General features: G+C 52.8%; 27 protein-coding genes and 4 tRNA genes (1 of these 31 only partly in view). 16 read left to right on the top strand and 15 right to left on the bottom strand.

Annotation, left to right across the window (positions count from 1 at the left end; all coding sequences use genetic code 11):
- Positions 1-1,142 carry the 3' portion of a sensor histidine kinase gene (locus CBE72_RS10200; protein ID WP_100143435.1) on the top strand. It extends 613 nt beyond the left edge of the window, so only the last 1,142 of its 1,755 coding nucleotides appear in the window; its start codon lies beyond the left edge, outside the window; it ends in the stop codon at positions 1,140-1,142.
- Positions 1,117-1,728, top strand: a complete 612-nt coding sequence (locus CBE72_RS10205) for a response regulator transcription factor (protein ID WP_308419684.1) — start codon at positions 1,117-1,119, stop codon at positions 1,726-1,728. The genes CBE72_RS10200 and CBE72_RS10205 overlap by 26 nt, the downstream gene beginning before the upstream one ends.
- 4 nt (positions 1,729-1,732) lie before the next feature.
- On the opposite strand, the gene CBE72_RS10210 is transcribed toward CBE72_RS10205, so the two are convergent.
- Together CBE72_RS10210 and CBE72_RS10215 are read right to left on the bottom strand one after the other, a co-directional pair.
- Positions 1,733-2,101, bottom strand: coding sequence for a YbbD-related protein (locus tag CBE72_RS10210; protein ID WP_100143436.1), 369 nt, complete (start codon positions 2,099-2,101; stop codon positions 1,733-1,735).
- Positions 2,102-2,269: 168 nt separating this feature from the next.
- On the bottom strand, positions 2,270-3,790 hold the full coding sequence (locus CBE72_RS10215; RefSeq protein WP_100143437.1) for a YifB family Mg chelatase-like AAA ATPase: 1,521 nt from the start codon (positions 3,788-3,790) through the stop codon (positions 2,270-2,272).
- Between the two features lie 377 nt (positions 3,791-4,167).
- On the opposite strand from CBE72_RS10215, the gene CBE72_RS10220 reads away from it, so the two are divergent.
- Complete coding sequence (locus tag CBE72_RS10220) at positions 4,168-4,416, top strand: hypothetical protein (RefSeq protein WP_100143438.1); 249 nt, start codon at positions 4,168-4,170, stop codon at positions 4,414-4,416.
- A 220-nt stretch (positions 4,417-4,636) separates the two neighbouring features.
- Here CBE72_RS10220 and CBE72_RS10225 read toward each other — a convergent pair whose 3' ends face one another.
- Positions 4,637-5,440, bottom strand: coding sequence for a substrate-binding periplasmic protein (locus tag CBE72_RS10225; RefSeq protein ID WP_100143439.1), 804 nt, complete (start codon positions 5,438-5,440; stop codon positions 4,637-4,639).
- 225 nt (positions 5,441-5,665) lie between these two features.
- Here CBE72_RS10225 and paeA point away from each other — a divergent pair, with 225 nt between their 5' ends.
- The gene (paeA, locus tag CBE72_RS10230) at positions 5,666-6,997 is read left to right on the top strand and encodes a polyamine export protein PaeA (protein WP_100143440.1); all 1,332 of its coding nucleotides are present in this window, start codon (positions 5,666-5,668) and stop codon (positions 6,995-6,997) included.
- Between the two features lie 102 nt (positions 6,998-7,099).
- On the opposite strand, the gene ilvY is transcribed toward paeA, so the two are convergent.
- Complete coding sequence (gene ilvY / locus CBE72_RS10235; RefSeq protein WP_025010072.1) at positions 7,100-7,972, bottom strand: HTH-type transcriptional activator IlvY; 873 nt, start codon at positions 7,970-7,972, stop codon at positions 7,100-7,102.
- 148 nt (positions 7,973-8,120) lie between these two features.
- On the opposite strand from ilvY, the gene ilvC reads away from it, so the two are divergent.
- From ilvC to CBE72_RS10265, 6 genes are all read left to right on the top strand, one after another.
- Complete coding sequence (ilvC, locus tag CBE72_RS10240; RefSeq protein ID WP_100143441.1) at positions 8,121-9,602, top strand: ketol-acid reductoisomerase; 1,482 nt, start codon at positions 8,121-8,123, stop codon at positions 9,600-9,602.
- Positions 9,603-10,014: 412 nt separating this feature from the next.
- A complete protein-coding gene (gene ilvG / locus CBE72_RS10245) occupies positions 10,015-11,691 on the top strand; it encodes an acetolactate synthase 2 catalytic subunit (RefSeq protein ID WP_100143442.1) in 1,677 nt (558 codons plus the stop codon).
- The gene (ilvM, locus tag CBE72_RS10250; protein WP_025889838.1) at positions 11,688-11,945 is read left to right on the top strand and encodes an acetolactate synthase 2 small subunit; all 258 of its coding nucleotides are present in this window, start codon (positions 11,688-11,690) and stop codon (positions 11,943-11,945) included. The genes ilvG and ilvM overlap by 4 nt, the downstream gene beginning before the upstream one ends.
- 36 nt (positions 11,946-11,981) lie before the next feature.
- On the top strand, positions 11,982-13,838 hold the full coding sequence (ilvD, locus tag CBE72_RS10255; protein ID WP_100143443.1) for a dihydroxy-acid dehydratase: 1,857 nt from the start codon (positions 11,982-11,984) through the stop codon (positions 13,836-13,838).
- Between the two features lies 1 nt (position 13,839).
- Positions 13,840-15,393, top strand: a complete 1,554-nt coding sequence (gene ilvA, locus CBE72_RS10260; RefSeq protein WP_100143444.1) for a threonine ammonia-lyase, biosynthetic — start codon at positions 13,840-13,842, stop codon at positions 15,391-15,393.
- Positions 15,394-15,520: 127 nt separating this feature from the next.
- Entirely contained in the window at positions 15,521-16,651 is a 1,131-nt protein-coding gene (locus CBE72_RS10265) for a pyridoxal-phosphate-dependent aminotransferase family protein (protein ID WP_100143445.1), read from the top strand.
- 49 nt (positions 16,652-16,700) lie between these two features.
- On the opposite strand, the gene CBE72_RS10270 is transcribed toward CBE72_RS10265, so the two are convergent.
- Entirely contained in the window at positions 16,701-17,468 is a 768-nt protein-coding gene (locus CBE72_RS10270; RefSeq protein WP_044735363.1) for a phosphatase PAP2 family protein, read from the bottom strand.
- 168 nt (positions 17,469-17,636) lie between these two features.
- The gene (creD, locus tag CBE72_RS10275) at positions 17,637-19,058 is read right to left on the bottom strand and encodes a cell envelope integrity protein CreD (RefSeq protein ID WP_100143446.1); all 1,422 of its coding nucleotides are present in this window, start codon (positions 19,056-19,058) and stop codon (positions 17,637-17,639) included.
- A 250-nt stretch (positions 19,059-19,308) separates the two neighbouring features.
- On the opposite strand from creD, the gene CBE72_RS10280 reads away from it, so the two are divergent.
- On the top strand, positions 19,309-20,274 hold the full coding sequence (locus tag CBE72_RS10280) for a DUF3187 family protein (RefSeq protein ID WP_100143447.1): 966 nt from the start codon (positions 19,309-19,311) through the stop codon (positions 20,272-20,274).
- Between the two features lie 64 nt (positions 20,275-20,338).
- On the opposite strand, the gene ubiK is transcribed toward CBE72_RS10280, so the two are convergent.
- Positions 20,339-20,593, bottom strand: coding sequence for a ubiquinone biosynthesis accessory factor UbiK (gene ubiK, locus CBE72_RS10285; protein WP_071476427.1), 255 nt, complete (start codon positions 20,591-20,593; stop codon positions 20,339-20,341).
- Positions 20,594-21,014: 421 nt separating this feature from the next.
- Here ubiK and rep point away from each other — a divergent pair, with 421 nt between their 5' ends.
- Complete coding sequence (gene rep / locus CBE72_RS10290; RefSeq protein WP_028780116.1) at positions 21,015-23,027, top strand: DNA helicase Rep; 2,013 nt, start codon at positions 21,015-21,017, stop codon at positions 23,025-23,027.
- 27 nt (positions 23,028-23,054) lie between these two features.
- Here rep and CBE72_RS10295 read toward each other — a convergent pair whose 3' ends face one another.
- On the bottom strand, positions 23,055-25,709 hold the full coding sequence (locus tag CBE72_RS10295) for a sensor domain-containing phosphodiesterase (protein ID WP_100143448.1): 2,655 nt from the start codon (positions 25,707-25,709) through the stop codon (positions 23,055-23,057).
- Positions 25,710-25,930: 221 nt separating this feature from the next.
- Between CBE72_RS10295 and CBE72_RS10300 the strand changes: the two genes are divergently transcribed.
- The 4 genes from CBE72_RS10300 (at position 25,931) to CBE72_RS10315 (ending at position 26,454) form a co-directional block, all read left to right on the top strand.
- Positions 25,931-26,007, top strand: a tRNA-Arg gene (locus CBE72_RS10300).
- A gap of 37 nt (positions 26,008-26,044) precedes the next feature.
- Positions 26,045-26,120, top strand: a tRNA-His gene (locus CBE72_RS10305).
- 34 nt (positions 26,121-26,154) lie between these two features.
- A tRNA-Pro gene (locus CBE72_RS10310) sits at positions 26,155-26,231 on the top strand.
- Between the two features lie 146 nt (positions 26,232-26,377).
- Positions 26,378-26,454, top strand: a tRNA-Pro gene (locus CBE72_RS10315).
- A gap of 159 nt (positions 26,455-26,613) precedes the next feature.
- On the opposite strand, the gene CBE72_RS10320 is transcribed toward CBE72_RS10315, so the two are convergent.
- The 7 genes from CBE72_RS10320 to CBE72_RS10350 form a co-directional block, all read right to left on the bottom strand.
- Positions 26,614-28,533, bottom strand: a complete 1,920-nt coding sequence (locus CBE72_RS10320; protein ID WP_100143449.1) for a bifunctional diguanylate cyclase/phosphodiesterase — start codon at positions 28,531-28,533, stop codon at positions 26,614-26,616.
- 8 nt (positions 28,534-28,541) lie between these two features.
- Positions 28,542-29,249: a transglutaminase-like cysteine peptidase gene (locus CBE72_RS10325; protein ID WP_100143450.1), complete on the bottom strand. Its 708-nt coding sequence runs from the start codon at positions 29,247-29,249 to the stop codon at positions 28,542-28,544.
- A 17-nt stretch (positions 29,250-29,266) separates the two neighbouring features.
- Positions 29,267-29,872, bottom strand: a complete 606-nt coding sequence (locus CBE72_RS10330) for an OmpA family protein (RefSeq protein ID WP_100143451.1) — start codon at positions 29,870-29,872, stop codon at positions 29,267-29,269.
- Positions 29,872-31,275, bottom strand: coding sequence for a TolC family outer membrane protein (locus tag CBE72_RS10335; protein ID WP_100143452.1), 1,404 nt, complete (start codon positions 31,273-31,275; stop codon positions 29,872-29,874). The genes CBE72_RS10330 and CBE72_RS10335 overlap by 1 nt, the downstream gene beginning before the upstream one ends.
- Positions 31,276-31,308: 33 nt before the next feature.
- Positions 31,309-32,691, bottom strand: a complete 1,383-nt coding sequence (locus CBE72_RS10340; protein ID WP_100143453.1) for an HlyD family type I secretion periplasmic adaptor subunit — start codon at positions 32,689-32,691, stop codon at positions 31,309-31,311.
- Position 32,692: 1 nt separating this feature from the next.
- Entirely contained in the window at positions 32,693-34,864 is a 2,172-nt protein-coding gene (locus CBE72_RS10345; RefSeq protein WP_100143454.1) for a type I secretion system permease/ATPase, read from the bottom strand.
- Between the two features lie 102 nt (positions 34,865-34,966).
- Positions 34,967-40,816 (bottom strand): immunoglobulin-like domain-containing protein (locus CBE72_RS10350; protein ID WP_157929061.1); only part of this gene is annotated, 5,850 nt, incomplete at its 5' end.

The following is a 40,816-nucleotide window of genomic DNA, read 5'->3' on the forward strand; positions in this document are numbered from 1 at the left end:
CCAAAGAGGCGTTTAAGGTGTTGCTGGCGGAAAAGCCCCCTGGGTTTCAGTGCCAGGTATCGAGCCGTTTATATCCCTATACCGCCCTGTCCAAGCCGGGTCACACAGATAACGCCCTGGCAACCGAAGTGGCGAGGGCACTGCTGGCGCTGACTGAGGAGGCAGCCGCGGCCAAGGCGGGCGGGTATGCGGGTTGGTCTGTGCCGGTGAACGACAGCAGCGTGTTTGCGCTGCGGCGCACTTTGCAGCAATGGCCGTTTCAAACCAACTGGCACAGGGTGGTTTCAGGTGTGGCTCCCTGGGTGGGGGCCATCTTGCTGTGCCTGCTGTTGGGGTATCTGCATCACTTACGGATAAAACGTCTGGTGGTGCAGCGCACCGGGGCACTGCGCAGCGAAATGGAGCAGCACAGCCGAACCCAAAAGGCTCTGCTTGAGCAGCGGAATCAGTTTTATCGGGCGCAGAGGGTACTGCTGACTGGTGAAATGGCTTCAGGTATCTCTCACGAACTCAAGCAGCCTCTGGCCGGGATCCGCTATCTGGCCCAGGGGTGTCTGTATCGTCTGGGAGACGAGCAGCAGGAGATCAAAGACGCCCTCGGCAAGCTTATCAGCCAGGTGGACAGGGCCCAGGATACGATTCGCCGATTACGGGAGTTTTGTCAGCAGCCCTGTGAGCGTCGCTGTTTTCGTCTGGACGAGCTCATTCGCGATACCCTGGCGCTGACGGCGCCCGAGCTCAAGCGTCTGGGGGTTGTCCCTGTGTGTGAGTTGCAAGCCGTGACCATAGATGGGGATGCTAACTTGTTGCAGCAGGTGTTGGTCAATCTGTTGCTCAATGCCTTGGATGCCATGGAGCATAGTGAGGAACCCTGGTTAAGGCTCAGTCTCGAGTGCAACGCCAAGCAATGTCGGCTGACGATATCCGATGCGGGCACTGGCTTGAGTGAGGCCCAGCTGGAACGACTGTTTTTCCCGTTTGAAACCAATAAGAGCAACGGCCTGGGATTGGGGATGATTATCTGCAAACGTATTGTGGAAGAACATGGTGGCAGCATCAGTGCCCACAACAGCGAGCGCGGCTTGGACATGGTGGTGGTACTGCCGAGGAGAATCGATGATGACCCCTGTATATCTGGTTGATGATGATCAGGATGTGCTTGAATCACTGCAGTGGATGCTCAAGGGCCAAGGCATAGAAGCGGTTGGTTTTGACTGTGCGGCAAGCTTCCTGGATGGTGCGGCCTGGCAACGGCCCGGGGTACTGGTACTCGATGTGCAGATGCCCGGCATGGATGGGATCAGTCTACATCAACAACTGCTGCAAGCGTCCAGTCCATTGGCGGTCATCATACTGACAGGTCATGGCAATATCGCCATGGCAGTAAAGGCGATGCAGCAAGGGGCGATGGATTTTCTCGAAAAGCCAGTCGATGGTGATCGGCTGCTTGAACTGTTAAGCAAGGGCGCAGCCCTGACGGCGCAGCGCTTTGCGGCCGGCAGTGAACAGGCCGAGATCCGCTGCCGTCTGGCAACCTTGACCCCGCGAGAGCGAGAGGTGATGCAAAGAGTGTTGGCGGGCAAGCTCAACAAGGTGATTGCCGCCGAGCTCTATGTCACCCAGAGAACGGTGGAGCTGCATCGTAAGAAAGTACTGGAGAAGATGGCCGTCCACAATGTGGCCGAGTTGGCCTTCCTGTTGGCCAAGTTGCAACCGTTACCTAGCTGAAGCCTTACTGCAGTTGGTACTGGATAACTCCGTCCTGGGTCAGGCGGAAGATCCACAGGGAGTCGCCTTCGCGGTAATACCAGCTGTTGGCCAGACCTTCTTCCGCTTTTAACTGAGAAGTGAACTCGCTCATCGCCGACATGGGCAGGCGGAAACTGCCGCTGGAGCTGTTGTTGTCCAGATCATTGTTGACCTTTATCTCTGTGGCTGAGGGCGGCAATATCGGCGGCAGCCAGCCACGCTCGAATACTCCTTCAGCCCGGGCTTCGGCCTCGGTGGGGTATTGTTCGCTGATGACATCGCTGCAACCCCAGAGTAAGGCGGTTAATGTCAGCATGGAGCTGATGGAAAGGGAACGCATCAGGGGGTTCATCTTGGGCTCCTTGTCAGAGAAATGGTGTTCTACTGTAACAAAGGCGGCCTGTACCTAGTCTGAAGCCAAGGTGTTTTCAGCTGTTTTGCTTTTTCTGGACGCTTGGTTTATGGCCATAGGCCCCTTTGTTGACTCGCCTAACATGCAGGCATCAATCCACATGGGTCATTAAAGCTGTTGCAAGCTGGCTAGCAAACGGTCCATCGCCCGATAACCCAGGGCCTGGGCCAGATGGCGTCGCTCGACCATGGGACTGAGCTGCAGATCGGCTATGGTGCGCGCCACTCGTTGCAGCCGATGAAAGCTGCGCACCGATAATCCCAGCTGATTGACACTCTGTTCGAGAAACGCCAGATCGCCGGGTTTGAAACCTGCCTGCTTCAATGCCTTACTGCCCAACTGACTATTGAGTACGCCGGCGCGGCTGAGTTGTAGTTCCCTAGCCGCAGCGACTCTGGCGGCTATCTGCTCACTGGTTTCACCTTGCGCCGTATCTGAAGTCAAGGCGCCTGGCGGGAGTTTGGGCACCTCAATGGTGAGGTCGAATCTGTCAATGAAAGGGCCTGACAGCCGGGCCAGGTAACGGCGGATCTGCTCTGGGCTGGCGCGGCTTCCCGGGCCAGCATCACCACAGGGGCTGGGGTTCATGGCGGCGATAAGTTGAAAACGGGCATCGAAGCGCAGTTTGGCTGCGGCGCGGGAGATGATGACATGGCCGGTTTCCATGGGTTCACGCAAGCAGTCGAGTACCTTGCGGGGGAACTCGGCAATTTCATCGAGAAACAGCACTCCCAGGTGAGCCAGTGAAATCTCGCCGGGTTTGGGGATTGAACCGCCACCCACCAAAGAGATGGCCGAGCTGGTGTGGTGCGGAGCGCGAAACGGGCGGCGATAAAACTCCCCCGGCTCAGTGGCCATGCCGGCCACTGAATGAATCGCAGCCACTTCCAGCGCCTCCTCATAACTCATGGGGGGCAGGAGTGAGGTTATCCGGCTGGCCAGCATGGTCTTGCCTGTGCCAGGTGGCCCCAGCATCAGCAGGTTATGCCCGCCGGCGGCAGCGATTTCCAGCGCTTGTTTGGCTTGATATTGGCCTATGACCTCCGACAGGCAGTCACTCGAGTGGGGCTTGGATTGTTCCAGCCATTCGGTTCCCGGCACTATCCCCGGCAGGGTTTGCTGCCCGTGCAGATAGGCGGCGATATGTTGCAGGTGCTGGGCCAGGCAACACTGTTGATAGCCCACCAAATCCGCCTCACTGCGGTTATCCTGTGGCAATACCAGTTTGATGCCTCTTTGACGGGCGGCGATGATCACCGGCAGGATCCCAGTGCAGTGCCTGACCTCACCGGACAGCCCAAGCTCACCGACAAATTCATGTTCGTCCAGGGATTTCAGTGGCAGTTGTCCGGATGCTGCCAGAATGCCAATGGCAATAGGAAGGTCGTAACGTCCACCCTGCTTGGGCAGATCGGCCGGTGCCAGATTGATAGTGATCCTGCGCATGGGGAACTCAAAACCCGCATTGATTATGGCGCTGCGGACTCTTTCTCTGGCTTCCTTGACCGAAGCTTCCGGCAACCCCACCAGATTGAAGGCCGGCAGGCCGTTGGAGAGGTGAGCTTCCACCAGTACCTGAGGCGCCTCCACACCTTTGGCGGCTCGGGTGGCAACTCTGGCTATGGGCATAACAGTTCCTTTGTTGTGCGCTTCCCTAGATGTTCTAGAGTGTAGCAGTTGCTTTGAATTTCAGTATCGTACGAGGAAGGTGACAGGGGATTTCGCTCGTTTAGGGAGATCATGCTGCCGCTAAGTGATGGACGGTTTGTCATCGAGGAGCGTGAATCATAGGTGCGAACCCACTCTAACGCTTTAACCTAAGTCACCGGGCAGCAACACAGTGAAGGGTCATATAACAGTCGGTATCGGGGACCGATTCGAGTAAAAATTATCACTGTCACGGCAAAAATTTCTCGTTATCATTGTGTGAATTTTGTTGGTAGCTTGTGCTTGTACTGTCCGTGCTGCGCTGATGTGTCGGCACTTTACTCACACAAGGAAACAAAATGAAAAGCTTAACTCTGCTGCTGGCTGGTATGTTACTCAGCGGTGCTGCCTTGGCAGCCGATGAAGAAAACGCTCTGCCTCAAGCCAGCGAAACCGATATTCAGCAGTTTCTGCAAACTTGTTTGCAAATGGCTGATGAAGATGGTGTTCCTGTTGAAGAACGTCAACAATATCTGCTCGATTGCGTTAATGATCAGCTCACTGAAATGGGATATCAACCTCTGCAAAGCCTGCCGGAAGCGAACTAGTCGCGGCAATCTCATTCCGACCTCTCCCAGGACTTAATCATTTAAGTTGTTTGCCATGAGGAATAGTGGCTTACGGCCGAGTTTGTTTCCAGTGCCTTGAGTCGAGCCTGTGATTGGTCGGGTGAATCTGGCTCATGGTATTTCACTCTATATCACCCATTTGGGATTGTCCCCTGTAAGGGGGAACCCAAGAAAGTCATCAAGAGTGGCTCTAGTCCCGTCATTTGCCGGTGAACTGTTGCAATATCTGCTGCAGTTCACCGCTTTTCTCCAGTTTGGTGATGCCCTCGTTGAAGTTTGTCAATAACGCCATTTTGTGTGGGCTTTGTCTCGAAACCAGCATATAGAAGGGCTCAGGATGCGTATCGGGTATGACTTGTGATAGCAGCCCAATCGCTTGGGGATCACGGTTCATCAGTTTTAGGGTGCCAGCGAAAATTTCCAATCGTGCCAGAAAGAAATCACATCGCCCCCGTTGCAGTAACTCGGGGATCAATGGCAGATCTTTACTCAGGGATAAGGGGATGGCGTTGTCCCAACCGAAGTGGCGATAGTTGAAACCACGAATGCCACACACTGTGCCCATCTGCGCCAGCTCAGTCAATGAGTTGAATTGTAAGCCTTCCGGGAAGCGCCGCTTGAGGAAGACTACCCCGGGAGTGAGGTAGTAATAGGAGCGCGATAGCAAAAACTTACGCCTTCGCTCGGGATTGGCCGAGGCGCTCATGGCGGCATCTATCTTGCCCTGTTCCACTTCCAACATGCATCTTGGCCAAGGCAGGGCAATGATGTGTAACTGCCAGTCCGGTGGCGGAAACAGTCGATAAAGCAGCTGAATATCATAGCCGTCACTGTTATGGGACTTACGGCCATCTATTCTGGAAAAGTAATTGAAGGGGGGAAATTCAGACTCTTCGACACATATTTTTAATGGTACGCCATTAAGCTCGTTTTCTGCGTTGGAGACCGGTGAGATAAGCATCACTGTCAAAAATGCCGCAAATGGATATAATGTGAGCTTCATTCCGGTAGAAGAGGCCTGCAATGGGTTTCTTGGAGTATAGCAAAGCCACTCAATTCGCCATTTTACCGCCCATACCGGTAACCAGTTCGCCTTTCTGACATCCCAGTCATTCCACTTTCAGGCCTGGACAAGGGCACGGCATAGAAGCGCTTTGTAACTAAGGTTTGTGTCAATAAGCCAACGTCATACCTAGGCTTTTACACTTACCCTAACTTAAGGTGTTGTATGAGTTTATTCGATAATTTGGTGATTATTTTTTGCCTGATCGGAACCAGCTGCTTTTTTTCCATGTCTGAAATTGCCCTGGCCGCTTCCCGTAAAATCCGTTTGCGGCAGATGGCCGAGGAGGGAGACTTACGTGCCGAAAAGGTGTTGGCGTTACAAACTACGCCGGGTAGCTTTTTCACCGTAGTGCAGATTGGTCTCAATGCCGTTGCCATTATGGGTGGTATTGTCGGTGAGTCTGCTTTTACCCCTTATTTTGCGGCAGCCTTGGCCCATGTGGTTCCGCCGCCCTGGGTAGGACAGGTAAGCTTTGTGTTGTCTTTCGTGTTGGTGACCAGTCTGTTTATTCTGATCGCCGACCTGATGCCCAAACGGGTTGCCATGGCCTTACCGGAGAAAGTGGCCGTTAACTTGGTAAACCCCATGCTTGTCTGTATAGCCTTGCTGCGTCCCTTTGTATGGGTATTCAACGGCATGGCCAACGGTATCTTCAAACTGTTGCAGATACCTACTGCCCGCAATGATGAAATCACCCCAGATGATATCTACGCCATTATGGATGCCGGTGCCGAGGCCGGTGTACTGGATAAGGGCGAGCAGCAGATGATCGAGAATGTGTTCGAAATGCAATCTGTCAGCGTCACCTCGGCAATGACCGCCCGTGAGAGCCTGGTGTATTTCCTGCTGCAGGATGACGAAGACGCTATCAAGAAAAAAATCGCCGAGGATCCGCACAACAAGTTTTTGGTGTGTGATGGTCAGCTGGACAATATCAAAGGGGTGGTGGACGCCAAGGAACTGCTGCTGCGGGTGATCAACGGCCGCAAGATAGATTTGAAAGATACCTCGTTAGTGCGCAACTGCCTGATCATTCCCGACACCCTGAGCCTGTCGGAAGCCATGGAATATTTCCGTCATCACAGGGCCGACTTTGCGGTGGTGATGAATGAATACGCTTTGGTGGTAGGGATAGTGACTACTGACGATCTGCAAAGTGCGGTAATGGGCGCCTGGTCGCTGCATGAAAGTGAAGAACAGATAGTGCCCCGTGATGCCAACTCCTGGCTGGTGGACGGAGTGACGCCGATAACCGACGTGATGCGTGCCTTTGGTATTGAAGAGTTTCCGCAAAACCAAAACTATGAAACCATCGCCGGTTTTATGATGTATACGTTACGCAAGATCCCTAAGCGTACCGACTCGGTTAACTACGCAGGTTATAAGTTTGAAGTGGTAGACATAGATGCCTACAAGGTTGACCAGTTGCTGGTCACCCGCCTCTTGCCTCAGGAAGATCAGCTGCCCAAGGATGAAGAGTCACTCGATATTTAAGGTAAGCTCGAAGGGCGTGGCATACAGACCATAGACTGAGTTAAGCATTTTGCATAGGGCTCAGTTATAAGTGGTAAAGCCCGCCCGACTTTCCAAGCTTAGCTAAATCACTTCCAGAAACGCACTCACCAAGGGATCCTGGCGCCGCTTGGCCTTGCAGCAGCACCCGAGTTCAAAGGGGGCTATCTCGGCCGGTGAGGCCAGGGTTTTTATTCTCTCGCCCAGTGGACTGTTGGCTACCACTACATCCGGAGTGATGCTGACACCGCAGCCCAGAGCCACCATGGGCACTATCGCCTCGTGGCCCGATACCTGGGCATAGATATTGGCCTTGATCCCCATCGCCTTGAACCAGCGCTCGGCCCGTAAACGCCCGGGGCCGTGGTCTGGCACGATAAAGGGTAGTTGCTCCCAGGGAATAGGATTTTGCGCCAGCAGCGACTGCAACTGACAGTTGATGGTGGGCGCGATAATCGACAGCGGCACCTCACCTATGGGGGCAAAGTGCAGACTCGGCGGAAAGTCCTGCGGCAGGGCGGCGATGGCGATATCCGCCCTCTGTTGCTGAATTTCCTGTACCGCATCGGCGGCATCACCCGTGGTGAGTTTGATGTCGACCAGGGGCTGCTGGCGGCGAAACTTATCCAATAGGGCCGGCAGGTGGCTGTAGGCGGCTGTGACCGAACAATAGAGTTGCAGCGTGCCCCTCAGCAGCTTTTGCTGCGGATCCAGCTCGCGGCGCAGTTCCTGCCACTGAGTCAATGTCTGGCTGGCGAAGCGGCGAAAGGCTTCGCCAGCGTGGGTCAGGGTGACGCTGCGGTTGTCCCGCTCCAGCAGCTTGCTGCCCACTTCATCTTCCAGCCTTTGCAGGGTGCGACTTAAGGTTGAAGGGCTGACATGCATCCGGGTGGCGGTGCGGGAAAAATGCAGGGTGTCGCAGAGATCCAGATAGAGTTTTATCGCCCGAATATCCATGCCGTTTTGCCTCTCTTGTTGTTGCGTTTTGTGCAACATGACATGCCGAATATATCATTTCAAGCAATTTAAACCATGGGCTATAGTGATTTGCATCACTGAGCCGTTTCGGCTTGGTCCCAGGAATTCGGTTAAACAGGTGGCTAAGATGGCAAATTACTTCAATACCCTGAATCTGCGGCAGCAGTTGGCACAGCTGAGCCAGTGCCGTTTTATGGAGCGCAGCGAGTTTGAAAACGGCTGTGACTATATCAAGGACTGGAATATTGTCATCCTTGGCTGTGGTGCCCAAGGTCTCAATCAGGGGTTGAACATGCGTGACTCAGGGCTGAACATCGCCTATGCCCTGCGCAGCGAAGCCATAGCCGAGAAACGCGCCTCCTGGCAGCGGGCTACCGAAAACGGTTTCAAGGTAGGCACCTTCGAAGAGCTGATCCCCACAGCCGATCTGGTACTGAACCTGACACCGGACAAGCAGCACACTCCTGTGGTCAATGCGGTAATGCCCTTGATGAAACAAGGTGCGACCCTGTCCTATTCCCACGGTTTCAACATAGTGGAAGAGGGGATGCAGGTGCGGCCGGACATCACTGTCATCATGGTGGCGCCCAAGTGCCCCGGTACCGAAGTGCGTGAGGAATACAAGCGTGGCTTTGGGGTACCGACACTGATCGCTGTGCATCCTGAGAACGATCCCAATGGCGATGGCCTGGAGATCGCCAAGGCCTATGCCAGTGCTACCGGCGGCGATCGTGCCGGCGTGCTGCACTCCTCGTTTATCGCCGAGGTGAAGTCTGATCTGATGGGCGAGCAGACCATTCTCTGCGGCATGCTGCAGACAGGGGCGATTCTGGGTTATGACAAGATGGTGGCCGATGGCGTTGAGCCGGGATATGCCGCCAAGCTTATCCAGCAAGGCTGGGAAACCATTACAGAGGCGCTCAAGCATGGTGGTATCACCAATATGATGGATCGCTTGTCCAACCCGGCCAAGATCAAGGCGTTTGAAATTGCCGAAGAGCTTAAGGTGTTGCTGACCCCGCTGTTTGAAAAACATATGGACGACATCATCAGCGGCGAGTTTTCCGCCACCATGATGGCCGACTGGGCCAATGACGACGCCAATTTGCTGCGCTGGCGTGAAGAGACCAATAACACAGGTTTTGAAAAGGCGCCGACCTGCGCCGAGCAGATAGATGAGCAGACCTATTTCGACAAGGGGATCTTCCTGGTGGCCATGATCAAGGCCGGGGTGGAACTGGCGTTCGATACCATGGTCGATGCCGGGATCATCGAAGAGTCGGCCTACTACGAGTCGTTGCATGAGACGCCGCTGATTGCCAACACCATAGCCCGTAAACGCCTTTATGAGATGAACGTAGTGATCTCGGATACCGCCGAATATGGCTGTTACCTGTTCAACCATGCCGCCGTGCCGCTGCTGCGTGACTATGTCAACGCCCTCTCTCCCGAGGTCCTGGGCGCCGGTCTCAAGGATTCGGGCAATGGGGTCGATAATCTGCGTCTGATCGAGGTCAACGAAGCGATTCGCCATACGGCCGTCGAGTATGTCGGTGCCGAACTTCGCGGTTACATGACTGAAATGAAAAGGATAAACCTGCAAGATTGACGTAAACGTCAGCTTGATTGCCGCCGGCGGCAATCAAGCTGTTTAGGCGAGCCATTGGCGAGGGTGCCATAGCCAGGTCAAGTTGGAAGATTTTCAGGTTGTGAATTTTTTTGTTGTGTTCTGAAAACACTTTATGGTAATGGTTAATAAGTGCGCCGCCAAAGGGCTCGCCAAGCAGATAAATTGAATACAGGAAACTGTCTGAGAAATGTTTAACTTAAGCGCCAAGCTCCTCCTCGTGATTATTACCGTCGTGATTATTCCATCACAGCGGGGGCGGCTCGTGGCGCGACGACAGACCAGATAGGGTCAGAAATTGCAAACAAACCCCCCGCTCCGAAAGGACCGGGGGGTTTGTCGTTTCAGGGCCATTGAAAACTTAAACAGCAGCAAAAATAGGCGAGATAACAAGATGGAACAAGGGCAGAAGATCAGCGGCAGTGAAGCAGTTATCAAGGTATTGGCCGCCCATGGGGTGAACACGGTTTTTGGTTATCCCGGCGGTGCCATCATGCCTATCTACGATGCTCTCTACGACAGCCAGGTCGAACATCTGCTCTCCCGTCATGAACAGGGCGCCGCCTTCGCCGCCGTCGGTTATGCCCGCTCAAGCGGCAAGACGGGCGTCTGCCTGGCTACCTCGGGCCCGGGGGCGACCAATCTGATCACCGCCTTGGCCGATGCGCTGCTGGACTCAGTGCCGCTGGTGGCCATCACGGGCCAGGTTTCCACCTCTGTGATAGGCACAGATGCCTTTCAGGAGATGGACGTGCTGGGCATGAGCCTGTCATGTACCAAACACAGCTTTATGGTGACCCGCGCCGAGGAACTGGTTGCTACCCTGTACCGCGCCTTCGAAATCGCCGCCTCCGGCCGTCCCGGTCCTGTGCTGGTGGATATCCCCAAAGACATCCAGCTTGCCCAAGTGGAATACAAGGCGCCGCTGCAGGCGGTGCCCGATGAGCCTGAGCTGGACCAGGCGGCTTTGGCAGAAGCCAACGCCTTGCTGGCGGCCGCGCGCCAACCCATGTTGTACGTTGGTGGCGGCGTCGGTATGGCGGGCGCAGTGGAGCCGCTGCGGGCCTTTATTCAGCGCAGCGGTATTCCTTCGGTGGCAACGCTTAAGGGGCTGGGCGCCATAGCCCACGGCACTCAAGGTTACCTGGGGATGCTGGGGATGCACGGCAACAAGGCCGCCAACCTAGCGGTGCAGCAGTGCGATCTGCTGCTGGTGGTTGGCGCCCGTTTCGATGACAGGGTCACGGGTAGGCTGGAGAGCTTTGCCAGCAAGGCCAAGGTGATCCACCTGGATATCGATGCCGCCGAACTTGGCAAACTGCGCCAGCCGGATGTGGCCATGGATGGGGATTTAAGAAGCATATTGACGCAACTGGCGCCGCAAGCGCTGCAGATAGCACCCTGGCAGGCGGAAGTCGAGCACCTGCGGGCGCTGCACCAGTGGGATTACGCCCACCCAGGCTCACTCATCTATGCGCCGGCCATGTTGCGCCGTCTGGCCAACAAGCTGCCGAGCGACTCTGTGGTGAGCTGTGATGTCGGCCAGCACCAGATGTGGGTTGCCCAGCATATGCATTTTCGCCGCCCGGAAGATCATCTTTCCAGTGCCGGGCTTGGCACCATGGGCTTTGGCTTGCCGGCGGCCATAGGCGCGCAGATGGCAAGGCCGGATGCCACTGTGGTCACGGTTTCCGGCGATGGTTCTTTCATGATGAATGTGCAGGAGCTGACCACCATCAAGCGTCGTAAACTGCCGGTGAAGATACTTTTGATAGATAACCAGAAGTTGGGCATGGTGAAACAGTGGCAACAGCTGTTTTTTGAAGAGAGATACAGCGAAACCGACCTGTCCGATAACCCCGATTTTGTTACCCTGGCGTCCTCCTTCGATATCCCCGGACGCACCATCTACTCGGCCGATGAGGTTGAGCAGGCACTGGATGAGATGCTCAGTGCCAAAGGCCCCTTCCTGCTGCACGTCGCCATAGACGATGCCTTTAATGTCTGGCCGCTGGTTCCCCCCGGCGCCTCCAACTGTGAAATGATGGAACAAACGGAGAAGCGATCATGATCCATAATCTGGAATTGACCCTGGAACAACGCCCCGAAGTGCTGGAACGTGTATTGCGGGTAACCCGTCACCGCGGCTTTACCGTCCGCGATATGCATATGACACTGGCCGAGGATCAGCGCCTGCAGCTGGCAATGGCGGTCGACAGTGACAGAGCCATAGAGCTGCTGAGTCGTCAGTTGACTAAGCTGGTAGACGTGGCCCGCTGCACTGTGCGGCCCGCAAGCTGCCTCTCCCGTACCGTCAACGGCTAACCAAGAATCATCAGAATAAGCGTAAGGAATTGAGCAATGTCCAAACTCAGATCAGCAACCAGTACCGAAGGCCGCAACATGGCCGGAGCCCGAGCTCTTTGGCGTGCCACAGGGGTCAAGGAAGGCGACTTCGGTAAGCCCATTATCGCCATTGCCAATTCCTTCACTCAGTTTGTCCCCGGTCATGTGCATCTGAAAGACATGGGCTCCCTGGTGGCATCGGCCATCGAAGAGGCCGGCGGCATCGCCAAAGAGTTCAACACCATAGCGGTCGATGACGGCATCGCCATGGGCCATGGCGGCATGCTCTATTCCCTGCCTTCCCGTGAACTGATTGCCGACAGCGTCGAGTATATGGTCAATGCCCACTGCGCCGATGCTCTGGTGTGTATCTCCAACTGCGACAAGATCACCCCCGGCATGTTGATGGCGGCGCTGCGGCTCAATATCCCTGTGGTATTTGTCTCCGGCGGGCCTATGGAAGCGGGCAAGACCAAACTGTCCGATAAGCTTATCAAGCTGGATCTGGTGGATGCCATGGTGGCGGCGGCCGATGACAGGGTGTCCGATGCCGACAGCGAGAAAATCGAACGCAGCGCCTGCCCAACCTGTGGCAGCTGCTCCGGCATGTTTACCGCCAATTCGATGAACTGCCTGACCGAGGCGTTGGGGCTGTCGCTGCCGGGCAACGGCTCCATGTTGGCGACCCACAGTGATCGACGCGAACTGTTTCTGGAGGCGGGCAGGAGAGTGATGGCGCTGGCCAAGCGCTACTACTCGGATGATGATGCCTCGGTATTGCCGCGCAATATCGCCAACTTCAAGGCGTTCGAGAATGCCATGACTTTGGATATCGCCATGGGCGGTTCTTCCAACACTGTGCTGCACCTGTTGGCGGCGGCTCAGGAAGCAGAAGTGGATTTCACCATGACGGATATCGACCGTCTCAGCCGCAAGGTGCCGCACCTTTGCAAGGTGGCACCTTCGACCCCTAAATACCATATGGAAGATGTCCACAGAGCCGGTGGCGTAATGGGGATCTTGGGTGAGCTGGAACGCGCAGGTTTATTGCATACTGATGTTAACCATGTGGCTTCCGATGATGGCTCGCTTGAGTCTGTGTTGGCCAATTATGATGTGATGCGCACCGAGTCTGCGAAGGTAAAAGACTTCTTCAGCGCCGGTCCCGCGGGGATCCCTACTACCCAGGCCTTCAGCCAGGATTGCCGCTGGCCATCACTGGATACAGATCGCCGTGAAGGTTGTATCCGCAGCCGCGAGTTTGCTTTCAGTCAGGAAGGGGGCTTGGCGGTACTGTCCGGTAATCTGGCCGAGCATGGCTGCATAGTGAAAACCGCCGGGGTGGATGAATCCAACCTGAGGTTCAAGGGCGTGGCCAGGGTATATGAGAGCCAGGACGAGGCCGTTGCCGGGATCCTCGGCGGTGAAGTGGTCGCCGGGGATGTGGTGGTTATTCGCTACGAAGGCCCCAAAGGTGGCCCTGGCATGCAGGAGATGCTTTATCCCACCAGTTACCTCAAGTCCCGCGGTTTGGGCAAGGCCTGCGCCTTAATCACAGATGGCCGCTTCTCCGGCGGTACGTCCGGGCTGTCCATAGGCCATGTGTCACCGGAAGCCGCCTCAGGGGGCACTATCGCCTTGATTGAAAATGGTGACGCCATTGAAATCGATATCCCGGCCCGCAGCATCACGCTTAAGCTGAGCGATGCTGAGCTCGCCCGGCGCCGTGAGGCGATGCAGGCCAAGGGACCTTTGGCCTGGAAGCCGTTGGCACGGGTGCGCCCTGTGTCGCTGGCGCTCAAGGCTTATGCCATGTTGGCCACCAGTGCCGACAAGGGCGCCGTGCGCGATCGCACTAAGTTGGAGGGCTAGTATGTTGGCGCTGGCATCCAAGAGTCAGCTGTCGCTGGCCAACTATTATCTGCAGAAGATCCTCTTGTCCCATGTCTATGATGTGGCGCGGGTTACCCCGCTGTCGAGTCTGAACAAGTTGTCGGCCCGCCTGGGCTGTCAGGTGTTTCTCAAACGCGAGGATATGCAACCGGTACACTCGTTCAAGCTGCGCGGCGCCTATAACCGCATTGCCGCCTTGAACCCCGCTGAGTGCGAAAACGGAGTGGTATGTGCCTCGGCCGGTAATCATGCACAGGGCGTTGCCATGTCGGCTTCGAGCCGCGGGGTCGACGCCGTGATAGTGATGCCAACCACCACCCCGGACATCAAGATAGATGCGGTGCGCCGCCTTGGCGGCAATGTGGTGCTTCATGGGCAGTCGTTCGATCAGGCTAATCAGTATGCCATGTCGCTGGCCCAGGATGAGGGGCGGGTGTTTATTCCCCCCTTTGATGATGAGGCGGTAATCGCCGGGCAGGGCACGGTTGCCCAGGAGATGCTGCAGCAGCAAAGAGATCTTGAAGTGGTGTTTGTGCCAGTGGGCGGCGGTGGCTTAATCGCTGGCATTGCCGCTTACTACAAAGCTGTGATGCCCGAGGTGAAGATCATCGGTGTCGAGCCGGAAGATGCCGCCTGTCTCAAGGCAGCGCTGGAAGCCGATGAGCCGGTGACGCTGGAGCAGGTGGGTTTGTTTGCCGATGGGGTGGCGGTTAAGCGTATAGGTCAGGAACCTTTTCGATTGGCGCGGGAATATGTCGATGAGGTGGTGACTGTCAGCTCGGATGAGATCTGCGCCGCGGTCAAGGATATCTTTGAGGATACCCGCGCCATTGCCGAACCTGCCGGTGCTTTGTCGCTGGCCGGGCTGAAAAAGTATGTCGGTGACAAGGGCAAGGGCGAGAAACTGGTGGCGATTCTCAGCGGAGCCAATGTCAATTTTCACAGCCTGAGATATGTGTCCGAGCGCTGCGAGCTGGGCGAGCATAAAGAGGCGGTACTGGCAGTGACCATTCCGGAAAGGCCGGGTTCCTTCCTGCATTTTTGTGAACTGCTGGAGCGGCGGGTGATGACAGAGTTCAACTACCGTTTCAGCGGGCGCGATCGCGCCGTGGTCTTTGCCGGGATCCGTCTTAGCGAAGGTGTCAGCGAGCTGCAGGCGATTATCTCCCGCCTGGAGAGTGCCGGTTTTGCGGTGCAGGATCTATCTGCCGATGAGGCGGCCAAACTGCATGTGCGTTATATGGTGGGCGGCTTGCCACCCGAGCCTTTGGAAGAAAAACTGCTCAGCTTTGAATTCCCGGAGCATCCCGGAGCCTTGCTGCAGTTTCTCACGACATTGAAGAGCAAGTGGAACATCAGTTTGTTTCACTATCGCAACCATGGCGCCGCCTTTGGGCGGGTGCTGGCCGGCTTTGAAGTGCCCAAGGCCGATGAAGCCGCCTTTGATCAGTTTCTGGATGAGTTGGGGTTTGTCTGTCAGGACGAGACGGATAACCCCGCCTACCGGCTGTTTCTGGCGCGCCCAGGCCAGTGAGATCCTGAAAGGGAAAAGGTCGACTGTCTTCGCCAAAAGCAGGGGCAGTCCGGCGGTCAGTTTTATGCTATGGTCTTGAGTTATTATTCTAATCCGTATCCTGAAACCTCTTGTAAGGAGAGCCAAGATGTTTGCTGCACCCTCGGTTAGCGCTTTTAACCCTCCCCGCCGGATCCTGATGGGCCCCGGCCCTTCGGATGTCTATCCTCAGGTATTGGCGGCGCAGTCGCGGCCGACGGTCGGGCATCTGGATCCTCTGTTTGTGGCCATGATGGACGAGCTCAAGAGTCTCATTCAATATGCGTTTCAAACCCGCAACGAGATGACTATAGCGGTATCTGCCCCGGGCAGCGCCGGTATGGAGACCTGTTTCGTTAACCTGGTGGAGCCGGGCGAAAAGGTGATTGTCTGCCGTAACGGGGTGTTTGGCGACAGAATGCGCCAGAACGTCGAGCGGATTGGCGCCGAGGCGGTGGTGCTGGATTTCGAATGGGGTACAGCGGTTGACCCAGAAGTGGTGGAAGCTGCGCTGAAGGCGCATCCCGATGCCGCCTTCCTGGCCTTTGTGCACGCCGAAACCTCCACCGGTGCGCTTTCCAACGCCAAAACACTGTGCGCCCTGGCGCGTGAGCATGGCTGTCTGTCGATTGTCGATGCCGTAACTTCCCTCGGAGGCGTCGAGCTCAGAGTCGATGATTGGGGCATAGATGCAATCTATTCCGGCAGTCAGAAGTGCCTCTCCTGTGTGCCTGGGTTGTCCCCCGTGTCCTTCTCACCGGCCGCCGTGGCCAAACTCAAGGCGCGCAAGAGCCCGGTGCAGAGCTGGTTTCTGGATCAGTCCCTGGTGATGGGGTATTGGAGCGGTGATGGCAAGCGCAGTTATCACCACACAGCGCCCGTTAATGCCCTGTACTCACTGCACGAAGCGCTGCGGTTACTGGCCGAAGAGGGGCTGGAAAATGCCTGGCAGCGTCACCGAGAGATGCACCTTTTGCTGCGTCAGGGGCTTGAGTCCATGGGGCTCGAATTTGTGGTGGCCGAGCAGAGCCGCTTACCGCAGCTCAATGCGGTTTATATCCCGCAAGGTGTTGATGATGGCGCCGTGAGAAAGCAGCTGTTGGATAATTATAATCTGGAGATAGGTGCCGGTCTCGGCGCCTTGGCCGGAAAGGCTTGGCGTATCGGCCTGATGGGTTACGGTGCCAGACGGGAAAATGTTGCCCTTTGCCTGCGGGCTCTGGCCGAAGTGCTTAACTGATAGCCCGCCTTTAGATAAACGCCCCGTCCAATGACGGGGCGTTTTCGTTTCAGCCTTTACTCACAGCCCCTGTGAACCAAGGTTCCAGGCGGCGATAGCTGTGACTGCCGACATAGATAGCCAAGGCCGACAATATTCCGCCCAGCAGGGTCGAGGTCAACACGTCGACACTCCAATGCATTCCCAGCAACATACGGCTCAGCCCCATCAGCAGCGCCCAGCAGATAAGCAGCGCCGGAAGCCAGAGATTGTTGTGCCTCAGCAGAAAGAAACTGCTGCACATAGTCAGGGTCACGGCAAAAATGGTGTGGCCGGAGGGAAAGGAAAACCCCGTTTCTATCTGCCAGTGGCGCTGGATCTGTGCCGAGATGGGCATATCCAGCGGTGATACCCCGGGAAGAACCTGGGCCAGCAGTTCCCTGCGGGCGTACTTGTCTATGCTGTAGAACTCCTTGATATCCAGATGCTGCTGGTGGGACAGCCATTCGATATAGGGTCGGGATTCGGCAAATACCAGCTTGAGCTGTTCATTGAGCAGCAAACACAGCACCAAGCCCAGCGAAGTGCAGAACATCATCTTCAGCCAGCTGCCCCTTGGCAGGATAAAAAAGCTGATGGCAAATACCAGTAACACAGTGCTTACGCCCCAGGGGGCCGAACCGGACACGGTTAACCAGTACCAAAACTGAGCGGCGGCACTGTCGAGATTGAGCCAGGGGAAGAGCGGCTCTGACAGGGAAAACAGCGCCAGCGGCAAGCTGAGCAGAAACAGCCAACAAATGGCCAATGAGGTCAAAGGGACGGCTGCATATTTCATTAATACACCCTTATCGGAACGGACAAACCGCCATTGTGCCAGAGGGGAGGAACGCGGCAAGCATTAATGGCGTCCTCCGTCGAAGTAGGCCCTTTGGGCGGCAGTTTGTCAGCACACTTGTAAAAAAACGGCTGCCCAAGTGTGGCAGCCGTTGGTTGGCAGTAAATATTACTCTTCAATTTGTTGGTGACGGGTGAGATACATGAGCACCAGCATGATCAGTACCAGTAGTCCAGTTCCCATCAAGAGGGCGTAATCTTCCAGCTGGAGTATGGAGTAGAGTACGCCGTAGAGACTCGCCAGCATGGCCGCAACTATAGCTCCCTGGCGCCGACTGCCACTGGCACTGGCGACATAAAGCGGAATGCTGAGCAGGGGAACAGCCGCGGCCACCAGATAAGCGGTTAAAAACAGCAGGTGTTCCGACAGCGACAGCAGCAATAGATAGAAGAGACACATGGCGCCACCTACCATCAGATACTGCACTGCGCTGAGGCGTGATTTGTTACCCAGCTCGAAGATCAGCAGCAATATGTAGGTCAGTAAGATAAAGAGTATGCCGTACTTGAGCGATCTTTCTATCTTGCCGTAGTGAGTCACGGGTTCGAACAGGGTAACACTGGCACTGATCTCGGTGAGATCCCGGCCATCACTGGCGCGGAACACCTGAGGGAAGTTACGACTCAGATGGCTTATCTGCCAGTTGGCATCAAAACCTTCAGTGCTGAGATTACGGCTGGCGGGCAGGTAACCCTGGAAGCTGGGATGCGGCCAATCGGCATGGATATCTATCTGGCTCAGTTCCGCCAGTGGCAGTACTTCCAAGCCCTCGGAACCCCTGAGGCTGAGCTGGAAGGTCAGGTGATATTCACCTTGGCTCGGATCCAGCGCTATGGTGCGATGAAAGCCGCGGCCAAGGCCGCCTGTGTTATCCAGGCCTGTACCTGACATCAAGCTGGGCATGCCCTGCTCATCAGCCAGATTAAAACGGCTGACAGTCTCAATAGCCTGGTTGGCTGAAACGCCGAACACCAGCCGGGCCTGGTTATAATCAAAGCCGAGTAGGCCGGGGATATTGACCTTGGGCAGTTCGAAGTTGGCCTGGCCCTTGACTTGTCCCAGATACACGAGTGACTGATAGATACCGCGATGGCGGAATTCGTGCTGCAGACCAGCATCCAGCGTCATGCCTTTGGGCAGGATCAAGAGTTCATCGCTGTAAACCTGGCGACTACGGTGCTGTTTGCCGTCGATATTGCTGTCGGAGATCACTTCGTAGCGAAACGGCAGTACCAAAACCGGACCGGCCAAGGTTTGGGCATCGCCCCAGGTGTGGCCTATCTCACGCACCACTTGGCGATAGAGGCTTTCTCTATCTTGGCTGAGATCCTGGATCATTCCCAATGGGATCAATGACAACAGGCCCACCATGGCCACAGCAAAGAGTTTGAGCGTTAATTTGGATTTGAATTGAGGCAGCGCCGCTTGGCCGTTTTGTTTCTTCATCGCACTTTTCAGCAGCAGATAAGCCCCGAAACCCATGGCACCAAGAAAGGCCAGCGCTATCACCAGGACGATAATTTCAAACATCAGGTATGTTCCTTTAACCTATAGTGGCTGCATTAGAACAGATTTGACTGGAGATATCATGACAAGTCGCTGATCAATAATGGCAAAATTGTGGCAATCTTGTTTTCTGAGTAGTGGGCAAAAAAGGTTTATGCACGATTGTCACATTTATTATGACAATGTGGTCGTAATTGAAACATCTATAATGAGTGTGAATCAATGCTGCAGTCATTTAAAATAACCGCCTATACAATCTGCTGTGAAGATTCCTATGAAGTACTTTTCCAAAATCTGTTGGATGCCGGCTGTGTTCTGTTTGCCCCTGCATGCCGAACTGGCCGATTTTGACGACTATGGTCCGCTGCGGGTCTACGCCCAGTCTCCCCTGCAGTCCAGTAGTCTGACTCCTATGTTGCGCTCGGGCTTTTCCATGGCCGAGGGGCAAAAAGAGTGGTATCTGACCGGTAATATGGCCAGTGTCTGGGCCGAGACAGACGATTATCTGGCCGACTATTATCACAACGCTTTGACTGCGGGTCTCAAGTGGCAAATCGATGACCGCTGGATGCTGGATGCCAACTACACTTGGCGTTTCAGTGGCAATAATCATTTGGATTCGCTGACCATGTGGTTTCACGATGCCTTCGGCTTCGATCAGAATGGGCGTGAACATCAACCGCGAAATCAGAATCAGATTTACTCCAAGCAACACGATATCAATCTCAGTGATTTTGGTGGCGAGACGATGAATAACGCCTTCAATATCTACCTGGGGTATCAACTGCTGCAAAACGAGCACCATGGTCTGTCTGTTGGGGCCAGTCTGTATTACAACTATGTGGGTTCGGGCCCTTTTGCCAATGAGAACTTTGAACAGGCGTTGCAGCTTAACTACAGCTATCGCAACGGTCGGCACAACTTCCATTCAACACTCGGCTTGAGCTTCCGTGAGGATGAGGAAGTGTTGTCGGATATGCCCTATGAGTCCAACGCTTTGATGCTTGGCCTAGGCTATGAATATCGTGTTGGTCGTCATGGTTGGATGCTGGAGTACCACAGATATGAGGGGATGACAGAGGCCGATGATGACTTCTCTGAAGCCTCCAATGAAGCCTTGCTGGGCTACCGTTATTATCTAGATCGCGGTGCCATAGAGTTCACTGTGATTGAAAACTTCCTCAACATGGATAACAGCACGGATATCGCCTTTACTCTGGGCTATCGGCATATGCTCTAACTTTAGCCGTATTAAAACATAAGGCCGCTCATGAGCGGCCTTATCTATTCTTGGGCGAGATGTATTACTCCGCTTGCTCAGCCTTGGTTTCCAGTGCCTCGACTCTGGCTTGCAGGGCTTCCAGCTTTTCGCGGGTCTTGAGCAATACATGCTGCTGTACTTCAAACTCTTCCCGGGAGACCAGATCCAGTTTCAGCAACTGGTGTTGCAGTACTTGCTTGCTGCGTTCCTCAAACTCACCGGCAAATTGCTTCAGCCCTGAAGGCAGGTTTTCGCTCAGCTGTTTGGCCATTTCTTCAATTTTCTTGGGGTTGATCATCTCTTTAATCCACTGGTAAGGTTTTAACTGATTGTAACTTATAGGCCGTACTGAACCCAAGGTTAACCGAAGGAAGGTGCGAACAAGTCCCATGTGTGCTCTGTGTCGGTTTACAGGCCTAGATGCAAGGCGTGGTTCGCAGCAAATGGCCCTAGTCCTTTGCAAGAAGCAGAACACAGCAGGCAGGTCTGTAAGCCACGCCCTTTGGGGATTTCACAGCAACCGGCTCTCTGCGTTATCCGACCTCGCCAGGCCCCAGCATGCCTTCAGTCAGATGCCTTGAATGCCAATTGCTGTGCAAGCCAGAGTGCCACGAGGACTTATTCGCACCTTCCCTAAGGGGATTTTGGGGCTGCCTCCGGCACTGATTCTGGTATGATCTCAGCCTCTAAACCTGCCTTGTGTGAGATATCGATAACCTATGAAGCTCAATCCTGCCCAGAATGAAGCCGTCCATTATGTTTCCGGTCCCTGCCTGGTATTGGCTGGAGCCGGCAGTGGCAAAACCCGGGTTATCATCAACAAGATAGCCCATCTGGTGCAGAAGTGTGGTTATCAGGCCAAGCATATCGCCGCTGTGACTTTTACCAACAAGGCAGCACGGGAGATGAAAGAGCGGGTGGCTCAATCCATGGGCCGCAAGGAAGCCAGGGGGTTGTGGATCTCTACCTTCCATACTCTGGGGTTGGAAATCATCAAGCGTGAACACAAGACATTGGGCCTCAAAGCCGGCTTCTCTCTGTTCGATGATCAGGACACCTTGGCGCTACTCAAAGAGCTGACTCAGGACGAGCTGCAGGAGGATAAAGATCTGCTGCGGGCGTTGGCGACCATGATCTCCAATTGGAAGGGGGGCTTGGTGATCCCGGATCATGCCCGCAAGATAGCCAAGGGTGAACAGGAGCAACTGTTTGCACTTTTGTATCAGCGTTATGCCCAGCACATGAAGGCTTACAATGCACTGGATTTTGACGATCTTATCCTGCTGCCGACCCTATTGCTGCGGCATAACGCCGATGTTAGAGCCCGTTGGCAGGCGAGGATCCGTTATCTGCTGGTGGATGAATATCAGGATACCAACACCAGCCAGTATGAACTGGTTAAATTGTTGGTGGGAGAGCGGGCGCGTTTTACTGTGGTAGGCGATGATGACCAGTCCATCTACTCCTGGCGTGGTGCCAAGCCACAAAACCTGGTGCTGCTGGGCAAAGACTTTCCTGAGCTCAAGCTCATTAAGCTGGAACAAAACTATCGCTCCAGCCAGCGGATATTGAGGGCGGCCAATATTCTGATCGCCAACAATCCCCATGTGTATGATAAGTCGCTGTTCAGTGAGTTGGCCTATGGCGAGCCGCTGCGGGTACTGTTTGCCGCCAATGAAGAGCAGGAAGCGGAGCGGGTGGTGGCCGAAATCATTCGCCACAAGTTTATGGGTAAGACCAGCTATGGTGAATACGCCATTCTCTATCGGGGAAATCACCAGTCTCGCTTGTTGGAGCGGGCGCTGATGACTAACCGTATTCCCTATAAGCTTAGCGGTGGCACCTCATTCTTTGCCAGAGCCGAAATCAAGGACATCATGGCCTATCTGCGCTTGGTGGTGAATCCGGATGACGATAACGCCTTTCTGCGTATCGTCAACCTCCCTAAGCGCGGAATTGGTCCGGCAACCTTGGAAAAATTGGGGAATTTCGCCAACCAGAAACATATCTCCATGTTTGAGGCGATTTTCGACGCTGAATTGAATCATCACCTGCCTCCGGCGGCCATGGGCTCACTGTATGAGTTTGGTCGCTTCATCGTCGATACCGGTGAAATTGCTCAACGCGGTGAGGGGGTTGATGCCATCAAACAGTTGATCCGCAAGATAAACTACGAAGACTATCTCTACGAGACCAGCACCAGCGCCAAGGCAGCCGAGATGCGAATGAAGAACATCTCCGAGCTGTATCGCTGGGTGACAGAGATGCTGGCCGGTGATGACCTGGATGAGCCCATGAGCCTGCCCGAAGTGGTCAATAGGCTGACGCTTAGAGACATGATGGAAAGAAACAATGAGGATGAAGGCGGCGATCAGGTGCAGTTGATGACGCTGCACGCCTCCAAGGGACTGGAGTTTCCTTATGTGTTTATGGTGGGGGTGGAAGAGCGAATTCTGCCGCATCAAACCAGCATAGATGAAGACAATGTCGATGAAGAGCGGCGTCTGGCTTATGTTGGCATCACCCGGGCTCAGAAAGAGCTGTGGTTTATGCTCTGCCGTGAGCGGCGCCAATTCGGCGAAACCATGCGTTGCGAACCCAGCCGCTTCTTGATGGAACTGCCTCAGGACGACCTTATCTGGGAAAATCGCAAGCCGCAACAGAGTGAGCAGCAACGAATGGAAACCGGCAAGGCCAATATTGCCAACCTGCGGGATATGTTCAAGAAGTAACTGTTAGAGTCGTCTTCAAGGCTCTATTCAGGCACAAACCTGGGATGTCGTATCTATGCTCTCGGTACTGTTATTATGACTGTCTGTAGTGCTCAAACGATGGCCCAGCGCCTGTCCCTGGCCAGCATTAAAGCCTATCTGTGTCAGTTGCTGTTTCTGTTCTTGAGTGTTGACGCCATCCAATACCAATTCAAGCTCCAGTGCGCCGGCACTCAAGTGGATCGCTTTGAGCAAGCGTTTATGATGAGGGCTCTGCAGATGTGACACCAGGCTGGCATCGAGCTTCAAAATATTGACTGGTAAGAAAGACAGGCTAACCAAAGGGCTGTAACCACTACCGTAGCCGGTGATCCCCAGGGTGACCCGCAAGCGTTTAAGTACTTCAAAACCATTGATATGGTTTTCCAGATCTCTAGATAAGGCTTGTTCGTTGAAAAACAGGCAGAGATCGGTAAGTGGGAAGCGGCAGTTTCTTAGGCTGTTTTTCAGACTGCGCAGCGCATGTTTATGCTTAAGGTGTTGGCTACAGATGGCCAGATGCAACTTGGTACCCGTGGCCAGTTGCAGTTTGGGCAGTTCACTGTTGAGCGCCTCTATCGCATATCTATCCAACTCCAGCTGCAAGTTGGCCTGCTCTGCCAAATTGGCGAGTTGTGGTTGTTTGATTTTACCGTGTTGTGGATGAGGCCAATACAGGCGTACATCCAGGGCTTGTAGCTGCCCGGTCTCGAGATCCTGCACCGGGAAGTAGCTTAGCCGAATGTGCTGGCTATCCAGTGCGTTTCTCAATTCATTTTCCAAACTCACATCCTGCATGAGTTGCTGATGTGATTTCTCATCGAACACAACATAGCAACCCTTGCCGCGCGTCTTGGCCATATACATGGCAGTGTCGGCATCTCGCAGAATGGATTCGCTGGTGTCATCCCTATGATGACCACTGACGGCTATACCAATACTGGCGCCGGAGTTGAACTGTTTATTGGCCAGTTCATAGGGGCGAGAAAGTTCTTTGAGGATCCGCTCGGCGACTTCCTTGGCATCGTCGGCCGTACGCAGGCCATCCAGCAAAATCACAAACTCATCGCCACCGAGACGAGCAAGAGTGTCGTTGTCGCGAATACAAAACTTGAGGCGGATGGCGGTCTCAACCAGAAACTTGTCGCCTTCCAGATGCCCCAGGGTATCGTTAATCAACTTGAAACGGTCAAGGTCGATAAACAGGATGGCGAACCTATCTTGTACATGGCGGCGGTTATGCTTAACTGCCTGGCTCAAGCGTTCCATAAACATCAGTCGATTGGGCAGACCCGTTAGACCATCGTGTTTGGCATCGTGCAGCAGTTGTTGCTCAGCCTTGCGACGTTGGGAGATCTCTTTTTGCAGTTCTTGGTTGGCGTTGGCCAATTCACGGGTGCGCTCCAGGATCTTTTCTTCCAGCTCCTCGTTGCTGCGCTTTAGGGCTTCAGTGGCTAGTTTACGTTCGATGGCCGTGGCTATATGCTGCGACACAAAGGTCAAGAGCTCGAGATCCTTGAACTGATAGTTCTGGTGCATGCTGAAACTATAGATGGTCAGGGCGCCAGCAATCCTGTCTTGAATAAACAGTGGTACGCCAATCCACTGGTGCATGCTCTGGGTATGATTGAGTTCTGGGGCTTTACTATAAATCTCTTTAACCTTGACTAAGGATTGAATATCGCTCTGGCCCAATAATATCGGGCGTTTTAATCTGAGCAGGTACTCCACCAGTCCATCCATTAGTGGACGGCTTTTGGGAGGCTGTTTGCCTAGTTGGGATACGTAGAAGGGAAATCGTAATTCGGTGGCTGTGTCATTCAGCAGAGCTATATAACAGTTGCTCGCGGGGAGCAGATGGCTGAGAACTCGGTGCAACTCGATATAAAACTCACTGTCATCCAGATTGGAAGAGGAGAGTTCGGCTATTTCAAACAAAGACTGTTGTAGTCTCTCGGCGCGGCGTCTCTCATAGACCTCCTGTTTCAGTTTATCGTAGGCCTGGCTTAGCTCCTGGGTTCTCTGGGAAATGGCTTGTTCCAGTTGTTCATGATGTCTTAACCGTTCCATGGCTCCGGCGATGTGATGACTGATGAAGGTCATCAATTCAAACTCCATCTCGCCGTAAGAGCTGGCCGGATCATAGCTCTGTACCACCAAGACACCAATGGAATTACCATTTTGCATGATGGGCACCCCTAACCACTGATGGCAAGGTGATCCAAGTGTCTTAATTTCACCTGTGGCGGCTAATTTTTCAGCCTTGCGTTCATCACAAAGCAGGGGCTTGGCGGTTCGCAGCACATAGCCGGTGAGGCCCTGCATTAAAAGATCAGACAGCTCTTGTTCCGGATAGAGCTCGGATGGGTGGGAGTCTTTCTCATCGGAAAAAAAAGGCAGCTCCAGAGCTTTTCTCTGGGGATCGAGCAGGGAAATATAAAAATTGTCGGCGCGGATGAGTTTTTTTAGGTGCAGGTGCATGCCCTGATAGAAGCTCTCCATTGAGGTCGCCTTATTGGCTATATTGGAGATTTCCAGCAGTGCGTTTTGGGTGGCTTCGGCTCTTTTATACTTGGCAGCCAGGTGCTTGAGTCTGATGACCCGTTTTTTTAAACTCGATAGTTCCTGAGCCGAATGCCGATGGAGAGTGTCATCCCTAAACATGTTACCCGCCAAGGAATAATTGCAATATAATAGTTGTGTGCTTTTCAATCAAAGGATAGGAATAGCATGAAATACGGTATTATCCAAGTCAATTTTTTGGCTGGTGTCGAATAATTGTTGTACCGTTTGAGTCAAAACTTGAGCAAACAATCGAAAAAAAGCAAATCAGGTGTAGACATGGAGAGTAAATCCTCCTACTATTTGCGGCGCTGATACGGCGGGCGCCCATAGCTCAGCTGGATAGAGCGCACCCCTCCGGAGGGTGAGGCCGAGGGTTCGAATCCTTCTGGGCGCACCAGTTTGATTCGACTGTGTCAGTGAAAGAAATATCAGTGGTGATTGTAGCTCAGTTGGTAGAGCCCCGGATTGTGATTCCGGTTGTCGTGGGTTCAAGTCCCATCAGTCACCCCACTTCTTTCGTGAAGCAAATCAGCTTCAAAACTTACGGTGATTAGCGCAGCCTGGTAGCGCATCTGCTTTGGGAGCAGAGGGTCAGAGGTTCGAATCCTCTATCACCGACCAAATTTTATTTATCTGACTACAAGTCGGGTAACAGCTGGAAAGTATTTCGGTGATTAGCGCGGTTTGGTAGCGCATGCCGATTTGGCAACCAGAGCGGAGCAGAGAGTGACCCTCTATATGCAAAGGTAACCAGCAATACAGTATTTCGGTGATTAGCGCAGCCTGGTAGCGCATCTGCTTTGGGAGCAGAGGGTCAGAGGTTCGAATCCTCTATCACCGACCAAAACACTTAAGCCCCTGAGAAATCAGGGGCTTTTTTGTAGGTGTTTTTAACACTCAAAGCCTTCCTGTCTTCATCCTAAGTGCGTAAGTGTTTTGGATCTTCTCTATCTCTAACCGCTTAGGATAAGAGAAAGGCTCCACAACGGAGCCTTAAATCAAGTTACTCCACATTCACCGGTGGTGAAATAAAGCCTTGGTATGCTTGGGTCTTGAGTGGCGTAAAGCGCTCCAACTGACCTCTCTCCTGAATACCTGTGACTATCACATCGATTTCCAGTCCTCGGGCCACGTTCACCAGTGCCCGGCACAGTTCGCTGTTGTGCTGGTTTTCATCATATTGTGCGAAGGATTGGTCCAGCTTGACGTAAGCCGGCCGCAGGCTTTGCAGATAAGACATGGAGCCGAACTGACGGCCGAAGTGGTCTATCCCTATGCTGGCGCCATTGTCGCGGATAACGGTACACAGCGCCTGGCAGGCGTCGATATCGGTATAGATGGCGGCTTCCGGTAATTCAAAGGCCAACCGGCTTGCATGGCGACTGTTACGCAGGAAATGATTGAGCCATTCATGGAACTTGGGATCGCTGATGCTGTGATGGGTAAGGTTAACCGCAATAGCTTCGGCATTTTTCTCCAACAACTCATCTTCGCTGATCTTTTCAATCAGGCAGCGGTCGAGCAGGCTACCCAAGGACAATAGCTCGACATAGGGCATGAACTGGCCGGCGTGTACCAGTTTGTCAGCTATCTGCAGCTGACAGAAAAGCTCCCGTTGCAGTACGTTGTCAGAGTCCTGATAGTGCACTGGCTGCCAACGGAAACGGAACTGCTTACGGTTAATTGCTTCGGTAAGCTTGTCGCGCCATTGTTCGCGGCTGAACAACTGCTGCTCATTGGTCTCTAACCAGTGATACACCTTGCCTTCCTTGAGGGCGATTTGCAGGGCGTTGTCCGAGCGTGCCAGTAGTTCAGAGCTGTTCATCTGTCCTATGCGCTCGGCAATACCTATGGCGTAGTCTTCATTGGGTTTGCAACCCGCCTTGACCATTTCCTGATTGATGGTGCGGATCAGAGTTTGCAGGTACTTACTCAGCTGTTCACGCTCGACATTGGTAACCAAGAAAGCGAATTCATAGGCGGCAATGCGAGCTATGACAGATTCACTGATTTCGCCCAGTTCATGCTGCAGTTTTTCCGAGAGCAGCTTGATGGTTTCGTCTCTTACTTGATAACCATATTTACTGTGGACTTCTTCTAGCCAGTCAAACTTGGCCATCATCAGGGCGCCGCTGCCGGGTTCGCCGAGCCAACCACCTATTCGGCCCATCATATACTGGCGGTTGGGTAGGTTGGATACCTGATCGATCAGGTTCTTCTTACGCAGCGCGGTGACTTCTTCGTCTAAGGAACTGAAGATTTTTTTCAACTGGGCCGACATGCTGTTGAAGGCGTTGACAACATCTCTGAGTTCCAGAGTTTTGGGCAGCGGCATATCCGGTCCGAATTCCCGTTTGGCAATGCTCTTGGCATGTTCGGCAATAGAGTGTAGTGGACTGAGGATCCAGGTTAGGCCGAGGCGTGCAAACAGAATGGCAATCAAAAATAGGATTGAAAAGGCTATCAGGGTGTGGCTCATAATGCGCCATAACTCGTGGTAGCCAAACCCGGGGTGCGCAGTAATTTCCAGCTTGGCCAACTGCAACCAACCCGAAGTGATGGTGCTTTCCTTACGTAATGGAGTGAAGATCCCCAGATCGATAAACCATTGGGGCACATCTTCGATGCGGATATTGTTATTCCAGGTTTGCTGTTTTCCGTCGACCAACCAGGTGAGTTTAACCTCTTGGTAATAGCCACCTTCGAAGATGACATTGACCATGGTTTCTACGGTGGCGAGATCTCCGGCTTCCAACGATGGAACCAACATCAAGCCTAAAGAGTGGCTGACATTATTAAGGTCGGATTCCATCTGCTCAGTCAGAAAGTTCTGGGTCTCATTGAATTGTACATAGCCCACACTGGCGACAACCAAGAGAAACAGCCCAAACAGTAACGAGTATATCTGTCGAAACAGTGTCATTGCTGTAGCTACTCCAGTTTTAATTTTGGCTGACGTAAGCGATCAGCCCCTAATCTGTGTCTCAGGTCATTCCACTTTTCTAAGCGAGCGGATGAGCCTGCCAATACACCGCGTCCTTTCTCTTTGTTTAGCCACAATTGTTTACCGTTAAAGCTGTACACAGGGATCAGGTCTCTGCGTTGCGTTGCCGGTTTGAGCTCGCGATCCAGGTTGTCCAAAATGAGTGGAACAGAGGAGGGCGTCTCATAATAGGCCAGTACCATATGGTACTGATTAACACTGGTTGCCTTAACCATGGTGATGCGCATCTTGTCTTCAGGTATGCCCAACTGCAGCAAAGTGAAGTATTTGGCAATGGAGAAGTCTTCACAGTCACCGCCATTTACTCCGATAAACTCTAAAGGGGTGGCCCAGTAGTTAGCCATCCCCCAGAGTTTGCTATCATCTACAAAGCGAAACAGGTTAAAGAAGTTGTTTACCTTGGTGATTTTCCCCATATCGTCCAACCCTTGCGCCTCGTCCAGTATTTTGAACCAGGCTCTGGCTCTGAGGCCAGCCCGCTCACCATAGTGAGATTCCATTGTTCTGGTAATGCTGTTGGCATCGAGTCGTTGGGTTGATGCAGCGTACAGGCATGACACGGCCAGAGTCGATGCCAGTACTGTATAATGGCAGACCCTTCGGAGCAGTGAATACTGATTGAGCCTGCCTGTCATATGGGGATATCAAGGTCCTATTTCGCTTCTTGATCCACAGTGTAGATGTTCCACTTCATATCGGCCATAGTGTCTTCGCCTGTTACTTCGGCGATCACTCGGCGGTTACGCTTGTGGGCCAACTGTGTATCTGTTGGATCTACCGGTTTATCGTAACTGTAACCTATGGCGGTCAGTCTATCGGCAGTAATGCCGAATTGATCTTCAAGTACCTTGGTTACGGCGTTTGCCCGATTCTGTGACAGCTCGAGGTTATGCTCATAGCTGCCGGTACGGCTACAGTGTCCTTCAATGGTCACCTTGGTGCTGGGGTATTGCTTCATAAAGTCTGCAATGACACCAATTTGATCATAGTACTGAGGATCTATGTAGAAGGAGTCGTTGGCAAAGAGTATTTTCAACTCGGAACGTTCATTGATAGGCTTGATCTTACCACAGCCGTAGTTATCAATGTTGGCCCCTTCCACGGTACCAGAGCAGCGCTCACGGGCCTCGATAACACCGTCTCTGTCGTGATCATTGAGGTCGTTGACCTGAGTCGTCGGTTGATCCATGGATACAGTGTCACGCATTGAGCAACCCGCCAGTAGGGCGACGCTAAGCAGAGTGATAAAGAGTTTCATTATTTAACTCCTCCTTCATATTCACGCTCCCCTTTCCATACATCGGGGCGAGTGACTCTAAGCGAGTCGAGTAGTTGTCCTGTGGCATTGAGTACGCGGTATTTGGCAATCACTTCGTCATACTCGGCGGTCAGATAGTCTTTTCTGGCTTCAAACAGCTCGTTCTCGGTATCCAGTAAGTCGAGCAGGGTACGCTGACCCAGGTTAAATTGCTGTGAGTAGGCGACTTGAGTGTCCTTGGCGGCAATGACATGATCGCGAATGTATTGCTTCTGTGGCCCCAGGAACTCGTAAGCGTTCCAGGCGAGGTTGGCACCTTCAACCACTTCACGATAGGCTCGCTCACGGATCTCTTTCGCTTCACCTATCTTGTAGCTGGCCTCTTTCTCGCGAGCCAAGTCGCGGCCACCGGCAAACAGATTGTAACGAACCCTGACCATAGCCAGAATGTCATTGTTGTAACCACCGACATTTTGGCTGGCGATCCGGCTATAACCGTCTTCACCGTCTAGGTCGTTGTTCATGTTGCCTTCTACTTCCAGAGTGATCTTGGGGTAGTAGTTGGATTGAGCCGAAGACTTCTCATATTCGGCGGCGCGGATATCACTGGCGGCCGATTTGAGAATGGGATGGTGCTCCTGGGCCATCTTGATGCTGGAGTCTATGTCTGCCGGCAACATATCGGCATCCGGAACCGGTACTATCAGGTCTTCCGGTTGCTGATGGGTGATGCGGAAAAACTGACTCTTGGCATCGAGGAAGTTATTGCGTGCCGATACCACGTTGGCGTTGGCGCGGGCCAGACGACCCGTGATTTGCGACAGGTCCGCGGTAGAACCTAGGCCTGAGTCGGTACGTTGCTTGATCTGTTCGTAGATATCCTGGTGGCTCTTGAGGTTCTTCTCGGCCAGCGTCAATACCTGCTCGGTACGTATATAGTTGATATAGACCTTGGCAACATCCAGCGCCATATCTTCGGCAGCGGCAAACAGCGCCCATTGATCGGCACTGGCTTCGAAGCTGTATCTGTCGACTTCACTGCTGGTAAAGAAGCCATCGAACAACATCTGCTTGATACTGACGCCAAATTCACCCCGTTTGAGTTCAATTTCATCATCCGTGGTGCCGGCCAAACGACGCCGAGTGGCCGGACTGTCTGTGTATTCATAGCCGTAGCCACCGGTAATATCTACCGTTGGCATGTAACCGGCTATGGCCTGGTTTACCTGTTCTTCTCGAGCCTTGAAGCGGTTAAAGGCGAGCCGTAGTTCCGGGTTGGTATCCAATGTTTGCGCTACGGCTTGTTCCAGGGTCTGACTAAACCCTGCCGTGGGCAACATCAGCCCGGTAATCGCCAGTGCCAAGGCACTGGGTTTCACCAGCCGAGTAACTTTCTTGTTCATGCTAAACCCTCCAGGTTTATTGTGACTTTGAGCCTAGCGTTCTCTTAACGCTGTTTCTTTGGCCCTTAGAATGGGATTAAGTATGTACTCAAGGACAGTTCTTTTCCCGGTAATTACGTCAACAGAGGTCAACATGCCGGGAATAATGGGCATCTCAGTGCCATCGTCTTTAATTAAACTGGACTCTTCGGTCCGCACTTTTACCAAATAAAAGCTGTTGCCTTCTTCATCCTGAGTGGTGTCTGCACTTATCTGTTCCACTGTGCCTTTCAACCCACCGTAACGAGTAAAATCATAGGCGGTCACCTTAACTATGGCGGGCAGTCCCGGATGCAGGAAGGCGATATCCTTTGGCAAAATTCGGGTTTCGATCAGCAGTTGGTCTTCGGAAGGAACTATCTCCATAATATCGATACCTGGCTGAACAACTCCACCTAATGTGTTGATATTTATGGTTTTAATGGTTCCATTCACCGGAGAGGTGATGACGGCCTTGCTGACTTTATCCTTGGTGCCTACCTGGGCCTCATTCATTCTTGCCAGCTTGGCCTGCATTTCGTTCAGTTGTGCGCGGGAGTCGGCGGCATAAACCAATACGGCTTCCCGGCGTTTGAGAATGGCTTCATCCATGTTGGCCTTGAGCTTGGGACGCATCACCCTGAGGGTGGCTAGTTCGCCTTGAATATCGTTAACCGTGCGTTCCAGCTTCAAGAGTTCCACTTCGGGCACTATGCCTTTTTGTGCCAAAGGTTTGGTCAGTTCCAGCTCGCGGCTGACCAAGCGATAACTGGTGCTGAGGGTGCCGATTTTTGAGGTTAACTCTTCGGTTTCCTGCTGCCGCTGCTGGATTTGCCTGGCTTGGATCTCCACCTGGTTGCTGAGATTATCCAGACGGCCGGCGTATTCATCCTGTTGGCGCTTGACCAGTTCAGGTTCTTTTTCTGTCAGCTCGGCAGGAAATACCAGCGGGATCTTGGTGATCTTTAGCTGTTCGCGCCAGTCGTTGGTCATGTCTGAGATGAAGATGCTGTTCAGCTCGGCCTGCAGGCGAATAACATTGGCCTGCAAGCTATAGACCTCTTGTTCTTGCTGGGCGGCATCGGAACGGAAACGGGTATCGTCTATGCGTACCAGGGGCTCCCCCTGTTTGACCAGCATACCTTCTTGAACGTACATCTCTTTCAAAATGCCGCCATCCAGGCTTTGGATGACCTGTACCTGGGAAGAGGGGATCACTTTACCCGTGCCCTTGGTGACTCGGTCGAGGGAGGCGAAATAGGCCCAAGTGAGGAAGCAGAGCATCATGGCTGCCAGCGACCAGATGATCAATCTGTGGCTGGTGGGAGCATCTGTCATCATGGCGCCGTAGACATCGTCTACCATTTCCAAGTCATCAGAAGTCAGGTGCTTGCTCATGTTACTTGCCTCCTGCCATCAGCCCTTGGTTGAGCTTTTCAAGCACTTGGTTTTTCGGGCCATCGGCAATAATATGGCCCTTATCCATCACTATGATACGGTCCACTAAGTTCAGCAAGTGCATTTTGTGAGTGATAATGATCAGGGTTCTATCACGGCTGACATTATGCATAGAACGCATAAATTGCTTCTCGGCCCTGGCATCCAAACTGGCTGTGGGCTCATCCATTAACAGCACCGGCGGGTCATTGAGAATGGCTCTGGCTAAGGCCACTATTTGCCGCTGGCCTCGGGATAGAGAATGTCCGCCTTCACCTACTTGTTGATCCAAGCCTTCTGATTCCATATCGGTAAACAGATTGACTCCTGAGAGTTGTACGGCTCGGATCAATTGATGCTCGGTGACCTGACGGGTACCGAAGAGAATATTGTCCCTGACTGAACCGTGGAACAGGGTGACATCCTGTGGCAGATAGCCGAAGTTACGGCGTAGATCGCTCGGGTGGATCTGGGCGCTGTCTATGCCATCGTACCTCAGGCTACCATTGCTGGGTTTGAACAGTCCGATAAGTAGTTTGGCCAAGGTACTCTTGCCACTGCCGTTGCGGCCTATGATGGCGATACGTTCACCAGGGTTAATTCGCAACGAAAAGGGATTTAAAACCGTTTTTTCTGAACTTGGGTAACTGAAACTGAGATTATCGGCCTCAATCTTGCCCATCAGACGCTGTTTGCTGACCAGGTGACCTTTGTTTTCAAATTCATCTTCTTGGGTCATGATCTGATCCAGCTGTCTCAACGCGCTGGCAGTTTGGTTGGCTCGGGTCATTAAATTAGCCAGCTGTGCCATAGGTGCAACGGCCCTGCTGGCAAGCATCACAGCGGCAATGATCCCACCCATGGATATATCATTATCGGCAACCCGGTAGACCCCGAGAATGACCACACTGACAACGGTTAGTTGCACCACAAAGTTGGCGACATTGGCTACGGAGTTGGAAAGCTTTTTCGAGCGCAGCTGCCAGTTGGCTGTGTGACCTATCATCTGCTGCCAGGCTTTTTGTACCAGGCCTTCCGCTCCGTATGACTTGATGGACTCCAGAGAGGCGAGACTCTCAATCAAATGGCCGTGCTTGAGGCTGGCAAATTTATTGCTTTCCTCAATGGCTGTCTTGAGCCTGGGTTGAACAATTAAGGTATAGCCGATGATGATGAGGCTAGCGACAAGGGGGATCAACGCCAGATCGCCAGCAACCAGATAGATGATCAACACAAACAACAATGCAAAGGGCAGATCGACCAGCGTGGTTATTGTTGCCGAGGTGAGGATCTCCCTGATGCTGTCAAACTCACCTAACTGACGCGCCATGCCACCAATACTGGGAGAACGGTTTTCCAGAGGAATACCTATCGCCTTATAGAACAGGCGCGAGGACACTATGATATCGACTTTCTTACCGGCAATGTCGATCAGATAACTTCTCAGCTGTCTCATGACCAAGTCAAATAGGTAAGCAATACCGGCTCCGATAGCCAGAACCCACAGTGATTCGAATGCCAGGTTGGGCACCACTTTATCGTAGACGTTCATGATAAACAGCGGTGAAACCAGCGCGAATAGATTCACCAGAATTGAGGCTATCAGGGCATCACGATAAATGGGGGCCGAGTCTTTAATGGTTTGCAGTAGCCAGTGTTTACTGTGGTCATGATGATAAACATCAAACCCCATATCGCCACGGTACTGTTGTTTTACCAGAAACAGATAGCCTACATAGAGGGTTTCCAACTCTTCTATAGATAGGCGTTGTTCACCGCCGGTCTCAGGTAATTGGATCACCGCATGTTGTTGCTCCAGATCCAGCTCGCGTAGGATGCAAGCCTTCTTGTCTTTCAAGAGTAAAATACAGGGTAACTGAATGGCAGTAACCTGATTCAGACCTTTACGGGAAAGTTTTGCCGTCAGACCAGCTCTGGCTGCGGCTTGTGGTACCAGTTCCGGAGATAAAACTGCAGAAGACAGAGGAAGACCCGCTGCCAAAGACTCACTGGAACAGGGGCAGCCAAAGTACTCTGTCAATAGAACCAGACTATCGAGCAGGGGATCAACCGTGACTCGCTGAGAAGCCGAAATGGTCCATTGCTCAGGTTTAGGAGAAGCGGATGCGGTCACAGAACAACTTATCCTTCCGTTTTATATCATTAATTCTAGTATCAGCCATGGCAGCCCATATTGCGAATTGCAATATGGGCTGCCATTCAAACCACCGGACTTTTAGATTACTGAGTCCAGTGTTTTAGGCTCTTCCAGCCCAGAAGAGCTACTTTGGCTGACGTAAGACGCACTGGGATTGGCCGATTGAGTCTCGACAATCAGTGGGCTATCACTGCTGTTACTTCCCAGCAGGCCATTAATGATGTCACTTTCATCACTGCCATAAGTGGCGAATAGGTCAACGCCATCGAGCACTATATGCTGATCAAATTCACCATTGAGATCCACATCGATAGAGATGGTGGTATTACCATCTTCGACGCTGAACTGGAAATATTGCTCCAGTGAGTTGTGCTCTTCACCCAACAGCAGATCGCTGAGATCCAGCTTATCTTTGTTAACTTCAAAGTCAGTGATATGGTCAGTGCCGGTTTCGCCTGCTTTCCAGCTGAAGGTATCTACGCCTTGGCCACCTGTGAGCCAATCATCACCATTGCCGCCAACCAGCAGGTCGTTGCCATTACCACCGAACAGCATGTCATTACCATTGTCGCCGTAGAGTTCATCATTACCGCCTTGGCCAAAGAGGATATCGCTGCCCTCGCCGCCGCGGATGATGTCACCCATATCATTAATGCCTGACTTATCAAACAGGTTAGGATGCTCGCTGATAAAATTGTGAATTTCAGCATCGGTTGCATCGCTTTGGCCCAACTCGCCGGCAATAAAGGCTTTGAGTGCGCTGTAACCCTGGCCCTGAATGCCATCAAAGCGAATCACATCACCGAAGATGATGTCGTTACCCGCACCGCCATCCAAGGTATCTGAGCCAGGCATATCGGTGATTTCATTGCCGAGAATCGCGTCGGCAAGTTCATCGGCAGAGACATTGGTTTGGACAACTCCATCACTGTCAAACTGTTGCAATGTGTCAGTCGAAATATTGTTACCTATACCTATGGCTTGCACAATGACACCATTGCCTGTCAGTAATGGCAGGGCACTTAGGGCGTTTTGCAATGCCCAGTAATTACCATTGAAGGTGCTTGATATCTCGTAAGTACCGTCTCCTTGCGCCCGAATATCGCCAATATTTTGCGAACTCCAGCCTCCACGACCTTGGCTCCATTGATAAAGATTTCCGTCGGCATCTATGATTAGTCTCGGCTGTCCTCCGATATTGGCGTAAAACGCCTCACCCAGAGTAAAGTTATTGACGTTGACCAAGTCATCCAGAGTCTCGCCAGTCTTTCGATTGACTATCGGGTTGGTATCCTCATAGTACTGATAGACAGATGGCGCGCCATCCGTGATAAAGAATGCCAGATTCTCAGCGTTACTGTTGGCAAGAGCCGTATCGCTGTGGAACCAGTTGGCCGTTGTCTTGATAACATCTTCATAGTTGGTGCCACCACCGGTCCAATAATCTCCATCCATGCTATCGATAACGGTTTGGAGCTTACTCAGCGCATCTGGATCTCCCAGGTCGACGCTGACTGACAAATTAGCTTGAGAGTCGAAATCGGTCAGGAATATGTTAACTGTGCCGGCATTATCTGAATCGGCGCTGGCTTTCAGTGTCTCAAATACTTGAGCCAACTGAAGTTTCATCGCCTCCATAGCCGAATTACCAATACTTCCTGAGCTATCGACCATAAAGGCGATATTGTAATCCTGCCCGGGAACCACGACTGAGCCATCCAGGTCGCCGATAACGATATCTTCGGCGTTACCCAAATTGAGCGTTTGATCGCCTGGGCCCGCTTCAGTGACCTGATAGTTAAATACAGGCACCACAGCGATATTGCCACTGTAAGAGTCGCCATCGGCATCGGTTACCGTGACCGCAAAGTCCAGGTCGCCGTCTTCGGTGCCCTGCATCGTCTGGTACTGATAGAAGTCCCAGTGACCCGTGCCAGGGGTGAATTCCAGCTTAAAGACCAAGTCGCCCGAGTCTGTTTGACCTAGCAAAGTATTGCCTGAAAGGGTCACTTCAACGGCTTCCCCGCCGGCGGTCACCAGGGATGTGTCTGTCATACCGGCCAGTGCAAGGCTGCCTTGGCCATCAGCGCCCCATTGGGCCGTTACTTCACCAGAGGCATAGGCGATTGCTGGGGCGTCGCCTGTGCCAGTGAACTCTAAGGATTTGATGGTGAAGTCACTGTTGTCTCCATGGCTGGGAGCTTTACCGTTGTCGGTTGCCTTGATAACTACTCTATCAAAGCCGCCATCTTGCACGTTAAAGTCAGCCGCATAGTCACCGTTGCTTTTATCAGAGCTGAAAGTTTGGCTGGATATCAGTTGGCCATCACGCCAGAACTCAACCACACCGCTTTCAAGCTCACCTCCGAAGATGTTGGCAAACTCTATCTTCATGCCGAACGCCAGGGTATTGGGGTCCAGATCTATGATGATCTCTTCAGAAACCCCAGTGCCATCGGCAAATTCCCGGAAATCTATTTCGTTATCTATGTTGTGGTATGGCGAGCCAACACTGGCAACCCCTATGCCTGAACTACTGCTGTTAATGTTTGCAGAGGTCAGAGTGTGATCGGTAGATGAGGTGAAACCTCTGGCCGTGATGGTGAAACCATCAAAGTTCAGTTGCCCTGTATCATCAGTGTCACCGGTCAGATTGAAGGCACCGACCAGGGTGCCCGGGATATCGGTTGTCGTAGCCGTTACCGGTGCAGTATCCGGCATATAAGGCGCATCATCTTCAACGCTGACCACGAAGCTGCCGGAGACAGTACCGCCATTGCCGTCATTGACACTGATACCAAATGTCAGATCTTTAACATCTTCAATGCTGGTATCTGGGTGATCTATTGGTCCCAACAGATTGACCTGATAGTCCCAATCACCACTGCCATTACCCGCTGGCGGTGTCAGTACCACAGTCATTACTGCAAGGTTACCTACAGAGCCTGTCAGGGTGTGAGTCGCAGCGTCCCACTGCCAGGTAACAGTCTGGCCACCTGAGGTGATACCGCTTGGTGGTGTCAGGCTAACAGTTAGTGCATCACCATCCACATCCTGAAGTTGGATAGTGCCATTTGCAGTGGTACTGTCAGTGGTATCGCTGCTGCCGTTTGAATCCGGTAGGCCATTGGTCAAGCCTTCCTCAGAGACAACGGCATTGGTTGTGGTAACGATAATCGGAGCGTCGTTGACACTGTTGACCTCGATAGTCAGGGTCGCAGTATCACCATTGTTGGTCACATAGGTGATAACGGGCACAGTACCGTTCCAGTTGGCTTCCGGAGTGAAGGTATAACTACCATTCAGGTTGATAACCAGAGTGCCACCTTCAACCGAGACTTCTTCTCCTGCGCTGTAGACTTGGCTATCCCCGGCTACAGTAAAGCTCGCCAACTCAAGGTCTTGGCCATTGTTTAGTTCACCTGTGTCATTGTCAAAAATGTTGCCGCTTGCCAGCTGATCTTCATTGATTTCCTGGTAATCATCCACAGCAGCCGTGTACTTCTCGACTTTAACATCCAGAGTCGATACAGCGGTTTGGTTGCTGTTATCTGTACCAACAATCTCAATACCTGAAATCTTCAGCGAGTCGACATCTATACTATGAGGCAGATTCCCTATCAGCTCGGCGTTGACTATGATATTGCCTTCACTGCCAGCCGCTATGGCAGACCAATCCAGGCTTATCTTCAATACATCTTTGTTGGGGCCATTACCCGGCATTGAAGCTATCAGATACTCACCCTCAAGGCGCCAGCTCAATGGGAAGTTTTCTCTTATCCCTTCCACTGTAATACCGCTGAAGTCACCATTTTGATAGTTGAAGCCGAAGTCTGAAAGTTCACTGTCACCAGCCTTGAAGCGCAGTGACTGTTGATCTGTATCCAGGTTGTCATCCTGCAAACCAAATTCATCCAGACTGGCCAGAGCATAGGAGGTAATAGCGACTGGAGCGCCTCCTGGAGCATCCAGGTGAATATCCAGATTGCCGTTGGTTTGATCGCCATCACTGTCAGTGACCACTACGCCAAAGTCCAGATCCAGAGGCTCTGTGGAGCTGACGATTTCCTGAGCGGTTGTGCCGGTTAGTTGGAATTTGGCACCGTCAGGCGTTACAGCACTCAGCTCGATATAGGCGATAGCGCCCAAATCACTGATAACTTCGTTGGGGCCGATTTCGCCTTCACCCAGCAGTTGACCGTTGGCGTCATAGGCCTTGTAGTGCACCAGCACAGGGTCGTTATTACCGACGTTGAAGTTAAAGCTGGCACTGGCTACTGTGTCTGCATAGTCAACGATAAGGGTCTCACCACCGGAAACCCAAGGGTTAGCCACCCCAAAGCCGTTGTCTGTACCATTGACATCGGCCAAGTCTCCGTTGCCATCGCGGCCATAAAGCGTGAAGGCAACTTCGGCATCAGAGGGCACTTTGCTTGGATCGTTGTATATGTTGTAGGCACCGGTAGCGTTGTCATAAGTGACATACACGGTACCGCTGATGCCTCCTTTACCTCCGTCCAACGCGCCAATGTCTATCTCTTCCAGCTTGTCTATGCTCTGCAATATATCCAGCTGATAGCTGTCGCTGTTTGGATCTGTGTTGAGGGTAAAGATCAGCGTCTGATCAGGGTTAGAGGCATCATAGGCCGTAGCAGGGCTTTCATTGCTTGTATAAGCGAACAGTTGATCCGGGTTGTTTGGATCGACAAAGAAGAAGACTGTTTTGCCTCCGGCCGTGATATCAGAAGCACCAAAGTAGGTTTGAGAACCGGCATCCCAGCCGTTTACGTTGCTGCTGAGATCGGCACTATAGTCTTTATCTGCTCCTGATGTGTTCATGACCCCAGTATAGGTGCCAACAGTGTTGACCCCATCCAAGATAGGTTCAACATCGACAACAGGTGAGTCGTCTTCAACTGTAACCTGGAATGAACTTGAGTCTGTTGCTCCTGAACCATCGGCAACATCAATGCCAAAGTTCAAATTGAGCACATCTTCAACATTGGCTACAGGATGATCCAGTGGAGCATGCAGTGTGACCTCATAACCCCAAGTACCACTGCTGTTACCCGCAGGAGCCGTGAGCGATATGGTCATCACCACAGTAGAACCGGCTGAGCCTGTCAGGGTTTGAGTACTGGCATCCCAACTCCAGGTAACATCAACGCCTCCTGACGTGATACCGACAGGGCCACTAAGCGTAACTTCCAGCTCATCGTTGTCAGGATCTTGCAGCTCAATGGTACCGTTGGCTATCACTGCATCTGTTGTATCTGTGTCGCCGACTTCATCCGGCGCACCATCGTTCAGCCCCTCTTCAGATACGGCAACATTGGTGATGTTACCTATGCTTGGTGGGTTCTGGGCATCAAGAATGGTGGTGTCGGCGCTGTTGTTGCTGCCTATCTCCAGTTGTTCAAGGCTATTATCAACGTCAGTAACAGCGCTAATGACGACGCTTAGATTTTCGCTGTCTTCATAATCACCATCGTTAATGGTATTAACAGTAAAGCTTTGCTGGCTATCACCGGTAATGGTCACGCTTGGAGGTAAATTATCAACATCTGCCGCAGATGCGGTACCACCCCAATCAAGCGCAACGCTAACCGAAGCGCCACTAGGAAGGGTTACCGGGTTACCGTTGGCATCGACCAAAGTCACTGTATAAGTGATTTCATTACCTTCAGCGACACTGGATTTGTCTACGCTGATCTGGGCAAAAACTGTGTCGGTAGTGTCATTTACCAGTGTGGAAGCTGTGTCACTGGTATCCAGGTTTTCAAAATTACCACCTTGTGCATTATCTATACCTACGGTCAGAGTTTCCGCATCAACAAATACATCATCGCTGGGTGCAGCAACGGTGACGGTGCCGGAGGTTTGACCGGCGGCAATGGTGATGCTGGCGCCGTTGGACAGGGTCAGTAC

The sequence above is a fragment of the Shewanella carassii genome, assembly GCF_002777975.1.
Lineage (GTDB): Bacteria > Pseudomonadota > Gammaproteobacteria > Enterobacterales > Shewanellaceae > Shewanella > Shewanella carassii.

Bases quoted from the DNA above. Each gene is read 5' to 3' on its own strand.
- CBE72_RS10205 (WP_308419684.1), top strand. From the start codon at position 1,117: ATGATGACCCCTGTATATCTGGTTGATGATGATCAGGATGTGCTTGAA.
- CBE72_RS10320 (WP_100143449.1), bottom strand. From the start codon at position 28,533: ATGACACTGTTTCGACAGATATACTCGTTACTGTTTGGGCTGTTTCTC.
- CBE72_RS10265 (WP_100143445.1), top strand. From the start codon at position 15,521: ATGTTTGCTGCACCCTCGGTTAGCGCTTTTAACCCTCCCCGCCGGATC.
- CBE72_RS10225 (WP_100143439.1), bottom strand. From the start codon at position 5,440: ATGAAGCTCACATTATATCCATTTGCGGCATTTTTGACAGTGATGCTT.
- rep (WP_028780116.1), top strand. From the start codon at position 21,015: ATGAAGCTCAATCCTGCCCAGAATGAAGCCGTCCATTATGTTTCCGGT.
- ilvA (WP_100143444.1), top strand. From the start codon at position 13,840: ATGTTGGCGCTGGCATCCAAGAGTCAGCTGTCGCTGGCCAACTATTAT.
- ubiK (WP_071476427.1), bottom strand. From the start codon at position 20,593: ATGATCAACCCCAAGAAAATTGAAGAAATGGCCAAACAGCTGAGCGAA.
- ilvC (WP_100143441.1), top strand. From the start codon at position 8,121: ATGGCAAATTACTTCAATACCCTGAATCTGCGGCAGCAGTTGGCACAG.
- paeA (WP_100143440.1), top strand. From the start codon at position 5,666: ATGAGTTTATTCGATAATTTGGTGATTATTTTTTGCCTGATCGGAACC.
- CBE72_RS10220 (WP_100143438.1), top strand. From the start codon at position 4,168: ATGAAAAGCTTAACTCTGCTGCTGGCTGGTATGTTACTCAGCGGTGCT.
- ilvM (WP_025889838.1), top strand. From the start codon at position 11,688: ATGATCCATAATCTGGAATTGACCCTGGAACAACGCCCCGAAGTGCTG.
- ilvG (WP_100143442.1), top strand. From the start codon at position 10,015: ATGGAACAAGGGCAGAAGATCAGCGGCAGTGAAGCAGTTATCAAGGTA.
- CBE72_RS10340 (WP_100143453.1), bottom strand. From the start codon at position 32,691: ATGAGCAAGCACCTGACTTCTGATGACTTGGAAATGGTAGACGATGTC.
- creD (WP_100143446.1), bottom strand. From the start codon at position 19,058: ATGTTTGAAATTATCGTCCTGGTGATAGCGCTGGCCTTTCTTGGTGCC.
- CBE72_RS10335 (WP_100143452.1), bottom strand. From the start codon at position 31,275: ATGAACAAGAAAGTTACTCGGCTGGTGAAACCCAGTGCCTTGGCACTG.
- CBE72_RS10270 (WP_044735363.1), bottom strand. From the start codon at position 17,468: ATGAAATATGCAGCCGTCCCTTTGACCTCATTGGCCATTTGTTGGCTG.
- CBE72_RS10325 (WP_100143450.1), bottom strand. From the start codon at position 29,249: ATGACAGGCAGGCTCAATCAGTATTCACTGCTCCGAAGGGTCTGCCAT.
- CBE72_RS10295 (WP_100143448.1), bottom strand. From the start codon at position 25,709: ATGTTTAGGGATGACACTCTCCATCGGCATTCGGCTCAGGAACTATCG.
- ilvD (WP_100143443.1), top strand. From the start codon at position 11,982: ATGTCCAAACTCAGATCAGCAACCAGTACCGAAGGCCGCAACATGGCC.
- CBE72_RS10215 (WP_100143437.1), bottom strand. From the start codon at position 3,790: ATGCCCATAGCCAGAGTTGCCACCCGAGCCGCCAAAGGTGTGGAGGCG.
- CBE72_RS10330 (WP_100143451.1), bottom strand. From the start codon at position 29,872: ATGAAACTCTTTATCACTCTGCTTAGCGTCGCCCTACTGGCGGGTTGC.
- CBE72_RS10280 (WP_100143447.1), top strand. From the start codon at position 19,309: ATGAAGTACTTTTCCAAAATCTGTTGGATGCCGGCTGTGTTCTGTTTG.
- ilvY (WP_025010072.1), bottom strand. From the start codon at position 7,972: ATGGATATTCGGGCGATAAAACTCTATCTGGATCTCTGCGACACCCTG.
- CBE72_RS10210 (WP_100143436.1), bottom strand. From the start codon at position 2,101: ATGAACCCCCTGATGCGTTCCCTTTCCATCAGCTCCATGCTGACATTA.